Consider the following 57671-nt stretch of genomic DNA (forward strand, 5'->3'; position numbering starts at 1 on the left):
ACTTTCCTGCCAACCTTTCAATGAACTTCCCATGTTTTGCGGGGTGCAAATGTAACATCCGTTTTCAAATCTCACAAGCTTTTTCGAATCTTTTTTTGAAAATAAATTTTCAGTCCGATTCGTATGCCTGTCAGTATTTCCTAGAACGTTTGTCGCTGTTGCGGGTGCAAAAGTAGGTAGTTTATCTGCTTAAACAATACTTTTTCCCAACTTTTTTTAATCTTTTTTATAAGTCGCTGGTTTTGCGTTTTTTACAAACCAATCTTTTTTTTGGTTTTATCAGGATTCAATGGTTTGGGCTGGTTTTACCGCAAAGACGCTAAGGTTTTTTCCCTGCGGGTGGGTTTCGCAAAGAACGCAAGGCCGGATTTTATTACTTTTTTTTTGATTCACGCAAAGTTGCAAAGGCGCTAAGTTTAGTTTTTTGGTTTGGTTTTCTGGTGAATCGTATCGTGTTAGACCGAATTTATTTTCAAATCTGCTCTTCTGGCTCTGGGTGGAATTGGTTCACGCAAAGACGCAGAGGCGCTAAGTTTCTATTCTTACGGAATATCTCTTTTGAAAATCACTGCCTGGGCCTGATGGAAAATGGAAATCCTTTTTGGTTTAGGGTTTTCTCGCAGATTCGTTAGCTCACGCAAAGACGCAGAGGCGCTAAGTTTCTATTCTTACGGAATATCTCTTTTGAAAACTACTGCCTGGGCCTGATGGAAATGGAAATCCTTTTTGGTTTAGGGTTTTCTCGCAGATTCGTTAGCTCACGCAAAGACGCAGAGGCGCTAAGTTTACTTTTTTGAATTGGTTTTCTGGTGAATAGTATCTTGTTAGACGAAATTTCTTTTGAAACCTGCTCTTCTGGCCCCAGGGGATTGGTTCACGCAAAGACGCAGAGGCGCTAGGTTTCTCTTCTTACGGAATATCTCTTTTGAAAATTACTGCCTAGCCCCGATGGAAGTGGAAATCCTTTTGCTTTTTGCAGACAAAAACCAAAAGATTGGAGCGAACAGCGGGAAATAGCTCCTAATTAAATTCCAAATCTTTAAATACCAAATTCCAAAGGCTTCGGCTGAGCTTAGCTGGACAGGATAATTACTTTAAACTATAAATAATAAACCCGACAGGTTTTGGAAACCTGTCGGGTTGTAAAAGCGAAATAGCACCTTATATATAGGAGAGGAAAAAAGTATGCTTTATATTGTGTTTATACTGTCTATAACTTCTTTTGTAATACGAATGCTTTTTAGTTTTGCACGATGATCAAAAATTGGGCTGGTTGCCATTAGTTCGTCTACACGTGAGTAGTCGATGAATTTTTTAAGATCTGTTTCCAGCTGCTCTTTGTTTCCTGTAAACGTACAAGCGGTCATTTGATTGACATGAAAACGTTCTTCTTCGCCCATAATATCATCAAGAGAATCTACGGGTGGCTGCAAACCTTTACGGTCGTTTCTAATTAAGTTAAGAAACATTTGATACAGACTTGTCGATAGTCTCTCGGCTTCTTCATTTGTATCGGCTGCAATGATATTGACGCAGGCCATTGTTTTGGGTTTGTCTAAAACTGTTGAAGGCTGGAAGTTTTCGCGGTAAAACTCAAATGCCTGAATCATTTGGCGCGGTGCAAAATGTCCGGCGAATGCATAGGGCAATCCGTAAGCGGCGGCAAGTGCTGCACTTTCCATGCTTGAGCCTAGAATCCAGATGGGGATATTTGTGCCTTCGGCTGGAAATGCTCTTACTTTTGCTGTTGCATTTTCGGCTGAAAAATAATCCTGAAGTTTGCTTACATTTTGAGGAAAACGCTGTGCCTGTTCAAAAAAGTCTTTTCGAATGGCTTCGGCTGTTGGCTGATCTGTTCCCGGTGCTCTTCCTAATCCTAAATCGATTCGGTTTGGATAGAGTGTCTCCAGTGTTCCGAATTGCTCGGCTACTATTAAAGGAGAATGATTCGGCAACATGATTCCGCCGGAACCTACGCGGATATTTTGGGTCTGACTGGCGATGTAACCAATCAAAACTACCGTGGCAGAACTTGCAACGTGTGCCATATTGTGATGTTCGGCCAGCCAAAAGCGCTTGTAACCTAAGGCATCTGCCTCTTGTGCTATTTCTTTTGTTTTCTGAAATGTTTCAGTTGCGTTGCTATCTTGTGTAATGATAGCGAGTTCTAATATGGAGATTGAAATTGGGTTTTTCATATATAATGTAACTTTTATGCAAAATTAATTCATTTGATACAAAGCCCGGATTCTTTCGTGTTAATAGAATTATAATATTTGTAGCTACAAATGTGTTTACTTAAATTGAAGGTTAATCAATTTATGTTTGGTGTTTCCATCATCAGAAATCGTAACATCCGGTGATTTTGATTCTGTTTCAAATTTAGCACGGGTGTCGATTGCCAATGAAATAGCACGATATCTAAATGTTTGTGGAATTTCAGGAAGCTCAATTGTAACTTCTGCTTCTTTATCTTTTTGCTCATACCTGATTTTGATTCTGTCGCGAAGCCAGATATATTCATACACTTCCTGCCACGGTGCCATCCAGAGACTATCATCGCCTTTTGAACCGTATTTATTGGCAATAGTTGTCATAAAATATTTGAAATCAGGAAAACGCATACTCAGTGACCAGAGATTTCCGTTTCCCACTCCGTGTGTATAGGCATTATACCAGATTGGATCCGGCAATTTAGCTACTGAATCAAAAGTCGCCAAATACCGATCCATAGTTTTAAACCCGATTGTATCTTTTGAACTTTGAACAAAAACTCTGAAATAGACCATTTTGTCTAAATTTACTTTGTCTTTGACCTTAATTACCGGTCCCGCACCCACATAAGAGGCCACTGAAAAAGAACCGTTTGCAAGCGCGTCTTTTTCGTACTCCAAATGATAGCCCGGATCACTTTCGCCACCAGGCACTACAAATTGAGACATTGTAAAACCTAAATTTTGCTGTACTGAAGTCGTGTTCTCTGTCACTTCTGTCAAAAAGTTAGTTCCGTGTTTGGTCGCGTGATGGAAACCATGATTCAGAATATCCCAGCCGGCGTTGTACATTTCTTTTACTTCTGCCCAGGAAAGATGCCCGCGGTAAGCCGAAAAATCTCCAACTGCCCCACCATTAATTGCCAACCCTAACTTAAACGGAATCTTATTCCCTACTCCATCCGAGTAAAAAAGTCCTTTTGAATTTGTTCCGTCGCCTCCCTGGTCACTTTTCCATTCGTCGATCATAGGCCCGCTTATTTTTCCGCCATTCAATAATGGAAAGGAAGTTAAGTAAGCCGAACGATAGCCATCATCTAAAGTAAAACTATACGCCAAATGTTTGTTGAATTTTAAAGAAGCCGGCGTTATTCTAACTTTTTCGTTGGATTTTAATTTTATTCTGAACGAAATAATCGAAGTCTTTAAAGTGTCTTTTTGAGGTTTTGAATGATTTCCAAAACAGAAAACCGTAGTTAAAAGAAGTGCTGTGAATACTAATCGCTTTATTCGGTTTGGTAGTATTTTCATTTGAGGTGTAATTAATAGCTTCTAAAGATACATCTCTTTAAAAAAATTCGATTAGAAAAGAGGAAATTTCAATACTTCAAAATGCTTTTTTACGAAATTTATACAGAATGTTAAAGTCAAATGATTTAAAACCTAAATTTGTATTCCGAAATAACATCCGCTTTAGCAATATCCCAAATGACACATAAAATTTTAATTATAGACGACGAAGAAAAACTCAGAAGTCTGCTGGCCCGCATTGTAAAATCGGAAGGATTTGAAGTTGTGGAAGCCAAAGATCTGAAGTCCGGCTTTAAGAAACTGGAACAAACTGATATTGATGTCGTTTTGTGTGATGTGAAATTACCGGATGGAAACGGTGTCGATTTCCTGCAAAATATCAAAGGAAGTTTTCCGCTTACTGAAGTTATTTTGCTAACGGCTTTCGGGAATATCGCAGACGGCGTTCAGGCCATGAAAAATGGCGCTTTCGATTATATCGTAAAAGGAGATGACAATGACAAGATTATTCCGCTTCTTTATAAAGCTGTCGAAAAGGTACATTTGCAAAAAAAGGTACAGCAGCTCGAGAAACGTATTGGCGATAAATATTCTTTCGATACTATTATAGGAAAGTCAAAAGGAATTGAGCAGGTTATTGATCTTGCCAAAAAAGTAGCCAAAACAGATTCGACTGTTTTGCTTACTGGTGAAACCGGAACAGGGAAAGAAGTTTTTGCACAGGCCATTCATGAAAACAGTAACCGTGTCGGGAAATCTTTTGTAGCACTAAATTGCAGTACTTTTAGCAAGGAAATTTTAGAAAGCGAACTTTTCGGCCATAAACAAGGTGCTTTTACCGGGGCCTTAAAAGATAAAAAGGGTTTTATTGAAGAGGCTAATGGCGGCACTTTATTTCTGGATGAAATTGGGGAAATGCCCATTGAACTGCAGGCCAAATTATTACGTGTTTTAGAAACCAGCGAATACATTCCGGTTGGCGATACCACTCCAAAAAAATCCAATTTCAGGTTAATCGCTGCGACCAACAGGGATTTAAAAACAGAAAGTGATGAACACCGTTTTCGTTCTGATTTGTATTTTCGCCTCAATATATTTGAAATTAAACTCCCTCCATTGAGAGAAAGAGTAAAAGATATCATCACCCTGACCCATTCTTTTGTGAAGCAATTCTCCGAAAAGACAAACAAGAAAACGCTCCAAATTTCAGATGAATTCCTTCAGAAATTAGAAAATTATTCCTGGCCCGGAAATATTCGCGAACTCAAAAATATTATTGAACGCTCAGTTATTTTAAGCGATGCTGTTTTAACCGCCGATGTCCTGCCTTATGAGATGCAGCATCAGCCTGAAAAACCGACCAAATCGATGTCGGCTTTTTCTATGCAAAGTATCGAAAAACTGCATATCCAGAAGGTTTTAAATTACACCAAAGGCAATAAGGCCGAGACTGCACGTTTACTTGAAATCGGGATTGCGACATTGTATCGAAAGTTAGAGGAGTACGGGATTCAATAAAGTAAGGGGTAAATTCCAATTGCTGGTGAGATCTAAATTCCAATTCTTATCGTTGTGGATAAATTTTTAAATTCCAAATTCCAATTGCTGTGGGGAAATCTAAATTCCAATTCTTATGGTTGTGGGTAAATTTTTAAATTCCAAATTCCAATTGCTGGTGAGATCTAAATTCCAATTCTTATAGTTGTGGATAAATTTTTAAATTCCAAATTCCAATTGCTGGTGAAATCTAAATTCCAATTCTTATAGTTGTGGGTAAATTTTTAAATCCAAATTCCAATTGCTGTGGTGAATTCTAAATTCCAATTCTTATCGTTGTGGGTGAATTTTTAAATTCCAAATTCCAATTGCTGTGGTGAATTCTAAATTCCAATTCTTATAGTTGTGGGTGAATTTTTAAATTCCAAATTCCAATTGCTGTGGTGAATTCTAAATTCCAATTCTTATAGTTGTGGGTGAATTTAAATTCCAAATTCCAATTGCTGTGATGAGTTCCAGATTCGATTGGAATGGAATTAACCTATCATTTTAATAAAAGCTTATCATTTTGATAGGCTTTTTTTGTGCTTTATTTTCGGCACGAAACTACATTCCTTTTATTGACAGCACTTTAGCTGCAACCTGACTTTTTCGGAACATATTTTGGCATAAGGAGGAAGAACATAAAAATTCATTCTCATGAAAAATCAAGTCAACTCTATTTACAAACAAGCAGAGCGTTTTGCCGATATCACCAAAAAATCAATTATTTCAGGTAATATCGTTCGGGCAAAAAAATGCTTAGCACTTGCTGAACGTTTGTTTATTACCGGAAGTATTGAAACTAAAAATGCCATCTCCAATGTGTACATTTTCTCTGTTTCTTCTTTTATGGAAATGCGTCACTGCAACATTTCACATCTTTTCCCTCAAACGCTAAAAGCGGAATATATCAAACAAGTTAATACTTCAGGCGTATAAAATGTTTAATCGGTTAATTGGTTAATCGTAAAAGTCTTAAATCTAAAATCTGAACTCTAAAATCTAAAATTATCTAATATGTTAATCACTTTTCTTTTACTCGCACTGGCCGTTGTGTTGTTTGCGATCTGTTTTAAATCAGTTGAATTCTTTGAAAAAATCTAAATCATGACTGCACTATTTATTATTTCGATTGCCGTTTTCGGCTATTTGGTTTATGTATTAATCAAACCTGAAAAATTTTAATCTGGTGAAAAGTTATAAGTGAGAAGTTAGAGGTTAGGTGTTAACCTTCATTTACAAATCACATCTCACTTTTTAAAGTTCACATCTCACAAAATATAAAAATTATGAACACAGAATTACTAGGCGTCATCAGTATTTTTATCATTTCGATAGTTTTAGCCATTCCGATAGGAAAATATATTGCTAAAGTTTATTTGGGAGATAAAACATTGCTTGACCCGATTTTCAATCCAATTGAAAAATTTATTTTTAAAATCAGCGGTATCAATTCCACTGAAGAAATGAACTGGAAACAACACCTGAAAGCCCTTTTAAGCATCAACATGCTTTGGTTTTTTCTTTGCTTTTTTGTTTTGTTGTTTCAGGGATCGCTGTTTTTAAATCCCGATAACAACCCGTCCATGAGCCCGGATTTGGCATTTAATACTGCCATTTCGTTTGTCGTAAATTGTAATTTACAGCACTATTCAGGTGAAAGCGGCGTTTCTTACCTGTCACAAATGTTCTTAATGTTCCTGCAATTTGTTTCTGCCGGCGTCGGAATGGCCGCTGCAGCAATGATTTTTAATGCAATGAAAGACAGAACTACGGAAAAACTAGGTAATTTTTACGATTATTTCATCAAAAGCTGTACCCGTATTTTATTGCCTCTTTCTGTGATTGTCGCTACTATTTTAGCTTTTAGCGGTACGCCAATGGATTTTGACAGCAAAGATTCCATTACTACTTTACAAGGCGATCACGTAGATGTTTCCCGCGGGCCTGCTGCTGCCTTTGTTGCTATTAAACATATTGGTACAAATGGTGGTGGATTTTTTGGAGCCAACTCGGCACATCCATTAGAAAATCCTACTTATTTTACCAATGCGGTTGAATTATGGTCCCAATTGATTATTCCGTTTGCCATGATTTTTGCTTTAGGTTTTTATCTAAAGAAAAAGAAATTCGCTTATGTAATATTCGGAGTAATGACAGTTGGATTCTTATTACTTGTTGTTCCGACGGTGATGAGTGAAATGAACGGGAATCCTGCAATCGAAAAAATGGGAATCGCGCAAACCACCGGAGCTATGGAAGGAAAAGAGGTTCGGTTTGGGCCAGCCATTTCAGGATTCTGGAGTATTGCAACCACTGTAATTTCTACCGGTTCTGTAAATAGTATGCACGATAGTTCAATGCCGGTTTCCGGAGCTATGCAATTATTATCTATGATGGTCAATGCCTTTTACGGCGGCTGTGGTGTAGGTATTCTGAATTTCTATATTTTCATTATTCTGGCGGTATTTATTTCCGGGTTAATGGTGGGGCGGACCCCTGAATTTTTAGGGAAGAAAATTGAAGCACGGGAAGTTAAGATTGCTGCTTTTATTGCGATTCTTCATCCTTTATTAATATTATCCGGTACCGCTTTGGCTTCTTATTTTGCAGCACATGATACTGCAATGGGATACTGGTTTAACGGAAATGCAACAGGCTGGCTGAACAATCCCGGACATCACGGATTCTCTGAAATGTTATACGAATATACGTCGAGTGCGGCCAATAATGGTTCCGGTTTTGAAGGATTGGGAGATAACAATCCGTTCTGGAATATCACTACAGGAATTGTGTTATTGTTGAGCCGTTTCATTCCTATCGTTGGGCCATTGGCGATCGCAGGTTTGTTGGCGAATAAAAAATACATCCCGGAAAGTGCCGGAACTTTAAAAACGGACACGTCTATTTTTGGTGTAATGGTTTTTGCCGTAATCGCAATTATTGCTGCTTTATCATTCTTCCCGGCGTTGGCACTTGGACCTTTAGCGGAGTACTTTACACTAAAATGATGCTAAACATTTTAAATACATAAAAATAAACACAAAATATCTCAAACATAGCCAGTGGTTTTAACACGCGGACACAGATTGTGATATACGTTGCGTTCCAGTGGTTGAAACCACGGACTATGTTACAATTATGAATTTATTCCGCATAACATTTAACAAATAACATTTAACTTTTTACAAGAAAATGACAACTAATAAATCCACATCGTTATTTGAAAGCAAACAGGTAAAAGAAGCCTTCGTGCAGTCTTTTGTGAAGCTGAATCCAAAAATGATGATCAAAAATCCGGTAATGTTTACCGTAGAAATAGGAACTGCCATTATGTTTGCCGTTTGCATTTCCATTTTAATGGGAGCAACCGACCAGGGTAGTTTTGCTTATAATTTAATCGTGTTCTTAATTTTACTGGCAACGCTTTTGTTTGCCAATTTTGCCGAAGCCATTGCCGAAGCAAGAGGAAAAGCACAGGCGGACAGTTTAAGAAAAACAAGGGAAGAAACTCCGGCCAGACAAATCCTGCCAAACGGAGAAGTCAAAAATATCAGTTCTTCGGAATTGAAAAAAGGAGATATTTTCGTTTGTGAAGCCGGAGATTTAATTGCAACCGATGGTGAAATTATCGAAGGTTTAGCTACTATCGACGAAAGTGCGATTACCGGAGAAAGTGCGCCTGTAATTCGGGAAGCCGGTGGTGACAAATCATCGGTAACTGGAGGGACAAAAGTGTTATCTGATAAAATTAAAGTAATTGTAACTTCTGAACCGGGCGAAAGCTTTCTGGATAAAATGATTGCTTTGGTGGAAGGAGCAAGCCGTCAGAAAACACCAAACGAAATTGCTCTGACTATTTTGTTAGCGGCATTTACCTTAATCTTCGTAATTGTTTGTGTTACGCTAAAACCGTTTGCCGATTATGCGAATGCACCGATCACTATTGCAGCTTTCATCGCCTTGTTTGTTTGTTTGATTCCAACCACAATTGGTGGTTTATTATCTGCCATTGGAATTGCGGGAATGGACAGAGCTTTGCGTGCCAACGTGATTACAAAATCAGGAAAAGCAGTAGAAACTGCCGGAGATATTGATGTATTACTTTTGGATAAAACCGGAACCATCACGATAGGAAACCGAAAAGCAACGAATTTCTATCCTGCAAAAGGGGTTTCTGAAGAAGATTTTATTAAATCTGCTGTATTAAGTTCATTAGCAGATGACACTCCGGAAGGGAAAAGTATCGTAGAACTGGCAGGTGTAGAAACTGCCACTAAATTATCAATTGAAGGTGCTACTTTAATCAAATTTACCGCCGAAACCAGAACTTCCGGAGTTATTTTAAAAGACGGAACCAATATTAGAAAAGGCGCTCAGGATGCCGCAAAAAACATTGCTGCACAGGCAGGAAATAGCTTTCCTGAAGATACTGCGCAAAAAGTAATTGACATTTCTACAAACGGTGGAACTCCATTAGTGGTGATTAAAAACAATCAGGTTCAGGGTGTCATCGAATTGCAGGATATCATCAAAACCGGAATGAAAGAACGTTTTGACCGTTTGAGAAAAATGGGTGTCAAAACAGTGATGGTGACCGGAGATAATCCGCTTACGGCTAAATTTATCGCAGAAGCTGCCGGTGTAGATGATTTTATTGCCGAAGCGAAACCTGAGGATAAAATGAACTACATCAAAAACGAGCAAAACCTGGGTAAACTTGTTGCCATGATGGGTGACGGAACCAACGATGCTCCTGCCCTTGCGCAGGCCAATGTAGGTGTTGCGATGAACAGCGGAACCCAGGCTGCCAAAGAAGCCGGAAACATGGTCGATCTTGACAATGACCCAACCAAACTTATCGAGATTATCGAAATTGGAAAACAGCTTTTAATGACTCGCGGAACTTTAACTACTTTCTCTATTGCAAATGACGTTGCGAAATATTTTGCTATTGTTCCTGCTCTTTTTATTACTGCGATTCCTGCGCTCGAAGGATTGAATATCATGCGTCTGCACAGCCCTGAAAGTGCTATTTTATCAGCGGTAATTTTCAATGCTATTATCATTCCGATATTGATTCCATTAGCGTTGAGAGGTGTTGATTATAAACCCATCGGTGCAAGCGCCATCCTGAAAAGAAACCTTTTGATTTATGGTTTAGGCGGATTGATTGTGCCTTTTATCGGAATTAAATTAATTGATTTACTCGTAGCCCTGTTTATGTAAGCTGCTAAGGCTCTAAGTTTCTAAGGTCCTGAGATAAAAAAAACTTAGAAACTTAAAACCTCAACGTCTTCTAAAATTTTAAAAACAAGTTCTTAAGATACTAAGTACAAAAGAGAAGCTTAGAAACTTAGTGCCTTAGAAACTCTAAAAAATAAAAAAATGAAAAATATATTTTCACTATTAAAACTGACACTGCTTACTATCATTTTGTTTGCAGTTATTTATCCCCTTGCAATTTATGGAATTGCACAATTTGCTCCGAATCAGGGAAAAGGAGAAACGATTTCGGTTAACGGAAAAGTGGTTGGATACCAAAAAATCGGTCAGAAATTCGATAAGTCGAATTATTTCTGGGGAAGACCTTCGGCTGTGGATTATAATGCTGCCGGAAGTGCCGGAAGCAACAAAGGGCCAAGTAATGCCGAGTATCTGGCGTTGGTTCAAAAAAGAATCGATACGTTTTTAATCGTGCACCCTTATTTGAAGAAATCAGAGATTCCATCGGATATGGTGACGGCTTCCGGTAGTGGGTTGGATCCGAATATTTCACCGGAAGGTGCTTTGATTCAGGTGAAACGGGTTGCCAAAGAAAGAAAATTAGCTGAAGATAAAGTAAAAGCTTTGGTTGAATCTAAAATTAACACGACTGTTGTTGGACCTGAAACCGTTAATGTTTTGGAATTGAATGTGGCTTTGGATCAGCTTTCTAAAAAAGGTTCTGAGGTTCTGAGTCGCTAAGATTCTAAGTTTCAAAGAATATTAATCTGTGTCGATCTGGCAACGGAGATTTCTCCTTCGTCGAAATGACAAACCAGAAGGAAAATAAATTAAAGTAAGGCTTGAAAACCTTACAGGAAAACAAAAGCCTTTTTTATCCCAGAAGGCCTAGCCCTGATAGTAGTGGAAATCCTTTTGTGCCGGGGTTCGGCACAAAAGATTGAAACGGATAGCAGGAAATAGCTTCTGAAAATCTACTAAATAATTAATTTAATTAAGAGGACGATTGCTTTCGCCCCGGCGAACAGGTCGTTCCTCGCAATGACAAAATGAAAAAAATAATACTTACTGCTTTAATCGCTTTCGGTTTTAGCAATTTACAGGCACAAGAAGAAACAAAAAGTCCGTTTACATTTTCAGGATATGTGGACGTTTATTACAGTTATGATTTTGCAAAACCTGAAAATCATACACGTCCCGGATTTTTTTACAACTATAACAAAAGCAATGAAGTGAACCTGAATCTGGGTTTGGCAAAAGTAAATTATTCGAAAGATAATATTCGCGGGAATTTTGCCTTAATGGCCGGAACGTATGCCGAGTACAACATGACTGCCGAACAGGGTTTATTGAAAAATGTATACGAGGCCAATGTGGGCGTAAAGATTTCGCAAAACCATAATTTGTGGATTGATGCAGGGATTATGCCGGCGCACATCGGTTTTGAAAGTGCGATTGGAAAAGATTGCCAGACTTTAACGAGAAGTATTCTGGCGGAGAATTCTCCGTATTACGAAACGGGAGTTAAAATTGGTTACACCTCTGAATCCGGGAAATGGTATTTGGCCGGGATGTACCTCAATGGCTGGCAGCGTACCCAAAAAGCAGAAGGCAATCAAACGCCTGCTTTTGGAACGCAGGTCACGTACAAGCCATCTGATCGGGTTGTTTTGAACTGGAGTACGTATGTTGGAAACGAGCAGCCGGATATGGACAAAAAATGGCGTTATTTCAATAACTTTTACGGACAGTTTAAAGTTACGGATAAAACAAATATAACAGCCGGTTTTGATGTTGGTTCACAACAAGCGGCAAAAAACAGTACTAAATACGACACCTGGTTTTCGCCTGTTCTGATTGTGCAATACAAGCCAACAGATAAGATTCAGCTGGCTGCAAGAGGAGAATATTACAGTGATGAAAAAGGGGTGATTATCGCGACTGAGACACCAAATGGTTTTAAAACTTACGGATTTTCAGCTAACTTTGATTACTTAGTTACTGATACTGTAATGTTTAGAATAGAAGCCCGAAATCTTTCGGGTAAAGATGAAATATTTACAAAAGACAATCTTCCAACGGACACGAATACGTTTGTAACGACTTCGCTGGCAATTTCTTTCTAGCTTTAAGCTATAGGCTTTAGGCAGTAGGCTTTTGAAAGTTCTATTGCCTAAAGCTTACAGCTTATAGCTAAAAGCCTATTTTTATGGAACAGAAAAATAACGCACAGCACTTTCTTGATTTAATTCAGAAATCCAGAAAAGGAAAATTCAAGGTCTACATTGGGATGAGTGCCGGTGTAGGTAAAACGTATCGCATGCTTCAGGAAGCACATTCACTGTTGAAAAACGGAATTGATGTAAAAATTGGTTACATCGAAACGCATCTCCGAAAGGAAACGCATGAGTTATTGTTTGGTTTGCCGGTGATCCCGAGGCGGACTATTTTTTATAAAGGCAAAGAACTCGAAGAACTCGATGTTCAGGCGATTATCAATCTTAGGCCGGAAGTTGTCATTGTAGACGAATTGGCGCATACGAATGTAGAAGGAAGCAAAAATGAAAAACGCTGGCAGGATGTTTTAGAGATTCTGGAAGCGGGAATCAATGTGATTTCGGCAGTTAATATTCAGCATATTGAAAGTTTAAACGAAGACGTAAAACGCATCACAGGCATTGATGTTCAGGAACGAATTCCGGATAATGTTTTACGAATTGCTGATGAAGTCGTGAATATTGATTTGACTTCAGAGGATTTGATTGCCCGTTTGAAAGAAGGCAAAATTTATACGCCTGATAAAATTCAGACTGCCCTGACGAACTTTTTTAAATCGGAGCAGATTTTACAGCTGCGCGAACTGGCTTTAAAGGAAGTTGCGAGTCAGGTAGTCCGTAAAGTAGAAAGTGAAGTGCCGCAGCTACACGCTTTGAAACATGAAAAACTATTGGCCTGTATTAGCAGTAACGACAAAACGGCTAAAATTGTAATTCGGAAAGCAGCCCGGCTCGCGAGTTACTACAACGGAAGCTGGTATGTGATGTATGTGGAAACACCGAAAGAAAGCAGTATCAAAATTGCGTTGGACAAACAGCGTCATTTGATTAATAATTTTAAACTGGCCACCCAATTAGGTGCAGAAGTCATAAAAACAGAACATAAAAATATTGCTGATGCCATTCTGATGATGGTCGAAGAAAAACAGATTACAACTGTCTGCATTGGAAAACCACATTTGAATTTATTTAAAGTAATTTTGTCAACAACGATTTTCAGGCGTTTATTAAATCGGCTGTCGTTATCGAATGTTGATCTTGTTATTTTGTCCTGAGAAATTAAACCATATAAGTTATATAAGTTCATTTAACAGAGTGCGTGAATTGCTTTACCTTAACTATGTGCCACCAAACTTATATTTCCTTATATTACTTACATGGTTCAAAAAAATATTGTAATGAGAAATTAAACCATATAAGTTATGTAAGTTCATTTAACAGAGTGCATGAATTGCTTTATCTTAACTATGTGCTCACCAAACTTATATTTCCTTATATTACTTACGTGGTTCAAAAAAATATTGTAATGAGAAATTAAACCATATAAGTTATATAAGTTCATTTAACAGAGTGCGCAAAACCAGAAGACGCAAAGTTTTTTTCTTTACAACTTTGATGCTTTACCTTAACTATGCGCCACCAAACTTATATTTCTTTATATTACTTACATGGTTCAAAAAAATATTGTAATCAGAAATTAAACCATATAAGTTATATAAGTTCATTTAACAGAGTGCGTGAATTGCTTTATCTTAACTATGTGCCCACCAAACTTATATTTCCTTATATTACTTACATGGTTCAAAAAAAAAAAATAAATAATTAAATTTAGAGGATGAGATTGCTTCGTTCCTCGCAATGACATCATGAGAATTAAAACCAAATTAAATCTGGGCGTTGGATTGTTATTTTTAATGATCATCATACTCTCTTTAGTAAGTGCTTATTCTGTCTTTTTGATAAAAGCAGATACCGAGAATATTCTGAAAGCGAATTACAATACCCTGGAATATTCCAGAAATATGCTTTTATCGTTAGATGAAATTAGTACTGATGCTGATCATGCGATTATTACTTTTAAAGAAAATCTTCAAAAACAAACGCAGAATATCACGGAGAACGGGGAGAAAAAAGTAACGGATAACCTGAAGGGAAATTTTGCTTTTTTGGAAAAAAATAATATCGATGAAGCTGCCAAAACACAGATCAGGAAGGATATTTTTGAGATTATGAAACTCAACATGAATGCCATAAAACAAAAAAGCGATATTGCGAAACATACCGCTGAAAACGCTAATTTGCTGATTGCCGTTGTAGGTACCTTATGTTTTCTGATTGCTTTTAACTTACTGATTAACCTACCGAATAATATTGCGAACCCGATTAAGGAGCTCACCCTTAGTATTAAGGAAATTGCCAATAAGAATTATTCCGAGCGTGTACATTTCACCAATCATAACGAATATGGTGACCTGGCCAAATCGTTTAATACCATGGCGCAAAAACTTCAGGAATACAACAACAGCAATTTGTACAAGCTTTTCTTTGAGAAAAAACGACTGGAAACGCTTATCAATAATATGCACGACCCTATTATTGGTTTAGACAATGAAGGGCTGATTTTGTTTGCCAACGATGAAGCCCTGAAAATCATCGGACTGAAAGCTGAGGATGTGGTTTCAAAAGCTGCTTCTACCCTGGCCCTGTCGAATGATCTGGTACGTTCGTTACTTTTCAAAGAAGAAAATGACAATTCGAAAAAACAGCCTTTAAAGATTTTTGCCAACGGAAAAGAAAGTTATTTTGATAAAGAAAAAATCAATATTACCATAACGCCGACAGGTGAGGAAAAAGAAATCAATATTGGAGATGTGATTATTCTTCGAAACATTACGCTTTTTAAAGAGCTGGATTTTGCGAAAACCAATTTTATAGCGACAGTCTCCCATGAATTGAAAACCCCTATCGCTTCTATAAAACTAAGTTTGCAGTTACTTCAAAATTCCAGAACGGGTGCCATGAACGAGGAGCAGAACCAATTGGTGGAAAGTATTAAAGACGATAGTCAGCGCTTGTTGAAAATAACCGGCGAATTACTCAATTTATCACAATTGGAAACAGGGAATATCCAGCTGAATATCGAAAAAAGTAATCCGTATAACATTGTAAATTATGCAAAGGAAGCTGTAAAAGTACAGGCAGACCAAAAGCAAATAAAATTGGTCATTGATGCGAATGAAAATTTACCGGATGTAAAAGCGGACAGCGAAAAAACAGGCTGGGTTTTGATCAATTATTTATCAAATGCCATTACCTATTCTTCTGAAAAAAGTACTATTGTCATTAAACTGAAAGAGGAAAACAATCAAATCTTATTTCAGGTTATTGATACCGGAAAAGGAATTGATGCGCGGTACAAAAACAAAGTTTTCGATAAATATTTTCAGATTCCGGGCAGCCGGAAATCAGGCACGGGACTTGGGCTGGCGATCAGTAAGGAATTCATTGAAGCCCAAAACGGAACCATTGGCGTAGAAAGCAATTTAGGATTAGGAAGTACCTTTTGGTTTTCACTAAACGTTTGAAAATCAAGCAGGAGTTAATATTCGCTTAAGGTTGGATTAACCCGGAAATAGTTGATCAAATCCTTCGTTATTTTGCTATATCTAACGAGAATCAATCATGATTTACAAAACGATTTGCCTGGTATTTCTATTCAGCGTTTTTGCTGCAACAGCACAAAAGAACGATTCTATTGCTGCAATTGACAGCAGTGCGGCACACCATCTTAAATTCAGTTATAAGCAGCTGATTATTCCGGGTGCATTAATTGGCTATGGTGTAATTGGCCTTGAAAGTGATCAGCTTTTAAGCTTTAATTCGCAGATCAAAAAAGAAGTTACCGAAGATATTGACGAGAAAATCACCATTGATGATTTCTCCCAGTATGCACCCGCAGCCTCTGTTTTTGCTTTGAATGCTTTTGGTGTAAAAGGAAAAAATACAATGCGTGACCGGTCTGTAATTTTCGTGACTTCCTACGTTATTATGGCTTCTACTGTTTTGAGTTTAAAGTCAATCGTACATGAACAAAGACCTGACGGGAGTTCCAATAATTCTTTTCCGTCCGGACATACCGCCACTGCTTTTGCCGGAGCCGAATTTTTATGGCAGGAATACAAAGACAAATCGATTTGGTACGGAATTGCAGGGTATGCCGTGGCAACCGGAACGGGATTATTCCGGATTTACAACAACCGCCATTGGTTAACCGATGTCGCAGCCGGAGCCGGAATCGGGATTTTGAGTACTAAAATTGCGTATTGGATGAATCCGTACATTACCAAAAAACTATTTAAATCCTCCTCTGAAGGCAATTCGACTTCTATGATTGCTCCTTTCTACAATGGGCAGCAATATGGATTGAGCTTTGTGAAGGTTTTTTAGTTTTTTTACGATTGTCCGTCTGAGCGGAATCGAGGACCTTTTGCCTGATCCAGCCTTCGACTCCGCCCAGGGTGACACTCCGTTATAAAACCAAAGCTTAATTCTCAGAACCTAATTCGTACCCGAAGTATTATTCTTGATTTCCATAACTTCTCTCTTAACTTCTAAAAGCAGATCCTTCATACTCTGGGTTTCTGTTACTTCATGACGTTTATCGCTGCGGCCGATATTGCACTCGTATTCCCAAATCTCCAGAATATCCGAAGCTTTGACTTCATAATTCGGATAAAAACGATTGTCGGATTCCAGGACTAGTGCATTCTTTTTGTTTTTGTTCAGACGCTTGTAGACCATGCCTTCGTTTTTCGTAATCAGGATATACGTTTTTCCGTCGAGCACCTCTCCCAGCCTTTCCACGTAACGGCCAATGATGATACTTCCGTCTTCGTGTGGCGGCATCGAATCTCCTTCTACCGGAAAGCCACGGTGTTTTCCCGGTCCTAAAAACGGAAGGGAAACCTGCTGCAGACTCTCGATATATTCCGGATCAGCATATCCGTTCAGGTAACCCGCTTTTGCTTTTTGAGATACAATTTCGATATAATTCTCCCCAAAACTATCAACTTGTATGGGTAAAATAAGTCGGTTGCCTTCTAATTTTATAAGGTTTTCTATATTGATTTTACGGATGTCGACAGACAATAATAAATCAATACTCATATGAAAATATAAAGCAATCTGCTTTAAAATATCATACGGTGCTTCGGAGGTTCCATCTTCGTATTTAACGTATCTTCCTCTGGTAATTCTAAGGTTTTCAGCTAATTTCTCCTGAGATATTTTATGCTTAACCCTCAATGCTCTGATGTTATCTGAAAATAAGGACATAATTTAATTTGTTATAATTTGGAACAACAAATATAATCATTTTTGTTACAACCTGCGCTAATTTTGTCACTTACAAAAACAAAAAAATGGCACGGGCAATTGTACACATGGATTTGGATACCTTTTTCGTATCCTGTGAAAGGTTAACCAACTCACAATTAGAAGGAATTCCTCTGATAATTGGTGGTGGTGACCGTGGCGTTGTAGCCTCTTGTTCGTATGAAGCCCGTCGTTTTGGAGTCCGTTCTGCCATGCCTATTCAAATGGCCATGAAATTATGTCCTGATGCTAAAATCATCAAGGGCGATATGGAATTGTATTCGCAATTATCACATGATGTTACACAGGTCATTCAGGAAAAAGCACCGATACTGGAAAAAGCAAGTATCGACGAATTTTACCTGGATATTACCGGAATGGACAAATTTCACGGAAGTTATAAATGGACAAACGAACTCGCACAGTCGGTAATTAAAGAAACCGGGCTCCCTATTAGTTTTTCTTTGTCCGTCAATAAAACGGTTTCTAAAATTGCTACCGGAGAAGGCAAACCAAAAGGGAACCTGGAAATTCCGGAAGGAAATGTACAGGCCTTTTTAAATCCGCTGTCAATTCAGAAAATACCAATGGTCGGAGCTGTGACTTTTCAGCTTTTATCAAGAATTGGCGTCCGTAAAATTCAGACTTTATCTGAAATGCCTCCTGAAGTTTTGCAACAAATGATCGGTAAAAACGGGCTGGACATCTGGAAAAAGGCCAATGGAATTGATCACACACCTGTAGAACCCTATTCGGAAAGAAAATCTATTTCGACCGAACATACTTTTTCTCAGGATACTATCGATATTGTCATGCTAAAATCGATATTGGTCGGTATGGTCGAAAAACTGGCTTTTCAGCTTCGATCTGAGCAATGGCTAACCTCAACCGTTGTTGTTAAAATACGTTACGCCAATTTTGACACTGAAACCAAACAATGCAAAATTGCTTATACCTCAGCCGATCATATTTTAAACAAAAATGTAAACGATTTATTTGATAAAGTCTACCAACGCCGTATGCGCATCCGACTGATCGGTATTCGCTTCAGCGGACTGGTTCGCGGCACGTATCAAATTGACCTTTTCGAAGATACCCAGGAAATCCTATCCCTGTATGCTGCGATGGATAAAATGAAAAGCCGGTACGGTTTCGATGCCGTAATGCGTTGTGCCGGAGCCTCCTTTAAACCGAATAACAAAGACGAAATTTTAAAACGTATCAAATAAACCATGTACCTCAACTGCCACTCTTTTCATTCGCTTCGCTACGGCACGATTCCGCTTGATGATCTCATGAAGGAAGCGGTTTCCTGTGGTGTAAAAGCTATGGCACTGACCGATATCAATACCGTAACCGGAATTTATGATTTTATAAGAGCCTGCGATAAAGCCGCCATAAAACCATTGGTCGGAATCGAATTCCGCTCAGAGCATCAATTCCGCTATATCGGGCTGGCCAAAAATGGGGAAGGACTGGGCGAAATGAATCGGTTTTTAACCGAATATAATTTCAGCGGGGAATCCTTGCCTTTAATGGCTCCCGAATTCGAGTCGGTTTTTGTGATTTATACGCTGGAAAATACTCCTGAAGTACTACGTGAAAATGATTTTATCGGCATTCGTCCGGACGAAATTTCCAAGCTTTTTACTTCAGAATTGAAAAGTAAAATTTCCAAAATGGTAATTCTTCAATCGGTCACTTTTAGAAATAAAAGAGAATTTAACCTGCACAAAATTCTGCGTGCTATTGACACGAATATCATTTTATCGAAACTAACAGCCGCTGATTACTGTAAAACTTCTGAGAAAATGCTGCCTCTGGAAGCACTTTTGCCTTATTATGAAAATTATCCTGAAATTATAGCCAATACCCAATACATCATTGATTCCTGTAATTTTCAGTATGATTTTGAATCTAAAAAAAACAAGAAGTTTTTTACTGAAAATCGCGAAGGCGATATCGCAAGACTTACGGAACTGGCACATGAAGGTTTAATTTGGCGTTATGGCGAAAATCATGATCTGGCCAAAAAACGCATCGAAAAAGAACTGAAAGTAATTGACGAATTACAATTCAGCGGTTATTTTTTAATTACCTGGGATATTGTTCAGTATAGCAATAGTAAGGGATTTATGCACATTGGACGTGGCAGCGGCGCCAATAGTATTATCGCGTATTGTTTGGGAATTACGGATATCTGCCCTATAGAGCTTGATCTTTATTTTGAACGTTTTTTAAACCTCAACCGAAAAAGTCCGCCGGATTTTGATATCGACTGGAGCTGGAAAGAACGCAATACGATTTTAGAATATATCTTCGATAAATATGGCCGCGATCATGTGGCTTTCTGCGGAACGAATGTTGAATTTAAACACCGTTCTATTTTTAGGGAAGTCGGAAAAGTTTTTGGTCTTCCGAAAGAAGAACTGGATATGCTGGCCAAAAATCCGATGGCGTTACACGAAACCAATTCTATCGTAAAACTGGTTCAGGAATACAGTATGATGATGGGTAAATACCCTAACCAGCGCAGTATGCATGCCTGCGGAATCATTATTTCTGAAGAACCGATTACCAATTACACGCCATTGGAAATGCCTCCAAAAGGATTCCCTATTGTGCTTTTTGATATGCATATTGCTGAAGAAATTGGTTTTGATAAATTCGATATTTTAAGTCAGCGTGGTATTGGGCATATCGACGACAGTGTAAAATTGATTGAGAAAAACAGGGGGATTACACTTAATATTCGTGATACTTCGATTTCCAAAGATGAAGCGGTCTGCAATGTTCATTTGGCACAAGGCAGAACCATTGGCTGTTTTTATATCGAAAGTCCGGCCATGCGCGGATTGTTGCGCCGGCTTAATTGTGATAATTATAAAATTCTGGTGGCGGCTTCTTCTATTATTCGTCCCGGCGTGGCGCAATCGGGAATGATGAAAGAGTATATTTTTCGCCATAACAATCCGGATCAGTTTCAATATTTTCATGATGTCTTCAAAGAACATCTTGGCGAAACGTATGGCATTATGGTGTATCAGGAAGATGTAATTAAAATTGCCCAGCATTACGGAGGTCTTCCCGCTGCAGATGGTGATATTCTGCGTCGTGCCATGTCGGGAAAAGGACGATCGGCGGAAGCTTTGCAAAAAGTAAAAGATAATTTCTTTGCCTGCTGTGCCGCAAAAGGACATCCTGTAGGACTTAGTCAGGAAATTTACCGCCAGATTGAATCCTTTGCAGGGTTTTCGTTCTGTAAGGCACACTCGGCTTCGTATGCCGTAGAGAGTTATCAGAGTTTATATCTGAAGATAAATTATCCTGTGGAATTTATGACAGCGGTCATCAATAACCAGGGTGGATTTTACAGAACCGAAGTGTATGTGCACGAAGCGAGAATGTCCGGCGCTACCATTCTTAATCCGTGTGTAAACAAAAGCGAATATCAGACCACCGTATACGGCACTGCTATTTATCTCGGTTTTATGCACCTGCAGAGCTTAGACTCCAAAACCGCCCATCTGATCGAATCAGACCGCGATAAAAACGGTGATTTTCTTTCTTTGGAAGATTTCATCAACCGTATTCCGATTGGGATTGAAAGCATGAAAATTTTAATTTTTATAGATGCCTTTCGTTTTACGGGAAAAACCAAGAATCAGCTTTTAGTCATTGCGAGTTTGCTTTTAAATAATTTCAAACCCGAAAACAGAAGTCTGATGCTGCTACAGGAGCCTGTTAAAGAATATAAACTTCCTATTTTGGAACGTTCCCTGTTTGAAGATGCTTTTGATGAAATTGAACTTTTAAGTTTTCCGGTTTCCTGTACTGTTTTTGATCTTTTACAGACCAGACACCGTGGCGACGTTATGGCCAAAGATTTAGTTGCCCATCACAAAAAACAAGTTCGTATGCTGGCGTATCTGATTTCCAGAAAGCAGGTTCCAACCAAAAAAGGAAACATGTATTTCGGGACCTGGATCGATCATGAAGGGACTTATTTTGATACGGCTCATTTTCCGGATGGCCTGGCGCAGTATCCTTTTCAGGGCGGAGGCTGTTATTTACTGTTAGGAACCGTGGAAGTCGATTACCACTTTCCGACCATTACGATTACCAAAATGTCCAAAATGCCTTTTATTCCTGATCCGCGTTATATGGATGCTAAAGATCAGTATAAGACACAGCAGTTAATTAAGGAAGATGTTAGCCCTACGCATCGCGAACCCTATCCGCAGGGACACGAAATTAATCTGCCAAGACATCGAATGAAATTTTAAAACAGAGCTATATACTTAAAAAAATAAATTATGACACTCTTTAATGATACCGAATTATTTACTTCAGGTCGTAGCGGAAAAACCGTATTTGAACTGCCTGACACCGAACTGATCCTGATTGACAATTTCTTCACCAAAGAAGAATCTGATCATTACTATGAAAAACTGCTTCATCAAACCAAATGGAGAGGATATGAAATGGAAATTTTTGACAAAACTGTTACGGCTCCCAGAATGATTGCCTGGTACGAAGACAAAGATAATCCCGGAGCAGATCAAAATGGTCCTGACTGGACTTATGAGCTCCTGACCATCAGAAGCCGCGTAGAAAAAGAAACGCAGCTGGATTTTAACAGCCTGCTGCTTAATTTATACCGAAACGGAAGCGATAGCGTGGCCTGGCACAGCGATAAGGAGCACAATTCGGGTAAAAATCCCGTTATAGCATCTGTTACTTTTGGGGAAACCAGGATGTTCCGCCTGCGTCATAAGTTTCGAAAAGACATTGCCCAGGTTGAAATTCCGCTGCATCACGGTTCTTTTTTATTGATGTCCGGAACTACAAACAGTTTCTGGCAGCATCAGGTGCCTAAGACAGCCAAAAAAGTACTGCCGAGAATCAATCTGACCTTTAGAAGAACGAACAGGATAGCCCAGTAGTTAAAAAAAAGGCTTTTTAATTCCAATAATAAATGGCTTTTCCGTCAGAAAAGAATCTCAAAATCAGCTTTCTAAAACAAAATACAGCCTTCTTGCACATTTTATTAGGCAGCACTTATCTTTTTTAGTATTTTTCAAACTTTTTTCCAATAATATTCCACCCCAAATGGCAAAATTAAACAATGATTTAACACGTTTTTTAGAGGCACAAAACAAACTCTATCTTACCGCACTTACTGAACTTAAAAGAGGAAAAAAAGAAACCCACTGGATGTGGTTTATTTTTCCTCAGATAAAAGGATTAGGAAGAAGTGAAATGTCCAGATTATATTCGATCGATAATCTTCAGCAGAGCGAAGAATTTCTGGCACATCCGGTTCTTGGAAAACATCTTATTGAAGTTTCCAGGGTATTGCTGGACTTTAAAATGAAATCGGCTGAGGCTATACTTGGAGATTTGGATGCCAGGAAACTACAATCCTCTATGACTCTTTTTAGCCTGACAAACAATACCGACCCCGTATTTCAGGAAGTATTGGATGCGTTTTTTTCCGGTAAATTTGACCTGCTTACTTTGTCGATTATTAATGAGATGATACATCCGGCTTTGCAGCAGGAAGCTTAAAATAGCTAAAAACAATTTATAAAAAAAGGAAGTTACTTTATTAGTAACTTCCTTTTTTTTCTCCTGCAGATTTTGCAGATTGAGCAAATCTATTCTTTCTGAATCTTAAATATTTTACAGTACAAAAAACAAAAGACTTTGAACCTTTGCTTCTTTGTGCCTTTGCCCCTTATTCTTTAGGTTTCGTCAAATAATAAACCGGAATTCCGGCGAGCATAATCAGTACGCCCCAGCCACAAGTGGAGAATTTTGTGAATAATAACGAGATACAAATTGCACTGGCGATTATAATGTATAACAGGGGTAAAAACGGATAACCGAAAGCTCTGTAAGGTCTTTCTGCATCGGGCATTTTTTTACGCAAAATAAAGATTCCGTAGATCGTAAGGATGTAAAAAATCAAAACGATGATAATAACGAAGTCTAATAAATCACCGTATTTTCCTGTCAGGCATAAAGCCGAAGCCCATATACATTGTGCCCAAAGCGCCCATGCAGGAACACTGGATTCGTTTAAAACAGCTGCCTTTTTAAAGAACAAACCATCTTTTGCCATGGTATAATAAACCCTTGCACCAGCCATAATTAATCCGTTGTTGCAGGCAAAAGTCGAAATCATAATCATAATGGCGATAATCAGTGTTCCGATATCTCCAAAGATATAATCTGAAGCGACAACAGCTACACGATCCGATTTTGCAGTTGCAATTTCATTAAGCGGAATTACAGCCAGATACATCAAATTTGTCAGTACGTAAATAACGGTCACGATAAAAGTTCCAAGAAACAAACTGAAACCGACGTTACGCTTTGGATTTTTAATTTCCCCGGCAATAAAAGTAACCCCATTCCAGGCGTCACTGGAGAATAAAGAACCTACCATTGCAGCTGAAATTCCGGTAATCAAAGCCGTTCCGCTAATAGGAAGCCATGAACCGGTTTCTGTATTGTACGAACGTGTGGCCCAGGCATCTGTCCAGTTGGCATCCCAAACCGAAGCTTTTGCAGCAAGCGTTAATCCAAAAATGATTAAGCCCAGCAAGGATAAAATTTTGATAATGGTAAGAACGGTCTGTAAAATCTTTCCGTTTTTAACACCACGACTATTAATATACGTTAATAAGACAATCGTAAAAATCGAAACAATCTGAGCCGCATTAAGTTTAAAAGCACCTAATTCAAATAGTATATTTTCATCGCTCAAAGGCTCATACAGATAGGCTGCAAACTTCGAGAACGCCACCCCAACGGCAGCAATCGTTCCGGTCTGGATAACAGCAAAAAAACTCCATCCGTACAGGAAGGCTATTAATTTGTTGTAAGCTTCTTTCAGGTACACATATTGTCCGCCGGCTTTTGGAAACATGGCACTTAATTCACCGTAACTCACAGCAGCGATAATTGTAATTAAGCCCGAGAGAAGCCAGATTAATGTCAGCCATCCGGCAGAACCTACCTGTCTGGCAATATCAGCACTTACGATAAAAATTCCGGAACCGATCATCGATCCTACCACAAGCATGGTTCCGTCTAATAATCCGAGTTCTCTTTTAAAATGTTCCTGGTTGTCTTCCTGCATTATTTTGTTTTTTTTGGTTGGTTAAAGATATACTTTTTTTGGAAATTTTAAATCGTGAAATTTTAAATTCAAATCGCGATAGTGATATTGTGCTAAACACAAGCCCCAATAAAATTGCCATTTATGGTTTTCCGTAAAATCTAATTAATTCAGCTCTTTACATTTGAAAATGAAAACACGGATTTTAAACTAAGAAAATATGACAAGAATTATTTTAAACAATGAAAACATAAATCTTGACACTAATAGAAAGCAAGATTTAACTACCGGGTTTATTAGTGACAGGGATATTTTGAAAAAACGCTCAAAAAAATATCTTGATCTCATCGCCGGACTTGATTCAAAAACACTAACAGATACTAAAGGAATGGAAGAGCTTATGAAAGCCATTCAAGAAGAATTTGGTACAGCAGAACTTGCAAGTTTACCCTTAGGAATTGTTTCTAAGTGTTTTCTTGGACACCCTTACGAAGTACATACGCTTGATTTAAGTGGAAGTCAGATTATTAAACACTATAAAACGACGGAATCAATGGAAACAGAGTTTGAAAAAGCAAGAGGAGTTGCCAGGCACAACGCCTATGCAATGGTTGAGATCTACAAAGATAAAATCATTCTGATTCGCGAAGACGGAACCGCCACAAAATTATAAAACCAATAAATTAAAATAATTATGTCTCAACAAGTAATTTCTTATGCAGACCTTTCTATAATAAATAGTGCTTTAAGGTCAATAAAATCCGATATGTCAGGAGTATATTCTGAATTAGGAACATTAAACTTCAAACAGGATCACTTAGAAAGCGAACTCGTAAAACTTGCAGATTCTTTTTCAGATTTTGTTCAGGCAGATTTGAAACACAAGGCCCTACAGCTTGCCGAAACACGACAAGGAAATTTAAAACAGGACCTACAAATCAAATTTGGTTATTATGCTGAAGTCAGAAGAATGGCAACAGGTATTCTTCAAGGGGTAGACACAGGTGTCGTAAGTGACGATACTTTAAAATTTACTACCGAAGAAGTAATGATTAAAGCACCCGGATACTGGCTCGCTCCTGCTTTAGTATGCTTAGCAGCCTGGATTAGAAATGACAAACCGACATCCGAAAAAGCATTAAATGAGGCTTTAAAAAGAGATGATTACAAAGCAACTCTGTTCTTTATGCTGGTGATGCGCAGGCTGGCCAGAAATGATGCCAGTCTAAAGTGGCTGGAGCGCTATTTTATGCATCAAAATCCTCATAATCTTGACAGGGAATTTATAATTATACTTGAAGCTGTTACAAGTGGTATTTTTCCTCCGGCAGCCAGACAATTAATGATGGTGAATGTTAAAAACTGGTTGGACCAGCTTACACAGGGAGATACATTTATAAATGAACAAAAATCACAGTGGGTGAAATTCTTTGAAGCTTCAGGTCCTTTGCCTGAGCATAAATATCCTTTGCTTGAAAAATTTTCACCAAACTGGAGTGAACTGGAGAATTCACTAACAGAAGCCAAAACACATGCACTTTTAAACGCCCACTTTAAAAATATTATAACATCATCTACAGATTTTTCAAAAGGCATTAAAGTTCAATTAGATGAGATTTTATCCCTCTTAGTAACAAACTTTGATGATGAGGAATTGCCTTTGCAGGAGCAGGTAAGATTTAACCAGCTTATTATACAAATGGATGGTGACAAAGCCGCAGCGCAAGCCGTAATAGATGCGGAAAAACACATTTTTGACGAACAAGTTGATTTTTTACAACTACTTACCAATGCCTCCTTTAATCCTGAATTATCCGGAGCAACTAAAGTAACTCAGGCACTCGCTGTTTCAATAAGCCAACCCTGGATACTTGAAGCATACGATACATTTACAGCGCAAACCAGAAATAAAATCCCTCAGTATGCAGAACTTTCAATTGATGATTTTAAAGTCTCTACTAAAGATGGAAGTGAAGAAAAGGAACTCTTAAATCAACAGGAGATATTTTATAATACTCTTTTAGAAACTGAACTCAAAAAGCTTTCTTTTCCGTACGGTCTATTGATCATTGGCATACTAATTTGCTTACTTGGACTTTGGGCATTTACTATTCATTTCGTCGTTGGTCTTTTAGGATTTGGTATTGGCGGCGTTATTATCTGGAATTCAGTCAACAATCATAAAAAGGCTAAAACTGCAATCATCGAAAACGTGAAAGAGCGTAAAACAAAAGCAAGAGAAGTGCTTCGAGGCTGCCTGGCTGAAACTGTTGATTATAGAAAAGAGCATGGAATTGAAGATGCTAAAGCAGAAGATATGAGACAGTTATTATCTTCAATTACACCTGAAGATTTCTCTAGTGTATCAAAAGAAACAGCAAGAAACATTATCTAAATATTTAATTTTTACAGACATGAAAAAAATAATTTTAAGTGATCATTCAGAACAGCCTGAAAACACTAATCACGATATAAAAAAAGAAACGAACATAAAGCCTAATCTGTTTCAAGGCAGAACGGAAGCAGAATTAGGGAATTCAAAATTTCCTGAATGGGATATTATTCCGCCAACTCAATTTATAAATCCCCGGATTAAACCCCAATAATGAAAGTTCCGACAACTTATTCTGATTGGGCAATACTCCTTGATCGGTTCAGCGATGGTGATGATTCCGTTTTAGAGGAATTAAGCAATGGCAATTTTACTGTTGATGCCGGAACTGCTGCCCGATTCTACAAAAAAGTGGAAGAAGCATATAAGAAACGCAAACAAAACTGGTTGGAAAAATTCCAACGTTCTTTTGAATTACAAAACCTTAAGACAGAAGATGATTTTGAAATCGCCTTAAGAAATGGAAAACAAAATCTTTCTCCATTAAGCAGATTTGCAGTTTTAAAAAGTTTTCCGGATGATTTGAAAAAATTATTAAGGAAAGACCTGGAAGGTTTTGTCTCTGAAATCAAAACATCATTAAAGAGTAATGCTTCAAAATTAAGAGGAAGAGAAAAAATGATACTCTTATTAAACTCTTTTGAACTGAATCTTAATTCTGAAGAAATTAAAGGGGATTCAAAAAATAACAAACAAAGTACAAACGAAATAATTCCTCCAACAGGAAGAAAAATAATATTCTAAAAATGGCAAATAAAACAGAATTTAAGACGTCTCTTTTACGAATGTTCAGAGCAAGAATTCCTTTTATATCAATTCGAAGCATCGAACGAGCAAGAGTTTTAGAAGTTGTGCAGCAACTGGCAGAAGAAATAAACATTCCTATTTACTTTCATAGCTTATCACACGGAACAATTGACATTAAGTCTAAAAAAAGCATAAATGATGACCGCTCAGTTGCCGGCGGCTTAGATTATGCCGTTCAAAATATTTCACAACGACAAAACTTAACCTTTGTTTTTACAGAAGTAAGTGATATTGAAGATGATAATATCGTTTCGAGACATCTTTATGATTGTGTCGTTCAGGCTATTGAAAGAGGCGGAAGCATTTGTTTAATTACAACTAAAAGCATTTGGCCGCAATTACAGCGTTTGGGAATGACTATTACATTAGATGCTCCAAACGAAGAAGAAATGCTTGAGGTTGTCAAGGAATGCGTAACTCCTTATAAAGGTTCGATTCCTCTTGAATGGGAAGAATCAGATTACAAAATGGCAGCTACAATTTTAGCTAATATGACTAAAATAGAGGCCGAAAATGTTTTAGCAACACAAATGGCAAAAGGTTCTCTAACAAAGGAAGACATTAAAGAATTAAGTAACGCAAAGGATAAACTATTCAGTGACATATCTGGATTAGAAAAGGTAAAACTTGATCCCTCTTCTCTTTCAGTTGCCGGATTAAGCGGACTTCAGCATTGGCTTGATAATCAAAAGCAGCTTTTGACAGCGGATCTAAAAGCAAGGAAAATGAGACCTCCGAGGGGAGTTTTATTAGTTGGAGTTCCGGGATGCGGTAAATCTTTATCAGCAAAGTTCATTGCGGCAAATTGGAACCTGCCTTTGTATCGTCTTGACCTTGCTGCCATTCAGGGACAATATCTGGGACAATCCGAAAACAGATTAAAAGAAGCATTGGCATCCGCAGATAATGCCGCTCCCTGTATTTTATGGATTGATGAAATAGAAAAAGGTTTGTCAGGGGCATCCGGATCTAGCGATGGCGGTACTTCTACAAGAATGGTTGGGCAGTTTTTGTTTTGGCTACAAGAAAGCATGGCCAAAGTCTTTGTTGTTTCAACAGCAAATGATGTTAGTAAATTACCGCCTGAACTTTTGCGAAGAGGGCGTTTTGATGAATTATTTTTTGTTGATCTCCCAGGCGAAACAGAAAGAAAAGACATTATTAACTTGTATGTAAAGCGTAATTTATTATTTCAACCTTCAGCGCATACTTTAGATCAACTTGTTGAAATCTCGGAAGGTTTTGCAGGTTCTGATATAGAAGGCGCTGTCAGGGACGTAGCAATTCAGGCTGTCATACATGGAGATGATGTTGTAGATGATCTTCTTTTTGAAAAGTGTTTTAGAAACATAGTTCCTTTAAGTAAAACTGCTCCGGAAAAAATTGAAGCAATAAGGGTCTGGGGACGCGAAAGAGCAGTACCTGCTTCGGGAATTTCATGGGATGTTTCCTCTCATGATAAGGTTATTGGAAAACGTTCTATTATTATCTAATTAAAAGAACATTAATAGAAATTTATTTACTGAACTACGGAAATAAGATTGTACTTATTATGATCTTATCTCCGTAGTTTTCTTTAGTATAAATCTATCTTTAATTCGTATTTTCGTTTGGCAAATTCAAAGACAAAATATCATGACCTGGGATCCGAAAAAATATAACGAATTTAAAGAAGACCGATATAAACCGTTTGGAGATCTTACAAGTCATATCGTTGACAAACCAAATCTAAAAGTTATAGACTTAGGTTGCGGGACAGGGGAATTAACCCAAAAATTGTCTCATCAGCTTACAAACCCTTTTGTACTGGGAATTGATTCTTCTGCCGAAATGCTGGCAAAAACTCCACATCAGGATAATATCGAATTCAGGCAATTATCAATTACAGAACAATTAGAACAGGAAACCAAATGGGATTTGATATTTTCGAATGCAGCATTGCAATGGGTAGATAATCATAAAGAACTTTTCAGGACAATAATATCGCGTATTAATGCCAACGGTCAATTAGCAGTACAAATGCCGCAGCAAACTGAAAATGTTCTTAATCAAATACTAATTGATTTAGTACAAGAGGAGCCTTATGCTTCTTATTTGAATAATTGGATACGCCCTTCTCCGGTCCTGACTCTGGATGAATATGCCAAAATCCTTTTTGATTATGGAGGAAAAGATTTGGTTTTATATCAAAAGGTATATCCGTTGATCGCTACTCAAAAAGATTCTTTTTTTGATTTTATTTCCGGTTCTGCACTCACTGTATACCAGGAGCGTTTAAAAGAAAATGAATTTAAAGAGTTGTCAATTGAATTCAAAAAAAGAATTGACCATTGTTTTCCGTCAATCCCATCGATTTACGCTTTTAAAAGATTGGTTATGTATGCGAAATTTTAAGCGCATGATGCAATTAAATGTCCCGAATAAAATTTAAAAGTTAAATAATTCATAGTCTAAATGATAATAAGCCAACAAGAACAAATAATCAACAAAATTGCACAGGATAAAATAAATTTCAATCTTGGTGTACAAATGCTGTTAGAAGATCCCGATTACAATTTTAAAGCGCTTTTTTCTACGTTAAAAAATTATATTTTCAATTCTATTCCTGAAAAAGCAGATTATAACACCGAAACTTATCAAAAAGGTATCAATACAATTCCCTTAAAACCAACCTACACTCCAATTGTACTTCTAAAAACATTCCCCACATGAATCGCATTTAATAAGTTAGTTCAACTTCCCGAATACGAAAATAAAAAAACAATACTCTCATTACTTTGGATTTTTAAAATAACAGATACTGAAAGAAGGAATACAGAATGTAGAAATGGTTGTGGTCATTTTTGGCATGAACTGATATAGAGAAAGTGTGAAAAATAATCTCAAACCAACATCCCCTATTGATTAAACAAATAGGTAAAAATGATTTTTATTATTCTTCAAATTTATTTTTATTTGATCTTGTCTATCTTTTAAACCTTTTCAAATTTCACAACAAAAATCAATACAAAATATTCATTATCAATTGTTTAATACACAAAATAATTTAACAAGAAAAAATATACCATTTGTAAAAGCATATCTTTTTTTTATTAAATTTGATATAAGTGTTCACCAGTCTTATAAAAAAGAAACTTTTCATTAACAATTGTTGATTTTTTAGCTTGCAAAAACAGCATCCCCAAAAGCTAATTTTTACAGAAAAACACGTTCAAAGCAGACAGTCTTAACAGGTCGAGAAAACATTACTAACCTACAAATCTAAAATTATGTCGAGGAGTCCGTTTTTTAGGAACATACGCTCAAATGTTTTCATCCTTCTGCTAGTTGTATTTATTTCCTGCGCATTGCTAATTTGTATCAACTTTTTTACGATAAAAATATTATCTGCCAACCGAGCGTATGTAAATGGGGAATCGCATTATTCAAAAGGTCAAAAAGATGCGTCAAGACATCTCATTACCTATCTCTATACCCAGGAACCGGAACAATGGAAATTATATAATGAAGAATTAAAAGTTCCGCAGGGCGACGGCATAGCCCGGCAGACACTTCTCAAAGCAGGAGATAATGAGGTTGCCCGAAAGGGATTTTTAACAGGCCGGAACCATAAAGAAGACATTAACGATCTCGTCTGGTTATTTGTTAATTTTAAAGAGATTCCATTTTTAGCAAAAGCCATCCATGAATGGGAACAAGGCGACAAATTAATTAATGAATTATTCATAACAGGAGCACATATCAATGCAAAAATCAAACGTAATATTTTAACAACTTCTGATCAGCAAAATTATTTAAGAAAAATAAGCGATATAAGCGATAAACTCACCATAAACGAACGTAACTTCTCAAACACACTTGGAGAAGGAACAAGGAAAATAAAAACGCTCTTAACAATCACGAATATCTTTTTTATTCTCATCATCATCTGCAGTGTAAGCTGGTATTATTCGATCATGGTAAGAAGACTGCTTATCTCTAAGAAGGAAATCGAAATGAAAAATGAAAATCTGCTACTCGCAAATCATGAGCTGGATCGCTTTGTGTATAGTGCATCACATGATTTGAGATCTCCGATAACCTCTTTACAGGGACTTATTGAGATTACACAATTGGAAGACAATGTTGAGCAGATTAGAAATTATTTGACGCTAATGCACCAAAGCCTTGTCAGACAGGATCAGTTTATTAGCGATATTATTGATTATTCGAAAAATAAACGCAAAGAAATAATTATTGAACCGGTAAGTCTTCGGGAATTATTTGATGAGGCAATTTCCCAGTTAATACACATTGAAAATGCCAGTCGAATCGAAATTAAAAAAGAAATATTGATCGACTACATTCAAAGCGATAATTTAAGGTTAAAAATTATTATTTCAAATTTACTTTCAAACGCCATAAAATATGCCGACAGTAGTAAAAAGGTAATGTTTATCTCTATTAAAACCTATTTTTCAGATGGTTTTAATAAAATCGAAATAGCAGATAACGGAATCGGAATTAAAGAGGAATTCAAGGAACACATTTTTGAGATGTACTTTGGAACCAACAAAAATAAAGGATCGGGATTAGGTCTTTATATCGTAAAAGAAGCAGTAGAAAATATTAAGGGAAATATTTATGTTTCCTCCGAAAATAGTGTTGGAAGTAAATTTATTGTAACGATACCAAACTCAAATGCAACTTAAACCAGTATTTTTATTAGTCGAAGATAATCTGATAGATCAGCTTGTTATTACACAATTACTGAAAAAGGTTCTTGATGTGACAGAAACGGAAGTGACTATTACAAATAATGGCATGGAGGCCCTTCAGTGGCTTTCTTCTCATCAGGACCTGGATCAGCTGATTATTTTATTAGATATTCAGATGCCCGTAATGAATGGTTTTGAATTTTTGAATGCTTATGACAAATTGGGTGAAGAATTAAAAAAAGCAATTCGAATTTATGTACTTTCTTCCACTTTAGATCAGGAAGACATTAAAAAAATAAATGAAAATAATTATGTTACAGGATTTTTAAACAAACCACTGCCTATTGAAGAATTAAAAAAAACGATTCATTATCTAAACACGTGACTTATAAAATTATTGCAAAACACGATTTACCTGCGAAAAATTCCTTCCGTAATACGCTTCTTTAGTGGAAGAAATCATAACTCCGCCGTGAGTTGAAGAATGAACAAATTTAATTTCCCCATCAGCTACTTCCACCACCATACCAACATGATTAATGTGGCGTCTTCCATTCGTTTTAAAGAAAATAAGGTCTCCTTTTTGTGCTTCATTCGCACTAACTTTCATTCCAATTCGTGATTGTTCAATAGAACTTCTCGGCAGCCTGATATCAAAATTACTAAAGGTACAAATCATTAATCCGGAACAGTCAAAACCAGCTTTGGTAGTACCTCCTGACCTATATCTTGTTCCTATATTTCCTGTTGCGCTTTCAATCAGCCGATCAATTAAATCAGAACTGTTTTCTACCCTGATAACGGTTGAGGAATCTTTTACAACAATATTTTCAGCGGCTACCTCAGGGCTTGATACCGGATCTTTTATTTCAGAAGTCGGCTTTAAAGCCTGTATACTATCTGCTTTTTCTTTAGAAGTACGTATGGTCAAAACATAACCAACGTTTAATTTTTTCTTTATGGCAGGATTTTGTTTTTCTAATTCTGCCACAGATATCCCGAATTCCTTCGCAATGGCATATTTAGTTTCTTTAGGCTGTACTTCCCTTGATACTTCAACATCCTCAGGTGCACTGTTCGTTTCAGCTGGTTTTTCTGTCTCTGCCATTGTATTTGATGGAATAGCAATCTGCTGCCCTATTTTCAAACCCTCGGTTTCCAAAAGCGGATTTGCCTTTTTTAAGTCCTCTACCGAAACATTATACTTTTTTGAAATTCCCCAAAGTGTTTCTTTGGCTAAAACTTCATGCGATCCCGGAGTTGCAGGCGGAGCCGAATTCGAAACAACAGCTGCAGTTTTTGCAGTAACCGCTTTATTCTTATTCGGGATCAGTAAAACCGAATTTAGTTTTAGAATTTTCGGAGCATCCGGATTTGCTTCTGCAATATCTTTTGTTTTTACACCGTATTTTTTAGCAAGCACACTTAAGTTATCTCCTTTTGAGATCTTATGCCTGATGTATTTATCCTGGGAAAAAACAGTCAAACTAAAAAATAGGAATAGTACAGTAAATCTAAAAATCATTATTGGGGCTTTTTTTATTCTAAGTTTTGTGTTTCAGTTAGGTTAAAACACAACTCTCTTTACTCATAAGGCGAATTTAACTTTTTTAAGTAAAAGACACACGTTTTTTAACAACTAATTTATTTCAAATTAATAAGCGCGGCATAGAAATTGCGCCAGGACTTTGAAAATATCTGTTTTATACCAGAGGAATTTACCAGATCAAAACCAACCTAAATTTAAAACCAGCGTGAAAAAACTACTCCTGATTTTAGTCCTCAGTCCTTTAGTATCAATTGCGCAGCATATAAAAGGTATCGTAGTTGCTAAGAAAAATAATCTTCCTGTCGAAAACACAAATGTATTATCACTTTCTGGCAAAATTGGAACTGTAACCGATAAAAATGGTACATTCTCTTTAGAACTTCTCCCACAATTTAAAGAGAATGAAATATTAGAATTCTCTCATATTGGATTTACCACCCTGAAAATAAGCATAGAAGATTTGAAAAAAACAAACTTCAAAGTTTTACTTTCGGAAGAAACGGAGAACTTATCCGGGCTAACGATTAAAGCGAATCATGATTTAAAACTAAAATCAAAATTGAGTTTTACTACATTAGCTCCTTTAAAATATCCTCTTTTCTCCTTTGGATCATTTTTAAAGGATGGCAAAATTTATGTTATCGGAGGAGATGGGTCCCGCGAATCGGATGCATGGAAAAAAGTTACCAGAGAAAAAGCTGATCCTACCTTAAAAGATCTTCAGGATGAACTTCGACAAAATTCTACGTTTTTATTTTATAAGGGTGATTTTTCTACTTACGATATAAAGTCGGACAGCTGGGAAACTTTACCAATAAAATTCACAAAAAGAGCCTGTCATAATATCCATTTATACGATAATTCGATTTATGTATTGGGTGGAAAAAGAATATCTGTAAATGGAAAATTTGAGTATTTACAAGATCAAATTGAAGTTTTAGACTTAAATAACCAAACCATTAAGATTGATAATACAAATCCGCATCAGGCTGTTAATTTTGGTTCTTTTACTTACAAGGACAATATTATCGTTATGGGAGGTTCCGTAAAAACAACCGAAAGCGGCAAAAAGGATTTTACGAATAAGGTTCATTTGTACAACATTACTTCAGGATATTGGTATGAACTCGATACTATGCCAACAGCAAAAGAAACTACAGGAATTCTGGTAAATGATAAAATCTATCTCATTGGAGGAGATGACGGAAAACCTGTATCTAAAATCGAAACTTATAATTTAATCACACAAAAATGGGAAATCGAAGGCGAACTGCTTTCAGGAGTAGAAAGGCCGGCCATTACGTATCACGACAATATCATTTACTTTTTCGAGGATCTGAAGATGTGTGTTTATGATTTGAAAACAAAACAACTAAAAGAATATGAAATTGAATTGCCAATGAAATATTCAGCGATGTATTATTACAATACTAAATTGTATATTTTAGGAGGCCGTGCTGACAAAAACTATTCTAAAATCCCTTCCTCAAAAGTAGTTAGCATTGATATAAATGAATTTGAACTTACAAAACCTGTAAAATCCAAAATTTTATCTCCTGAAGTAAATCAGGCTAATTGAATCATTTTTAGTACACAAAATGGGGACTTAGATTCCAATATTTTAAAATTCCAAATTCCAACACTGAATGACAGATGTTGAGATTTAAAATAAAAAAAACGCTCTGCAGAAACAGAGCGTTTTTTGATATATTGAACTTAGAGATTAAGCTCCGGCAGCAGCAATTAAATTTAATGCTGAACCTGCAACGAACCAGCCAATCTGACCTGCATTGTATGTATGGTTGGCCAGAATGATATCTTTAGTACCATCTGCATGAACAAATTCTAACGACAATGGTTTTCCGGGAGCGAACTCGGTTAAATCAGTAAAATTGATTGTATCGTTTTCCTGAATTTTATCATAATCTGCCTCGTTAGCAAATGTCAATCCTAAGAGACCTTGTTTTTTAAGGTTTGTTTCGTGAATACGGGCAAATGATTTTACCAATACCGCTTTAACACCTAAGAAACGTGGCTCCATTGCAGCATGCTCACGAGATGAACCTTCACCATAGTTATGATCTCCCACAACAATTGATGGAACTCCGGCTGCTTTGTATGCACGGGCTACAGCAGGAACTGCGTCGTACTCTCCGGTTAATTGATTTTTAACTGAATTTGTTTTTTGATTGAATGCATTTACGGCACCAATCAGCATATTATTGGAGATATTATCTAAATGTCCACGGAAACGCAACCAGGGCCCGGCCATAGAAATATGATCCGTAGTACATTTTCCAAATGCTTTGATTAATAATTTAGCACCTGTAATATTTTTACCATCCCAGGCATCAAACGGAGCTAATAATTGCAAACGTTCAGAGGTTGGACTTACAACAACCTGAACTCCGGAACCGTCTTCAGCCGGAATCTGGAAGCCCGGATCTTTAACATCAAATCCTCTTGGAGGCAATTCGTCTCCTGTTGGCGCTTCAAGTCTTACTTCTTCTCCATCTTCGTTGATTAAGGTATCTGTTAACGGATTGAAACCTAAATCTCCTGCAATCGCCATTGCGGTCACCAATTCCGGAGAACCTACAAAAGCTAAAGTATTTGGATTACCATCTGCACGTTTTGAGAAGTTACGGTTAAAAGAGTGAACGATAGTATTTCTTTCTTCTTTCTCTGCTCCTTCCCTGTCCCACATACCAATACATGGTCCGCAGGCATTCGCAAAAACGGTAGCACCAATTTTTTCGAAAGTATCAATAAAACCATCTCTTTCAATGGTATAACGAACAACTTCAGATCCCGGAGTAATAGTAAACTGAGATTTGGTTTTTAAATTTTTAGCACTTACCTGTCTCGCCAAAGAAGCTGCGCGGGAGATATCTTCGTAAGAAGAGTTGGTACAAGAACCAATTAAACCCACCTGAATTTGCAATGGCCAGTTATTTTTAATCGCTTCTTCTTTCATTTTAGAAATTGGAGTCGCTAAATCCGGCGTAAAAGGTCCGTTTAAATGCGGCTCTAATTCTGTTAAGTTGATTTCGATAACCTGGTCAAAATATTGTTCCGGGTTAGCATATACTTCCGGATCTCCGGTTAAGTAAGAAGCCACTTTGTCTGCAGCATCGGCAACATCAGCTCTGTTTGTAGAACGCAGGTAGCGACTCATAGAATCATCGTAACCGAAAGTCGAAGTTGTAGCTCCAATCTCAGCCCCCATATTACAAATAGTACCTTTTCCTGTACAGGACATAGAAGTTGCGCCTTCACCAAAATATTCAACGATCGCTCCGGTACCACCTTTTACAGTAAGAATACCGGCCACCTTAAGGATAACATCTTTAGGAGCCGTCCATCCTGATAATTTACCAGTTAGTTTTACTCCAATTAATTTAGGGAATTTAAGTTCCCAGGCCATACCGGACATAACATCCACAGCATCAGCCCCACCAACACCAATAGCTACCATTCCTAAACCACCTGCATTTACAGTGTGGGAATCGGTACCAATCATCATTCCACCCGGAAAAGCATAATTTTCAAGTACTACCTGGTGAATAATTCCGGCTCCCGGCTTCCAGAAACCAATTCCGTATTTATTAGAAACTGACGATAAGAAATCGAAAACTTCGTTACTTTGTGTTTTTGCTCTGGCCAAATCGGTTGCGGCATCTACTTTTGCCTGAATAAGGTGATCGCAATGAACCGTTGTAGGAACTGCCACCTTCACTTTTCCGGCGTGCATAAATTGTAATAATGCCATTTGAGCAGTTGCATCCTGACAGGCTACACGATCCGGTGCAAAGTCAACATAATCTACTCCTCTTCCAAACGCCTGAGTTGGATTTCCATCCCAAAGGTGATTGTATAAAATTTTCTCCGTTAAAGTAAGTGGACGACCAACGATCTCGCGCGCTTTATCAACACGAGCTGGCATGTTCTCATACACTTTTTTAATCATTTCAATATCAAAAGCCATAAGTATAATTGTTTTTGTTTTTTTTATTTTGAACATGACAAGTTACAAATAATTGAGGAGCTATAAAAGAAAAAGCCCGAGTTTATCACCCGGGCTTTATATATATAGTGATTATCACTAATCGTATGTATTACATCACTAATTGTTTGCTGGAAGGCGCAAATTTAGTCAGACTAATACCTTCTACTGCAGCGACATACTCATCCATCGTAGGAGTTCTTCCTAAAATTGTAGACAGTACTACTACCGGCGTAGAAGAAAGTAATGACTCTCCTTTTTTACCTTCAGTATCCTCTACAACTCTTCCCTGAAAAAGACGTGTAGAAGTTGCCATTACAGTATCTCCTTTTGCTGCTTTTTCCTGATTCCCCATACATAAGTTACATCCCGGACGCTCTAAATACAACATGTTTTCGTATGCTGTACGTGCTGCACCTTTAGGAGCATTGTCGTCGAATTCGAAACCTGAGTATCGCTGTAAAACTTCCCAGTCTCCTTCAGCTTTAAGTTCATCTACGATGTTATAAGTTGGAGGTGCTACTACAAGAGGTGCTTTAAACTCCACTTTACCATGTAAATCTTCTATATTTTTAAGCATTTGAGCCAGGATTTTCATATCTCCTTTGTGAACCATGCAAGAACCTATAAATCCAAGATCTACTTTTTTCTCTCCTCCATAAAAAGATAAAGGTCTGATGGTATCGTGTGTATATCTTTTAGAAACATCTACATTATTAACGTCCGGATCAGCAATCATTGGTTCTACAATCTGATCAAGGTCAACCACAACTTCAGCATAATATTTCGCATTTGCATCTGGTGTAAGTGCCGGTTTCTCAGCTGATTTAATCTCGGCAATTCTCTTATCTGCTTTGTTAATCAGTCCCTGAAGAACTTGTTTATGATTATCCATTCCTTTGTCGATCATGATCTGGATTCTGCCTTTTGCAATCTCTAATGATTCGATCAGAGTATCATCCTCAGAAATACAGATAGAAGCTTTTGCTTTCATTTCTGCAGTCCAGTCTGTAAATGTAAAGGCCTGGTCAGCAGTAAGAGTTCCAAGATGAACTTCAATAATCCTTCCCTGGAATACATTTTCCCCGCCAAACTTCTTAAGCATCTGGGATTGCGTGGCATGAACGATATCACGGAAATCCATGTACCCTTTCATCTCTCCAACAAATGTCACTTTCACTGATTCCGGAATTGGCATCGAAGCCTCTCCCGTAGCAAGTGCAAGCGCGACTGTACCTGAGTCAGCACCAAAAGCAACACCTTTTGACATTCTTGTATGAGAGTCACCACCAATAATGATGGCCCATTCGTCTATTGTAATATCATTTAGAACTTTGTGAATTACATCGGTCATTGAATGATAAATAGCTTTCGGGTCACGAGCCGTGATTAAACCGAAATCATTCATAAATTTCATCAGTTTTGGAATATTTGCCTGCGCTTTTTTATCCCATACAGAAGCGGTGTGACAACCAGACTGGTAAGCACCATCAACAATCGGCGAAATTACCGTAGCAGCCATAGATTCCAATTCCTGAGCCGTCATAAGACCAGTCGTATCTTGCGATCCGACAATATTAACTTCTACACGCACATCTGAACCCGCGTGTAATACTTTACCCGGAGTTATACCTACAGCGTTTCTGTTGAAGATTTTTTCTACTGCTGTTAAACCTTGTCCTTCAATAGTAATTTCTTTTGACGGAGCAAATACAAGAGGAGCTTCAATATCTAAAATTTTCGCTGCTAATGTCTGAAGTTTTTTACCAAATACAATTGCATAAGACCCTCCGGCTTTTATAAATTCCATTTTCTGAGGCGTGAATGCCTTAGAAATATCAATTAATTCTTTGTCTCCGTTATAAAGCTTTTTCGTTTTGGTGTTTATTGTAAGTACCGTACCTGTAGCAACAGAATAAGCTTCTTCTAAAATAGGCTCATTATTCTCATTACGAAGAATATCACCATTTGCATCCAGCTTTTTAACCCAGTTTTTAAGATCTAAACCAATACCTCCCGTAACGTCAACAGTGGTCAGGAAAATTGGTGAAATACCGTTTGTTCCCGCAACGATTGGAGCAATATTAATAAATGGAACATATGGACTTGCTTGTTTACCTGTCCAAAGCGCCACATTGTTTACACCTGACATTCTGGATGAACCAACGCCCATAGTACCTTTCTCAGCAATTAACATCACACTTGCATCAGGATATTGTGCCTGAAGCATTTTGATTTCGTCTTGTGCCTGAGGAGTAATCATACATTTACCATGAAGCTCACGGTCAGATCTTGAGTGAGCCTGATTCCCCGGAGATAACAAGTCAGTCGAGATATCTCCCTCACCAGCGATATAGGTAACTACTTTAATTTCTTCAACTACTTCCGGCAATGAAGTAAAAAATTCCGCCTTAGCATAACTTTCAAGAATCTCTCTGGCGATTACATTATCATTTTTAAAAGCTTCTTTTAAACGGTCTGTATCTGCCTCATAAAGATAAACCTGCGTTTTAAGAACATTTGCAGCTTCTTTAGCAATAGCAGTATCATCACCCAGTGCTAAATCTAACAGCACTTCAATTGAAGGCCCGCCTTTCATGTGTGATAACAATTCAAAGGCAAAAGCAGGAGTGATTTCTTTTACGGCAAATTCACCAAGAATAATTTCTTTTAAAAATTTAGCTTTAAGACCTGCAGCGCTAGTTGTCCCCGGTACAACATTATAAATAAAGAATTTCAGAGAATCCTCTCTGTACTCATTATTTACATCTTTAATTTGTTCAATGATGTCGCTTAATAATTCAGCTCCATCAATTGGTTTAGGGTGAAGTCCCTGGTCTTTACGATCTGCAATCTCTTGAATGTAATCCTGATAAATATTCATATTAAAAGTCTTTTGTAGGTATTTTTATTTTTTGTTCGCAAATTTAGTTATTAAAGGCGAGAATTAAAAAAAATATAATGGAAGTAGGCTTTTCAAAAATTATTATTGTTAAAAAACGATTTTCACTGCTTGTTTTTGCCGAAATATCAATTTTATATTAAAATAATAAATTTTTAACATTTTAAAATCTTTTCTTTAACAAAGTCGGAATTTGATGTTATAAAACAAGTCTGATTTTAACTGCTTTTTCGCTAAGAATCTTTCTAAATTAGAATTTACATCGTTATAGTTGACGTTGAAAACCGCTTTTTTGATACTCTTTGAAATAGAATTATGAAGCTTTTATTAAAGATAATTTTACAACATCGATATCGAATAAAACAAGAAAGCCTGACATTAAATTGTCAGGCTTTCTTTAAAATTTTACTTACTTTTTTATAATAATTTCTGAATAATAATCTCTTCCGTTATTCCCTCAGCATCTGCTTTATAATTTTTAATAATTCTGTGACGCAGAATTCCGGTTGCAACTGCTTTTACATCTTCAATATCCGGAGAAAACTTACCATTAAAAGCCGCATGTGCTTTTGCAGCCAAAATCAGGTTTTGAGAAGCTCTTGGGCCGGCTCCCCAATCCAGATAATTTTTGACAAAATCAGTAGTCAAAGCATTATCCGGCCTTGTTTTGCTAACTAAGGTTACCGCATACTCAATAACATTATCTGCTACAGGAATTCTGCGGATCAAATGTTGGAAATCTATAATTTCCTGTCCGGAGAACAACGGATTAATATTCGTTTTAACATCAGATGTCGTACGTTTTACAACCTGTACTTCTTCTTCAAAACTCGGATATTCTAATTTTATGGCGAACATAAAACGATCCAGCTGCGCTTCAGGTAACGGGTATGTTCCTTCCTGCTCAATCGGGTTTTGAGTTGCCAGTACAAAATAAGGCAAATCTAATTTATGATTTTCACCAGCAATGGTTACTGAACGTTCCTGCATAGCTTCCAGTAAAGCAGCCTGCGTTTTAGGAGGTGTTCTGTTGATCTCATCAGCCAGAATGATATTAGAGAAAATCGGTCCTTTTATAAATTTAAATTTTCTGTTTTCATCGAGAATTTCACTTCCCAAAATATCGGAAGGCATTAAATCCGGCGTAAACTGAATTCTTTTAAAATCTAACCCTAAAGCCTGTGACAAGGTATTAATTAATAATGTTTTTGCTAGTCCCGGCACACCAATTAAAAGTGCATGTCCACCGGAAAAAATACAAATCAGAATCTGATCAATAACTTCATCCTGGCCTACAATAATTTTCGCTATTTCTGTTTTTAATTCATTTCTTTTCTGAACTAAATTGTGAATTGCTGTTACATCAGACATTTAAGTATGTTTTAAAATTAAAAAGAGTTAGTTCTATGAATCCATAAAACTAACTCTTTTCTTTATTTAATAAAAATTATTTTTTTAACCAGTTATTAGCAAAAGTACAATCTCTGTATTCACCAATAATTTTGATATAAGTATCTTTTATTTTTGTATCAAACCACTTTGCAATGGCATTGATTTGTTTTTCTTTTAATGCTAATTCTTTAATTTTCGTATAATCTTTAGCATAGTCGGCTACGTGCTCATCAATTCTGTTTGTAACCGTAATCAATTTGTATGTTTTTTTGCCTTTATCATCTGTATTTAAAAGAGGCTGAGACACTTCGTCATCTTTCAGGTTAGAAACCTGGCTGTATAAGGTAGGATCCATTTTAGTCAATTCGAAACGAGTGTCCTGTGTATTAGGATTCACTAAAGTTCCTCCGTTTGCTCTGGTCTCTTTTTCATCTGATTCAGTTCTGGCAGCATCAGCAAAGGAAATTTCTTTGCTTACAATTTTATTTCTGATATTGATAATTCTCTCTTTTGCTTCTTTCAAAGCGTCTTCTGAAACTGTTGGTGAAATTAAAATATGTCTCAATTCTACTTCCTGCCCTTTAATTTTATCTACCATAATAATATGATATCCAAAAGTAGTTTCAAACGGCTCAGAGATTTCTCCCTCCTGCAAACTGAAAGCCACATCTTTAAATTCCTTTACAAAAGGAGTTTTTCTGGTCATTTTATAAAATCCCCCGTTTGGTGCAGATCCCGGATCCAGTGAATACAAAACGGCTTTAGTAGCAAAACTTGAACCTTCTAAAACGTCTTTTCTTATCGCATTCAGGCGGTCAATTACTTTCTGTTTGTCTTCTTTTGAAACTTTAGGCTCAATAACAATTTGCGCTACTTCCATCTCAGCTCCAAAAGTCGGCAATTCATCCTTTGGTATTTTCTTGAAAAAATTACGAACTTCTTCCGGCGTAATCTCAACATCTTTTACAATTTTATCTCTCATTTCTGAGGCTAATTTTTGTTCTTTTAAGATATCTGAAAAATAAGTTTTGAATTCTTCAACGGAATTTTTCTTGTAATAAGCCACTACTTTATTAATATCACCTACTTGCTGAAGCATATAATTCAGACGATCTTCCATCATTGTTCTTACTTCGGCATCACTCACGATAATACTATCCTGAATAGCCTGATGTGCATATAGTTTGTCTTCCAGAAGTTTACCAAGCATCTGACATCTTGTAATATCTTTTACAGAACCACCCTGAGCCGTAATTTCCAAAAAACCTTTATCAATATCTGAATCCAAAACAATATAGTCTCCAACAGTAGCAATAATTCCATCCACTTTTTGTCTTTGTCCCGGATGTACTGCTTCAGCTGGTTTTTCAGCCACAACATCTTTAATTATTTCCTGTGCAGAAATGACAGAGTTGAAAAAAAGTAAAAAACACATTGTTAGCCCAAATCTGTAATCAATTGTTTTTAGCTGTAATTTTTTTAATAACATTATTTTAATTTTAATTTTAATGTAAAGGTCTTGCTTAAAATTTTATTTTTTTTTCAACCAAATAGTAATTCAGCAATCACCCGAATTTTCAGGAAATATTAAATAATTAAGACCTGACTTCTTTTGACTTATAACGAACAAAAATAACAATTCAATTACATAATACAACTATCAGCTATACTATTAACAAAAAATTATATGATAGTTCTTAAATCCGACAAATAAAGCACTGTTTTTGAACATTAAAACCTTCTAAAGAGACACTAAAAAGTGCAAAAATTTAAACGTTGATTCTATTTTATTTCATTATCCTCTAATAAAAGGCAAAGTGCTTCTTTTACAGCCCAATAAAAAAAAGTTTTCAACACTACAACGTTTTCGTGATATAAATATTTTCTTATAAATAAGATCTAAGCAAAAAACTTATACTTTAGATGCGTAATCAATAATTTATTGGCTTTAAAATTACGAATTTTTCTATTTTACCGGCAATAAACGATAATTACAACTTTATTAACCTTAACCAAATCTCATTATGAAAAAATCAACCAGGATTTATTCCATGTTGGCAGTGACAGCTCTTTTGTGCTCTTGTTCCCAAAATGAAATAAACGAAACAGACGCAAAAGCTGAAAGTCAGCAATTTAAAATCATCAATGTCACTCACGACGGAAAGCCTTTTAGTACGGGAGATTCGAAATCATCACTGACCGGAAAATACGTTGATAATCCCGGAGGCGGCGTAATGATGCAGGCCTTTTACTGGGATGTTCCTGCCGGTGGTACGTGGTGGAATACTGTAAGCAGTAAAGTAACGGCCTGGGGAAATGCGGGAATTGGGTCTATTTGGCTGCCTCCGGCTTCTAAAGCTCAAAACGGGGCTTTCTCTATGGGATATGATCCAACAGATTATTTCGATTTTGGAGATTATAATCAAAATGGTTCTACAGAAACCCGATTTGGATCAAAAACTGAATTAGTGAGTTTAATTACAAATGCGCATGCCCAAAATCTGAAAGTATATGCAGATATTGTAATTAATCACAATAGCGGAGGTCAGTCTGAAGCTAATCCTTTTACCGGAACAAATACATGGACTAATTTTACAGGAATTGCATCAGGAAAATTCCCCCGCAATTATAATGACTTTTACAAAAACAGTTATGGTAATAATGATGAAGGTGCTTTTGGAGGCTTTCCTGATTTATGCCACGCCGCCCCAAATGTTCAAAACTGGTTGTGGCTTAGAACCGACGGAGTGGGTAAATACTACAAAAACACCATGAAATTTGATGGCTGGAGATTTGACTATGTGAAAGGATTTGCTCCGTGGGTTGTTAATTCATGGAATGCCAATGTAGGCGGATTTTCTGTTGGAGAATATTGGGATGCAAACGTAAATACACTTGAATGGTGGGCAAACAACGCTAACAGTTCTGTATTTGATTTTGCGTGCTATTATAAAATGAATGACGCTTTTGACGGAAATAATCTTGCGCTGCTAAACGACGACATGATGTGGAAAAGAAATCCATACAAAGCGGTGACTTTTGTCAGCAATCATGATACAGATGAGATTTCAAACAAATTACTGGCCTATTCCTATATATTAACGCATGAAGGATATCCCACAATATTCTACAGGGATTACGAGGAATGGCTGGATAAAAACAAATTAAATAACCTGATCTGGATCCACAATAACAAAGCTACCGGAACAACTTCGATTTTGTACTACGATAATGATGAGTATGTGGCCCGAAGAAATGGATATAACGGAAATCCCGGATTGGTAGTGTACATCAACAACTCTACTACATGGCAGGAAAGATGGGTTGAAACCAATTGGGCAAATACCCAGATTAAAGATTTTACCGGAAATTCGACCTGGTATCCGACTACACAAGCCGATAAATGGGTTAAAATACAATGTCCTCCAAAAGGATATTCAGTTTGGTCAATTAATCAGTAATTTAAAAATGACTATTCTAAAGGCTGTTCCAAAAAAACAGCCTTTTTTTTGTGGTGCGAATTTTCTTTTTCTAATAGAAAGACTTCCAAATTAAGAAGTGAATATTTTTATTACCACTTAATTAATAGTACTTTTGCATCCTATTTATACGAAAATATGAGTTTTTTAAAAGAAATACAACGCAGAAGAACATTTGGAATTATATCGCATCCTGATGCGGGTAAAACAACATTAACCGAAAAATTATTGTTGTTTGGAGGCGCTATTCAGGAAGCCGGTGCTGTAAAAAATAACAAAATAAAAAAGGGAGCAACGAGTGATTTTATGGAAATCGAACGCCAGAGAGGTATCTCGGTTTCAACCTCTGTTCTTGCTTTTAATTATAAAGACAAAAAAATCAATATTCTTGATACTCCGGGACACAAGGATTTTGCTGAAGATACTTTTAGGACTTTAACTGCTGTTGACAGTGTAATCGTTGTGATTGACGTGGCAAAAGGGGTTGAGGAACAAACTGAAAAACTGGTTGCCGTTTGTAGAATGAGAAACATTCCCATGATTGTTTTCATCAATAAATTAGACCGTGAAGGTAAAGACGCTTTTGACTTAATGGATGAAGTGGAACAAAAACTGGGACTGACGGTTACTCCTTTGAGTTTTCCGATCGGAATGGGGTATGATTTTCAGGGAATTTACAATTTATGGGAGCAAAACATTAATCTTTTTAGTGGAGACAGCCGTAAAAACATCGAGGAAACTATTGCTTTTTCAGATGTTCAAAGTCCGGAATTAGAAAAAATAATCGGTCAGAAACCTGCTGACAGGCTTCGCGAAGAATTAGAATTAATTGATGAAGTGTATCCAAAATTTGAACGTCAGGATTATTTAGACGGAAAAATTCAGCCTGTGTTTTTTGGTTCTGCTTTGAATAATTTTGGAGTCCGTGAGCTTTTAGATTGTTTCGTTGCCATTGCACCGTCACCAAGACCTAAAGATTCCGAAACACGATTAGTGGATCCTAAAGAAGAAAAAATGACTGGTTTTGTGTTTAAAATCCATGCGAATATGGACCCAAAACACAGAGACCGTTTAGCTTTTATAAAAATTGTTTCCGGAACTTTCGAAAGAAACAAACCTTATTACCACGTTCGCCAGAAGAAAAATTTAAAATTCTCAAGTCCCAATGCTTTCTTCGCAGAGAAAAAAGAAATCGTAGACATTTCCTACCCCGGTGATATTGTAGGTTTACACGATACCGGAAATTTCAAAATCGGAGATACTTTAACGGAAGGGGAAATCATGAGTTTCAAAGGAATTCCAAGTTTCTCTCCAGAACACTTCAGATACATCAACAATGCAGATCCAATGAAAGCCAAGCAATTGGACAAAGGAGTCGATCAGTTAATGGATGAAGGAGTTGCACAGTTATTTACACTGGAAATGAACAATCGTAAAGTAATCGGAACTGTTGGAGCGCTTCAGTATGAGGTAATTCAATATCGTTTAGAGCACGAATATGGTGCAAAATGTACCTATGAAAACTTTCCGGTTCACAAAGCATGCTGGGTAAAACCAGATGATGCAAAGAATGACGAATTCAAAGAATTCAAACGTATCAAACAAAAATTCTTAGCGCATGATAAATATAATCAGCTGGTATTTTTAGCTGATTCTGATTTTACCATTCAAATGACGCAAAATAAATATCCGAGCGTAAAATTATTTTTTACCTCTGAATTTGATTAATCCCTTCTTTAGAAGAAAAAAGATAAAAAGGCTGTTTAAAAAATTTAAACAGCCTTTTTTCTTTATAAAAGTAGCTCCTTCATTATTTACTTCCCTGTATAATTAATTCCTAATCCGCCGGCAATATAAATTTTAGTAAGTTCTTCTGCTGCAATAACTATATTTTGCTGCAGTATAGCTCCTTTAACTGCTCTTTTAGTGAAAGGAATTTCCTTTGAAAGATAATAATCGTTTCCTGTAATAGTAACGATAAATGATTTGCTGCTTTCCAAAACCGAAGCCACTATAGAAAACTCGCCCGTTTGCGGATTTATTTTTACTGTCTTTTCTGCACCATTTATAGTAAGTTCCAAATTCGGATAGACTTCCTTATTGAATGGTTTACTCGTTTTGGCTTCCAATAATTTGCCTTTTATGTTAATTAACATCTCTTTTGGAGTAACCTGGCTGTGAACTACTTTTCCAAGCTTATAGGTATTAAGTTTCGTACAGACTGTCTCCGTTTTAACCGGCGTTTTTTCTTGTGCTGCCATATTTGAAGTTATCAGAACAGATGCTGCCACGGCTGCGTATTTAAAATTATTGATTCTGGAAGTTTCAGTATACTGAAACTCTTCCTGTAATTGCGTTACTTTTAGTCGGGCGCAAATATTTTGATCTTTAGTTTCTGCAATGAATTTAGCGACTTCTGAATTGGTTTTTCGACTCAGATCGATTACATTTTTCGCACAGGAACTACAAAATGAACCGCCTGAATTAGGAATCATTGCATCAAAATTTTCGGAACAAGGGCTTGCTATTTCTAAGGTGAATTTCTTTTTCATAGTATACTTTATTTAAGTTAAAATCCTTCAGAAAGGTTCTTACTTATATAGAGTACATTTTTTTCAAAAAGGTTGGGAAGAAAATAAAAATATTTCAGATTCAATTTAATTACCTCATTTTTAAGCATAAAAAAAGCGCTAATATCAATAATTAGCGCTTTTTTTTAATGTGAATTAATCAACCTTTACTAAGTCATTATATTCTAAAACTAAATCTTTCGATTAGGAAATGCAAAAGTAGAACAATACAACCGACGAAAGAAATTTAGTCGACGAAAGTAAATAAAATCAGGCAAACTGCACTTTAATCGACATTTCAGTTTTTTACATAAAAAAGCCCCGTCTCCGGGGCTTTTAAAATTTATGCTTGTCCTGTCGGACCAAAATTAAGTGGTATCGGTGCTTGTTCAGTGTCTTTGATCTCGCCGTGGGCTACTTCAAAACGATGAATGTTTTCACCTATTGCCTTAAATAATCTTTTAGCATGTTGTGGTGTCAGGACAATTCTTGACTTTACCTTGGCTTTAGGAATACCCGGCATAATGCTCACAAAATCTAAAACAAACTCTGATGAGGAGTGATTGATAATTGCAAGATTAGAATAAATTCCTTCTGCAATAGTTTCATCTAACTCAATATTAATCTGCTCTTGTTGTTGTTTCGGATTACTCATAGTTTCCTAATTAATAAATGTATTCTTCTTTATTAGCCATCATTTCATTGTAGTCGTCTTTAGATCCTACGATAGTATTATCGTATTCTCTCATACCAGTTCCCGCAGGAATTCTGTGTCCAACAATTACATTTTCCTTTAATCCTTCTAAATCATCTACTTTACCAGCTACAGCAGCCTCGTTAAGTACTTTTGTTGTTTCCTGGAAGGAAGCAGCAGAGATGAATGATTTAGTTTGTAGCGAAGCTCTTGTAATACCTTGCAGAACTGGTGTTGCTGTTGCAGTAATTACGTCTCTGGCTACAACCAGATTTTTATCATTTCGTTTCAGCAATGAGTTTTCATCACGTAAATCACGAGGTGTAATAATCTGACCTGGTTTAAGTACAGCAGAATCTCCAGCGTCTTCAACTACTTTCATACCATATAATTTATCGTTTTGAACGATAAAATCTTTAGTGTGAATTAATTGATCTTCTAAGAATAATGTATCTCCCGGATCCTGAACTCTTACTTTACGCATCATTTGACGAATAACTACCTCAAAGTGCTTGTCATTAATTTTTACCCCTTGTAAACGGTATACCTCCTGAATTTCATTTACCAAATACTGTTGAACAGCAGCTGGTCCCTGAATTCTTAAGATGTCGTCTGGTGTAATTGCACCGTCAGACAATGGTACTCCTGCTCTTACGAAGTCATTTTCCTGTACTAAGATCTGGCTTGAAAGTTTAACTAAATACTTTTTAATCTCACCAAATTTAGATTCGATAACAATTTCACGGTTACCTCTTTTGATTTTTCCAAAAGAAACAACACCGTCAATTTCAGAAACAACCGCCGGGTTTGAAGGGTTACGAGCCTCAAGCAACTCAGTAATTCTTGGTAAACCTCCTGTAATATCCCCTGCTTTAGAAGAACGACGTGGAATTTTCACCAATACTTTACCTGCTTTAATTTTCTCACCGTTCTCAACCATAAGGTGGGCTCCTACTGGTAAGTTATACGAACGAATCAATTCACCTTCTTTACCATAAACCAATAAAGTTGGAATTAATTTTTTATTTCTGGCCTCAGAAATTACTTTTTCCTGGAATCCTGTCTGCTCATCGATCTCCACCATGAACGATTGTCCCTGCTCTAAATCCTCGTAAGCAATCTTACCAGTAAATTCAGAAACAATTACACCATTATATGGATCCCATTTACAGATCACAGTTCCTTTAGTAACTACTTCACCGTCCTTAACGAAAATACTGGATCCGTAAGGAATATTATGTGTATTTAAAACGATTCCGGTTTTCTCATCAACTAATTTTAATTCAGTTGAACGTGATACTACGATATCAGTCGCATTACCTTCGCTGTCTTCACCTTTAACGGTTTTTAAATCTTCAATTTCAAGTCTACCGTTGAATCTTGTAACAATACTGGACTCTTCAGAAATACCTCCTGCAACCCCTCCAACGTGGAACGTACGAAGTGTTAACTGTGTACCAGGCTCTCCAATAGACTGAGCTGCAATAACTCCTACCGCTTCACCTCTTTGTGTCATTTTTCCGGTAGCTAAGTTTCTACCGTAACATTTAGCACAAATACCTTTTAAAGCTTCACAAGTTAATGGAGATCTAACTTCTACTCTTTCAATCGGAGAAGCTTCAATAGCTCTCATAATTGCTTCCGTAATTTGTTGACCTGACTGCGCCATTACTTCATTCGTAAGAGGATTTATAACATCCTGCAATGCAACACGTCCTAAAATTCTTTCTCCTAAAGATTCAACAATTTCCTCATTTTTCTTCAAAGCAGATACTTCAACACCTCTTAAAGTTCCACAATCTTCGATGTTTACAATAACATCTTGTGAAACGTCATGAAGCCTTCTTGTCAAGTATCCGGCATCGGCAGTTTTAAGGGCCGTATCCGCAAGTCCTTTACGAGCACCGTGAGTAGAAATGAAGTACTCAAGGATCGAAAGTCCTTCCTTAAAGTTAGAAAGAATCGGGTTTTCAATAATCTCACCACCACCAGCAGTAGATTTTTTAGGCTTAGCCATCAAACCACGCATACCGGTTAACTGACGAATCTGTTCTTTAGAACCCCTCGCCCCAGAGTCAAGCATCATATATACAGAGTTGAAACCTTGCTGGTCTTCTCTAATATTTTTCATTGCTAACTCTGTCAATTGAGCATTTGCTGAAGTCCATACGTCAATAACCTGGTTGTAACGCTCGTTATTGGTAATAAGACCCATGTTATAATTTACAGAAATACCTTCAACTTGCTCTCTGGCATCTGCAATTAATTTAGTTTTTTGTTCCGGAATTCTAATATCACCAAGAGAGAATGATAAACCTCCTCTAAAGGCAAATTTATACCCCATATCTTTCATGTTGTCCAAGAAAGCTGCCGTTGTAGGTACATCAGTCACACTTAAAATATGTCCGATAATATCTCTAAGGTTTTTCTTAGTCAATACATCATTGATATATCCGGCTGCTTCAGGTACTACTTCGTTAAATAATACACGTCCTGCAGTTGTCTGGATAATTTTGTACACCAATTCTCCAGCTTCATTAAAATCTTTTGCTCTAATTTTCACACGGGCATTCAATTCTAATCTTCCTTCGTTTAATGCAATGTTTACCTCTTCAGCAGAGTAGAAAATTAAGTCCTGACCTAATATTACATGCTCTGGTGTAGAAATACGTTCTTTGGTCATGTAATACAGACCCAAGACCATATCCTGAGATGGTACAGTAATTGGCGCTCCATTTGCAGGGTTAAGAATATTGTGAGAAGCCAACATTAATAATTGTGCTTCCAAAATAGCCTCTGGTCCTAATGGCAAGTGAACTGCCATCTGATCCCCATCAAAATCGGCGTTGAAAGCCGTACATACTAACGGGTGTAACTGGATTGCTTTTCCTTCAATTAATTTTGGCTGGAAAGCCTGAATACCAAGTCTGTGTAACGTAGGAGCACGGTTAAGTAATACCGGGTGTCCTTTAATTACATTTTCAAGGATATCCCAAACTACAGGCTCTTTTTTGTCTATGATTTTCTTAGCAGATTTTACTGTCTTAACAATACCTCTTTCAATCAATTTACGGATTACGAAAGGTTTGTATAATTCAGATGCCATATCTTTTGGCAAACCGCATTCGAATAATTTTAATTCAGGACCCACAACAATTACCGAACGGGCAGAATAATCCACACGTTTTCCAAGTAAGTTTTGACGGAAACGTCCTTGCTTACCTTTTAGGGAATCAGATAATGATTTTAATGGTCTGTTAGATTCTGTTTTAACAGCAGAAGCTTTACGAGTGTTATCAAATAATGAATCTACAGATTCCTGTAACATACGTTTTTCGTTTCTCAAGATAACTTCAGGAGCTTTAATCTCCATTAATCTTTTCAAACGGTTGTTACGGATGATTACACGACGGTATAAGTCATTCAAATCTGAAGTTGCAAAACGACCTCCATCAAGTGGCACAAGCGGACGTAATTCCGGTGGAATAACAGGAACCACTTTCATAATCATCCATTCCGGACGATTTTCGCGGTTTAAGTTAGACTCACGGAAAGACTCAACAACCTGTAATCTTTTTAAAGCTTCAGTTTTACGTTGTTTAGAAGTTTCGTTATTAGCACTGTGTCTCAATTGGTAAGACAACTCATCTAAATCGATACGTGCCAATAAATCCATAATACATTCTGCTCCCATTTTGGCAACAAATTTATTTGGATCAAAATCATCTAAATATTGATTTTCCTGCGGAAGAGTATCTAAAATATTCAAATATTCTTCTTCAGTTAAGAAATCTAATCTTTGTAATGATTCTCCATCTGCATTTTTAGCAATACCAGCCTGAATTACTACATATCTTTCGTAGTAAATGATCATATCTAATTTCTTAGACGGAAGACCTAGGATATAACCAATTTTGTTTGGAAGAGAACGGAAATACCAAATGTGAGCAATTGGCACAACAAGATTGATGTGTCCTACTCTGTCACGACGTACTTTTTTCTCTGTAACTTCAACACCACAACGGTCACAGATGATTCCTTTGTAACGAATTCTTTTATATTTACCACAAGCACATTCAAAATCCTTAACAGGTCCGAAGATTCTTTCGCAGAAAAGTCCGTCTCTTTCAGGTTTGTGAGTTCTGTAGTTGATAGTTTCCGGTTTCAAAACCTCTCCTCTTGATTCTTTCAAGATAGATTCAGGTGAAGCCAATCCAATAGAGATTTTGTTAAATCTTTTTACAGGATTCTTATCTTTATTATTATTTCTATTATTCATCATAGTTTTTACTATTGATTTATTTGCAATTAAAAATTGATTTTTTTTGAAGCTATATGCATTAGGCTTACGGCATTCAAAATACTACCTCGGATTACTTCTCTAAACTTCAGACTAAATTCTGAAGTGCTAATTATAAAACTTTCGTTTACATAAAAAATCGGAACGGGTGACGGGTATAAATCCTAAAAACTTTAATTCTGGTAAACAGCTTTAGTCTCAGCTTTCAGAATGAACTGAATACTGAGACTGTAGCTGAAAACTTTTTTTATTCTTCTAAACGAATGTCTAGTCCAAGACCTTTCAATTCGTGCATCAATACATTGAATGATTCAGGTAAACCTGGTTCCGGCATTGACTCTCCCTTAACGATAGCTTCGTAAGTTTTAGCTCTACCAATAACGTCATCCGATTTAACAGTCAGGATTTCTCTAAGAGTACTTGATGCCCCATAAGCCTCAAGTGCCCAAACCTCCATCTCTCCAAAACGCTGACCTCCAAATTGCGCTTTACCTCCAAGAGGCTGTTGCGTAATTAATGAGTATGGTCCGATAGAACGTGCGTGCATCTTATCATCAACCATGTGTCCTAATTTAAGCATGTAAATTACACCCACAGTTGCTGCCTGATGGAAACGCTCTCCGGTACCACCATCGTAAAGGTATGTATGTCCAAAACGTGGTACTCCGGCTTCATCAGTCAAAGCATTAATTTGGTCTAAAGAAGCACCGTCAAAAATTGGAGTAGCAAATTTTCTACCTAAGTTTTGTCCGGCCCATCCAAGAACAGTTTCATAAATCTGACCAATGTTCATACGTGAAGGTACCCCAAGTGGATTCAATACGATATCTACCGGTGTTCCGTCTTCAAGGAAAGGCATATCTTCATGACGAACGATTCTTGCAACAATACCTTTGTTACCGTGACGTCCTGCCATTTTATCCCCTACTTTCAGTTTACGTTTTTTAGCGATATAAATTTTCGCTAATTTCAGGATTCCTGATGGTAATTCATCACCAACTGTAATCGTGAATTTCTCTCTTCTTAAAGATCCCTGTAAGTCATTCAGCTTAATTTTATAGTTATGAATTAAATCATTAACCATTTTATTTGTAGCGTCATCAGCAACCCATTGACCTTTGCTTAAGTGAGCAAAATCCTCAACTGCGTAAAGCATTTTCTGAGTATATTTTTTACCTTTTGGTAAAACTTCTTCACCCAAATCATTCATTACACCCTGAGATGTTTTTCCGTTTACGATCAGGAATAATTTCTCCACCAATCTGTCTTTCAATTCAACAAATTTAGTTTCGAATTCCATTTCTAAAGCGCCTAAAGCATCTTTATCCTGAGTACGTTTACGTTTATCTTTTACGGCTCTTGCAAATAATTTTTTGTCAAGAACTACACCGTGTAAAGAAGGAGACGCTTTTAATGAAGCATCTTTTACATCTCCGGCTTTATCCCCGAAGATTGCACGAAGCAATTTCTCTTCCGGAGTTGGATCTGATTCCCCTTTTGGTGTAATTTTTCCGATAAGAATGTCGCCAGGTTTAACCTCTGCTCCAATTCTGATCATACCGTTTTCATCTAAATCTTTAGTAGCTTCTTCAGAAACGTTAGGAATATCGTTTGTTAACTCTTCATTTCCTAACTTCGTATCTCTAACCTCTAATGAATAATCATCAACGTGGATAGAAGTAAAAATATCATCACGAACTACTTTTTCAGAAATTACAATCGCATCCTCAAAGTTATACCCTTTCCATGGCATGAACGCAACTTTTAGGTTTCTACCTAAAGCTAATTCACCATTTTGAGTAGCATATCCTTCTGATAATACCTGACCAAGACTAACTCTGTCCCCTTTTCTTACGATTGGTTTCAGGTTGATACTTGTTCCCTGATTGGTTTTTCTAAATTTAATTAAGTTGTATGTTTTCTCATCAGCATCAAAACTAACCATTCTTTCATCTTCAGTACGGTCGTATTTAATGGTAATAATATTAGCATCTACATATTCTACAGTTCCATCTCCCTCAGCATTAATCAATACTCTTGAATCTGAAGCTACCTGACGCTCTAAACCTGTACCAACGATTGGTGCTTCCGGACGGATCAAAGGAACCGCCTGACGCATCATGTTAGATCCCATCAAGGCTCTATTCGCATCATCATGCTCCAGGAAAGGAATCAATGAAGCCGAAATCGAAGCAATCTGGTTAGGAGCAACGTCTGTATAATGTACTGCTGATGGCTCAACAACCGGGAAGTCACCTTCCTCACGGGCAATAACATTGCTAGCTGTAATTTTACCTGAAGCATCCATTTCAATGTTCGCCTGAGCAATCATTTTTCCTTCTTCTTCTTCAGCACTTAAATATATAGGAGTACTTTCTAAATCAACTACACCATTTGTAACTTTACGGTAAGGAGTTTCGATGAAACCCATTCCGTTAACTTTTGCATAAACACCAAGAGATGAAATCAAACCAATGTTTGGTCCCTCAGGAGTTTCAATCGGACATAAACGACCATAGTGTGTATAGTGAACGTCACGAACCTCGAAACCAGCTCTCTCTCTCGAAAGTCCACCAGGTCCAAGTGCAGATAATCTTCTCTTGTGTGTAATCTCAGCTAATGGATTCGTTTGATCCATAAATTGAGACAACTGGTTCGTACCAAAGAAAGAGTTGATAACCGATGATAATGTTTTAGCATTAATCAAATCGATTGGTGTAAACACCTCGTTATCTCTAACGTTCATTCTCTCACGAATAGTTCTTGCCATACGTGCCAAACCAACACCGAATTGTTGAGACAATTGTTCTCCAACTGTTCTAACACGACGGTTAGATAAGTGATCAATATCATCAATCTCTGCTTTAGAGTTGATCAATTCGATCAAATATTTTACAATGGTGATGATATCTTCCTTGGTAAGCACTTGCTTTTCCATTGGGATATCTAAACCAAGTTTTTTGTTCATTCTGTAACGACCAACTTCACCTAAGTTATAACGTTGATCAGAGAAGAACAATTTATCTATAATACCACGAGCAGTTTCCTCATCAGGCGGTTCAGCGTTACGCAACTGACGGTAAATGTGCTCTACAGCTTCTTTTTCAGAGTTTGTTGGATCTTTTTGTAATGTATTGTGGATAATAGCATAATCTGCCTGATTGTTATCCTCTTTATGTAACAAAATAGATTTAACGTTAGAATCGATGATTTCTTCAACATTATCTTTGTCGATAATAGTATCACGATCAAGGATGATTTCGTTACGTTCGATAGAAACTACCTCACCGGTATCTTCATCCACGAAATCCTCGTGCCAGGTGTTCAATACACGTGCAGCAAGTCTTCTTCCAATATATTTTTTAATACCTGTTTTAGAAACTTTAATTTCTTCAGCAAGGTCGAAAATTTCAAGGATATCCTTATCTCTTTCGAATCCGATTGCACGGAATAAAGTTGTTACCGGTAATTTTTTCTTTCTGTCGATATAAGCGTACATTACGCTGTTGATATCGGTAGAAAATTCTATCCAGGATCCTTTAAAAGGAATTACTCTGGCAGAATAAAGTTTTGTTCCATTTGCATGGAATGACTGACCAAAGAAAACCCCAGGAGAACGGTGTAGCTGAGATACTACTACACGCTCAGCACCATTGATTACAAAGGTACCGCTTGGAGTCATATAAGGTATTGTTCCAAGGTAAACATCTTGTACAATAGTTTCAAAATCTTCGTGTTCTGGATCAGTACAATATAGTTTTAACCTGGCTTTTAAAGGCACACTATACGTAAGACCTCTCTCTATACATTCTTGAATTGTATAACGTGGTGGATCAACAAAATAATCTAGGAATTCCAATACAAAGTTATTTCTTGTATCTGTGATTGGAAAGTTTTCCATGAAGGTGTTGTACAACCCTTCGTTGCCTCTTTCGTCAGATTTAGTTTCTAATTGAAAAAAATCTTTAAAAGATTTAACCTGAACATCTAAGAAATCCGGATAGTCAGGAATATTTTTTGTAGAGGCAAAATTCA

General features: G+C 37.0%; 38 protein-coding genes and 1 pseudogene (1 of these 39 running past the window's edge). 26 read left to right on the forward strand and 13 right to left on the reverse strand.

Features of this window, described 5'->3' with window-relative positions; translation table 11 throughout:
- Nucleotides 1-1190: 1190 nt before the first annotated feature.
- A complete protein-coding gene (locus LPB89_RS20255) occupies nucleotides 1191-2198 on the reverse strand; it encodes an LLM class flavin-dependent oxidoreductase (RefSeq protein ID WP_230703460.1) in 1008 nt (335 codons plus the stop codon).
- Nucleotides 2199-2294: 96 nt separating this feature from the next.
- Nucleotides 2295-3524, reverse strand: coding sequence for a polysaccharide deacetylase family protein (locus tag LPB89_RS20260; RefSeq protein WP_230703461.1), 1230 nt, complete (start codon nucleotides 3522-3524; stop codon nucleotides 2295-2297).
- A 177-nt stretch (nucleotides 3525-3701) separates the two neighbouring features.
- On the opposite strand from LPB89_RS20260, the gene LPB89_RS20265 reads away from it, so the two are divergent.
- The 10 genes from LPB89_RS20265 to LPB89_RS20310 all read left to right on the forward strand — a co-directional run bounded on the left by LPB89_RS20265 (nucleotide 3702) and on the right by LPB89_RS20310 (nucleotide 16792).
- The gene (locus LPB89_RS20265) at nucleotides 3702-5042 is read left to right on the forward strand and encodes a sigma-54 dependent transcriptional regulator (protein WP_230703462.1); all 1341 of its coding nucleotides are present in this window, start codon (nucleotides 3702-3704) and stop codon (nucleotides 5040-5042) included.
- Between the two features lie 678 nt (nucleotides 5043-5720).
- Nucleotides 5721-6002: a hypothetical protein gene (locus tag LPB89_RS20270; RefSeq protein ID WP_127340261.1), complete on the forward strand. Its 282-nt coding sequence runs from the start codon at nucleotides 5721-5723 to the stop codon at nucleotides 6000-6002.
- Between the two features lie 168 nt (nucleotides 6003-6170).
- The gene (gene kdpF / locus LPB89_RS20275; RefSeq protein ID WP_072975519.1) at nucleotides 6171-6248 is read left to right on the forward strand and encodes a K(+)-transporting ATPase subunit F; all 78 of its coding nucleotides are present in this window, start codon (nucleotides 6171-6173) and stop codon (nucleotides 6246-6248) included.
- Nucleotides 6249-6352: 104 nt separating this feature from the next.
- On the forward strand, nucleotides 6353-8074 hold the full coding sequence (gene kdpA, locus LPB89_RS20280; protein ID WP_230703463.1) for a potassium-transporting ATPase subunit KdpA: 1722 nt from the start codon (nucleotides 6353-6355) through the stop codon (nucleotides 8072-8074).
- Nucleotides 8075-8258: 184 nt separating this feature from the next.
- Nucleotides 8259-10292, forward strand: a complete 2034-nt coding sequence (gene kdpB / locus LPB89_RS20285; protein WP_230703464.1) for a potassium-transporting ATPase subunit KdpB — start codon at nucleotides 8259-8261, stop codon at nucleotides 10290-10292.
- Nucleotides 10293-10451: 159 nt separating this feature from the next.
- Nucleotides 10452-11030 carry a K(+)-transporting ATPase subunit C gene (locus LPB89_RS20290; RefSeq protein WP_230703465.1) on the forward strand — a complete coding sequence of 193 codons (579 nt, stop codon included), beginning with the start codon at nucleotides 10452-10454 and terminating at the stop codon, nucleotides 11028-11030.
- A 308-nt stretch (nucleotides 11031-11338) separates the two neighbouring features.
- A complete protein-coding gene (locus LPB89_RS20295; RefSeq protein WP_230703466.1) occupies nucleotides 11339-12415 on the forward strand; it encodes a porin in 1077 nt (358 codons plus the stop codon).
- An 83-nt stretch (nucleotides 12416-12498) separates the two neighbouring features.
- Nucleotides 12499-13620, forward strand: a complete 1122-nt coding sequence (locus LPB89_RS20300; protein ID WP_230703467.1) for a sensor protein KdpD — start codon at nucleotides 12499-12501, stop codon at nucleotides 13618-13620.
- Between the two features lie 591 nt (nucleotides 13621-14211).
- Nucleotides 14212-15930, forward strand: a complete 1719-nt coding sequence (locus LPB89_RS20305) for an ATP-binding protein (RefSeq protein WP_230703468.1) — start codon at nucleotides 14212-14214, stop codon at nucleotides 15928-15930.
- Nucleotides 15931-16027: 97 nt separating this feature from the next.
- A complete protein-coding gene (locus tag LPB89_RS20310) occupies nucleotides 16028-16792 on the forward strand; it encodes a phosphatase PAP2 family protein (RefSeq protein ID WP_230703469.1) in 765 nt (254 codons plus the stop codon).
- A gap of 111 nt (nucleotides 16793-16903) precedes the next feature.
- Here LPB89_RS20310 and LPB89_RS20315 read toward each other — a convergent pair whose 3' ends face one another.
- Nucleotides 16904-17680, reverse strand: coding sequence for a LexA family transcriptional regulator (locus LPB89_RS20315; protein ID WP_230703470.1), 777 nt, complete (start codon nucleotides 17678-17680; stop codon nucleotides 16904-16906).
- A gap of 86 nt (nucleotides 17681-17766) precedes the next feature.
- On the opposite strand from LPB89_RS20315, the gene dinB reads away from it, so the two are divergent.
- From dinB to LPB89_RS20335, 4 genes are all read left to right on the forward strand, one after another.
- A complete protein-coding gene (gene dinB / locus LPB89_RS20320; protein ID WP_230703471.1) occupies nucleotides 17767-18948 on the forward strand; it encodes a DNA polymerase IV in 1182 nt (393 codons plus the stop codon).
- Between the two features lie 3 nt (nucleotides 18949-18951).
- Entirely contained in the window at nucleotides 18952-22005 is a 3054-nt protein-coding gene (locus LPB89_RS20325; RefSeq protein ID WP_230703472.1) for a DNA polymerase III subunit alpha, read from the forward strand.
- Nucleotides 22006-22035: 30 nt separating this feature from the next.
- Nucleotides 22036-22665, forward strand: coding sequence for an alpha-ketoglutarate-dependent dioxygenase AlkB (locus tag LPB89_RS20330; protein ID WP_230703473.1), 630 nt, complete (start codon nucleotides 22036-22038; stop codon nucleotides 22663-22665).
- Between the two features lie 166 nt (nucleotides 22666-22831).
- On the forward strand, nucleotides 22832-23290 hold the full coding sequence (locus LPB89_RS20335; RefSeq protein WP_127340272.1) for a DUF1810 domain-containing protein: 459 nt from the start codon (nucleotides 22832-22834) through the stop codon (nucleotides 23288-23290).
- A 169-nt stretch (nucleotides 23291-23459) separates the two neighbouring features.
- Here LPB89_RS20335 and LPB89_RS20340 read toward each other — a convergent pair whose 3' ends face one another.
- Entirely contained in the window at nucleotides 23460-24869 is a 1410-nt protein-coding gene (locus LPB89_RS20340) for an APC family permease (protein ID WP_230703474.1), read from the reverse strand.
- A 199-nt stretch (nucleotides 24870-25068) separates the two neighbouring features.
- Here LPB89_RS20340 and LPB89_RS20345 point away from each other — a divergent pair, with 199 nt between their 5' ends.
- The 9 genes and pseudogenes from LPB89_RS20345 (at nucleotide 25069) to LPB89_RS20385 (ending at nucleotide 33129) form a co-directional block, all read left to right on the forward strand.
- Complete coding sequence (locus LPB89_RS20345; protein ID WP_230703475.1) at nucleotides 25069-25521, forward strand: hypothetical protein; 453 nt, start codon at nucleotides 25069-25071, stop codon at nucleotides 25519-25521.
- A gap of 21 nt (nucleotides 25522-25542) precedes the next feature.
- Complete coding sequence (locus LPB89_RS20350) at nucleotides 25543-27243, forward strand: hypothetical protein (protein WP_230703476.1); 1701 nt, start codon at nucleotides 25543-25545, stop codon at nucleotides 27241-27243.
- Between the two features lie 19 nt (nucleotides 27244-27262).
- On the forward strand, nucleotides 27263-27454 hold the full coding sequence (locus LPB89_RS20355) for a hypothetical protein (RefSeq protein WP_230703477.1): 192 nt from the start codon (nucleotides 27263-27265) through the stop codon (nucleotides 27452-27454).
- Complete coding sequence (locus LPB89_RS20360; protein WP_230703478.1) at nucleotides 27454-27984, forward strand: hypothetical protein; 531 nt, start codon at nucleotides 27454-27456, stop codon at nucleotides 27982-27984. The genes LPB89_RS20355 and LPB89_RS20360 overlap by 1 nt, the downstream gene beginning before the upstream one ends.
- 2 nt (nucleotides 27985-27986) lie before the next feature.
- Nucleotides 27987-29540 (forward strand): ATP-binding protein, encoded by a 1554-nt coding sequence (locus tag LPB89_RS20365; protein WP_230703479.1) that lies wholly within the window; start codon nucleotides 27987-27989, stop codon nucleotides 29538-29540.
- Between the two features lie 142 nt (nucleotides 29541-29682).
- Nucleotides 29683-30441: a methyltransferase domain-containing protein gene (locus tag LPB89_RS20370; protein WP_230703480.1), complete on the forward strand. Its 759-nt coding sequence runs from the start codon at nucleotides 29683-29685 to the stop codon at nucleotides 30439-30441.
- Between the two features lie 60 nt (nucleotides 30442-30501).
- A pseudogene (locus tag LPB89_RS20375) lies at nucleotides 30502-30909 on the forward strand (DUF5958 family protein).
- A gap of 485 nt (nucleotides 30910-31394) precedes the next feature.
- Nucleotides 31395-32738: a HAMP domain-containing sensor histidine kinase gene (locus tag LPB89_RS20380; protein ID WP_230703481.1), complete on the forward strand. Its 1344-nt coding sequence runs from the start codon at nucleotides 31395-31397 to the stop codon at nucleotides 32736-32738.
- Nucleotides 32728-33129 carry a response regulator gene (locus LPB89_RS20385; RefSeq protein WP_230703482.1) on the forward strand — a complete coding sequence of 134 codons (402 nt, stop codon included), beginning with the start codon at nucleotides 32728-32730 and terminating at the stop codon, nucleotides 33127-33129. Before LPB89_RS20380 ends, LPB89_RS20385 begins: the two co-directional genes overlap by 11 nt.
- A gap of 9 nt (nucleotides 33130-33138) precedes the next feature.
- On the opposite strand, the gene LPB89_RS20390 is transcribed toward LPB89_RS20385, so the two are convergent.
- Nucleotides 33139-34269 (reverse strand): peptidoglycan endopeptidase, encoded by a 1131-nt coding sequence (locus LPB89_RS20390; protein WP_230703483.1) that lies wholly within the window; start codon nucleotides 34267-34269, stop codon nucleotides 33139-33141.
- A gap of 229 nt (nucleotides 34270-34498) precedes the next feature.
- On the opposite strand from LPB89_RS20390, the gene LPB89_RS20395 reads away from it, so the two are divergent.
- Entirely contained in the window at nucleotides 34499-35872 is a 1374-nt protein-coding gene (locus tag LPB89_RS20395; RefSeq protein WP_230703484.1) for a carboxypeptidase-like regulatory domain-containing protein, read from the forward strand.
- Nucleotides 35873-36016: 144 nt separating this feature from the next.
- Here LPB89_RS20395 and LPB89_RS20400 read toward each other — a convergent pair whose 3' ends face one another.
- From LPB89_RS20400 to LPB89_RS20415, 4 genes are all read right to left on the reverse strand, one after another.
- Nucleotides 36017-38281: an aconitate hydratase gene (locus LPB89_RS20400; protein ID WP_230703485.1), complete on the reverse strand. Its 2265-nt coding sequence runs from the start codon at nucleotides 38279-38281 to the stop codon at nucleotides 36017-36019.
- 130 nt (nucleotides 38282-38411) lie between these two features.
- On the reverse strand, nucleotides 38412-41183 hold the full coding sequence (locus tag LPB89_RS20405) for a bifunctional aconitate hydratase 2/2-methylisocitrate dehydratase (RefSeq protein ID WP_230703486.1): 2772 nt from the start codon (nucleotides 41181-41183) through the stop codon (nucleotides 38412-38414).
- 435 nt (nucleotides 41184-41618) lie between these two features.
- Entirely contained in the window at nucleotides 41619-42572 is a 954-nt protein-coding gene (locus LPB89_RS20410) for a MoxR family ATPase (protein ID WP_230703487.1), read from the reverse strand.
- Nucleotides 42573-42648: 76 nt separating this feature from the next.
- Entirely contained in the window at nucleotides 42649-44082 is a 1434-nt protein-coding gene (locus LPB89_RS20415) for a peptidylprolyl isomerase (RefSeq protein ID WP_230703488.1), read from the reverse strand.
- Nucleotides 44083-44617: 535 nt separating this feature from the next.
- Here LPB89_RS20415 and LPB89_RS20420 point away from each other — a divergent pair.
- Entirely contained in the window at nucleotides 44618-46054 is a 1437-nt protein-coding gene (locus tag LPB89_RS20420; protein WP_230703489.1) for an alpha-amylase, read from the forward strand.
- Between the two features lie 156 nt (nucleotides 46055-46210).
- Nucleotides 46211-47800 carry a peptide chain release factor 3 gene (locus LPB89_RS20425; RefSeq protein WP_230703490.1) on the forward strand — a complete coding sequence of 530 codons (1590 nt, stop codon included), beginning with the start codon at nucleotides 46211-46213 and terminating at the stop codon, nucleotides 47798-47800.
- An 86-nt stretch (nucleotides 47801-47886) separates the two neighbouring features.
- Here the strand turns inward: LPB89_RS20425 and LPB89_RS20430 are convergent, their stop codons facing one another.
- The 4 genes from LPB89_RS20430 to rpoB all read right to left on the reverse strand — a co-directional run.
- Nucleotides 47887-48624, reverse strand: a complete 738-nt coding sequence (locus LPB89_RS20430; protein ID WP_230703491.1) for a hypothetical protein — start codon at nucleotides 48622-48624, stop codon at nucleotides 47887-47889.
- A gap of 361 nt (nucleotides 48625-48985) precedes the next feature.
- Nucleotides 48986-49297, reverse strand: coding sequence for a DUF3467 domain-containing protein (locus LPB89_RS20435; RefSeq protein WP_127340286.1), 312 nt, complete (start codon nucleotides 49295-49297; stop codon nucleotides 48986-48988).
- A gap of 10 nt (nucleotides 49298-49307) precedes the next feature.
- Nucleotides 49308-53618: a DNA-directed RNA polymerase subunit beta' gene (rpoC, locus tag LPB89_RS20440; protein WP_230703492.1), complete on the reverse strand. Its 4311-nt coding sequence runs from the start codon at nucleotides 53616-53618 to the stop codon at nucleotides 49308-49310.
- Nucleotides 53619-53883: 265 nt separating this feature from the next.
- A protein-coding gene (rpoB, locus tag LPB89_RS20445) for a DNA-directed RNA polymerase subunit beta (protein WP_230703493.1) crosses the window boundary here: on the reverse strand, nucleotides 53884-57671 show its 3' portion. The gene runs 25 nt beyond the window's last position; 3788 of the gene's 3813 nt are visible here — the last part of the coding sequence; the start codon falls outside the window, past its right edge; the stop codon is at nucleotides 53884-53886.

Origin of the sequence: Flavobacterium sp. ENC (assembly GCF_020991415.1) — a bacterium.
Taxonomy (GTDB): domain Bacteria; phylum Bacteroidota; class Bacteroidia; order Flavobacteriales; family Flavobacteriaceae; genus Flavobacterium.

What these genes read in the sequence shown, in the direction of transcription:
- LPB89_RS20255 (WP_230703460.1), bottom strand. Translation starts at nt 2,198, where the DNA reads ATGAAAAACCCAATTTCAATCTCCATATTAGAACTCGCTATCATTACA.
- LPB89_RS20260 (WP_230703461.1), bottom strand. Translation starts at nt 3,524, where the DNA reads ATGAAAATACTACCAAACCGAATAAAGCGATTAGTATTCACAGCACTT.
- LPB89_RS20265 (WP_230703462.1), top strand. Translation starts at nt 3,702, where the DNA reads ATGACACATAAAATTTTAATTATAGACGACGAAGAAAAACTCAGAAGT.
- LPB89_RS20270 (WP_127340261.1), top strand. Translation starts at nt 5,721, where the DNA reads ATGAAAAATCAAGTCAACTCTATTTACAAACAAGCAGAGCGTTTTGCC.
- kdpF (WP_072975519.1), top strand. Translation starts at nt 6,171, where the DNA reads ATGACTGCACTATTTATTATTTCGATTGCCGTTTTCGGCTATTTGGTT.
- kdpA (WP_230703463.1), top strand. Translation starts at nt 6,353, where the DNA reads ATGAACACAGAATTACTAGGCGTCATCAGTATTTTTATCATTTCGATA.
- kdpB (WP_230703464.1), top strand. Translation starts at nt 8,259, where the DNA reads ATGACAACTAATAAATCCACATCGTTATTTGAAAGCAAACAGGTAAAA.
- LPB89_RS20290 (WP_230703465.1), top strand. Translation starts at nt 10,452, where the DNA reads ATGAAAAATATATTTTCACTATTAAAACTGACACTGCTTACTATCATT.
- LPB89_RS20295 (WP_230703466.1), top strand. Translation starts at nt 11,339, where the DNA reads ATGAAAAAAATAATACTTACTGCTTTAATCGCTTTCGGTTTTAGCAAT.
- LPB89_RS20300 (WP_230703467.1), top strand. Translation starts at nt 12,499, where the DNA reads ATGGAACAGAAAAATAACGCACAGCACTTTCTTGATTTAATTCAGAAA.
- LPB89_RS20305 (WP_230703468.1), top strand. Translation starts at nt 14,212, where the DNA reads ATGAGAATTAAAACCAAATTAAATCTGGGCGTTGGATTGTTATTTTTA.
- LPB89_RS20310 (WP_230703469.1), top strand. Translation starts at nt 16,028, where the DNA reads ATGATTTACAAAACGATTTGCCTGGTATTTCTATTCAGCGTTTTTGCT.
- LPB89_RS20315 (WP_230703470.1), bottom strand. Translation starts at nt 17,680, where the DNA reads ATGTCCTTATTTTCAGATAACATCAGAGCATTGAGGGTTAAGCATAAA.
- dinB (WP_230703471.1), top strand. Translation starts at nt 17,767, where the DNA reads ATGGCACGGGCAATTGTACACATGGATTTGGATACCTTTTTCGTATCC.
- LPB89_RS20325 (WP_230703472.1), top strand. Translation starts at nt 18,952, where the DNA reads ATGTACCTCAACTGCCACTCTTTTCATTCGCTTCGCTACGGCACGATT.
- LPB89_RS20330 (WP_230703473.1), top strand. Translation starts at nt 22,036, where the DNA reads ATGACACTCTTTAATGATACCGAATTATTTACTTCAGGTCGTAGCGGA.
- LPB89_RS20335 (WP_127340272.1), top strand. Translation starts at nt 22,832, where the DNA reads ATGGCAAAATTAAACAATGATTTAACACGTTTTTTAGAGGCACAAAAC.
- LPB89_RS20340 (WP_230703474.1), bottom strand. Translation starts at nt 24,869, where the DNA reads ATGCAGGAAGACAACCAGGAACATTTTAAAAGAGAACTCGGATTATTA.
- LPB89_RS20345 (WP_230703475.1), top strand. Translation starts at nt 25,069, where the DNA reads ATGACAAGAATTATTTTAAACAATGAAAACATAAATCTTGACACTAAT.
- LPB89_RS20350 (WP_230703476.1), top strand. Translation starts at nt 25,543, where the DNA reads ATGTCTCAACAAGTAATTTCTTATGCAGACCTTTCTATAATAAATAGT.
- LPB89_RS20355 (WP_230703477.1), top strand. Translation starts at nt 27,263, where the DNA reads ATGAAAAAAATAATTTTAAGTGATCATTCAGAACAGCCTGAAAACACT.
- LPB89_RS20360 (WP_230703478.1), top strand. Translation starts at nt 27,454, where the DNA reads ATGAAAGTTCCGACAACTTATTCTGATTGGGCAATACTCCTTGATCGG.
- LPB89_RS20365 (WP_230703479.1), top strand. Translation starts at nt 27,987, where the DNA reads ATGGCAAATAAAACAGAATTTAAGACGTCTCTTTTACGAATGTTCAGA.
- LPB89_RS20370 (WP_230703480.1), top strand. Translation starts at nt 29,683, where the DNA reads ATGACCTGGGATCCGAAAAAATATAACGAATTTAAAGAAGACCGATAT.
- LPB89_RS20385 (WP_230703482.1), top strand. Translation starts at nt 32,728, where the DNA reads ATGCAACTTAAACCAGTATTTTTATTAGTCGAAGATAATCTGATAGAT.
- LPB89_RS20390 (WP_230703483.1), bottom strand. Translation starts at nt 34,269, where the DNA reads ATGATTTTTAGATTTACTGTACTATTCCTATTTTTTAGTTTGACTGTT.
- LPB89_RS20400 (WP_230703485.1), bottom strand. Translation starts at nt 38,281, where the DNA reads ATGGCTTTTGATATTGAAATGATTAAAAAAGTGTATGAGAACATGCCA.
- LPB89_RS20405 (WP_230703486.1), bottom strand. Translation starts at nt 41,183, where the DNA reads ATGAATATTTATCAGGATTACATTCAAGAGATTGCAGATCGTAAAGAC.
- LPB89_RS20410 (WP_230703487.1), bottom strand. Translation starts at nt 42,572, where the DNA reads ATGTCTGATGTAACAGCAATTCACAATTTAGTTCAGAAAAGAAATGAA.
- LPB89_RS20415 (WP_230703488.1), bottom strand. Translation starts at nt 44,082, where the DNA reads ATGTTATTAAAAAAATTACAGCTAAAAACAATTGATTACAGATTTGGG.
- LPB89_RS20420 (WP_230703489.1), top strand. Translation starts at nt 44,618, where the DNA reads ATGAAAAAATCAACCAGGATTTATTCCATGTTGGCAGTGACAGCTCTT.
- LPB89_RS20425 (WP_230703490.1), top strand. Translation starts at nt 46,211, where the DNA reads ATGAGTTTTTTAAAAGAAATACAACGCAGAAGAACATTTGGAATTATA.
- LPB89_RS20430 (WP_230703491.1), bottom strand. Translation starts at nt 48,624, where the DNA reads ATGAAAAAGAAATTCACCTTAGAAATAGCAAGCCCTTGTTCCGAAAAT.
- LPB89_RS20435 (WP_127340286.1), bottom strand. Translation starts at nt 49,297, where the DNA reads ATGAGTAATCCGAAACAACAACAAGAGCAGATTAATATTGAGTTAGAT.
- rpoC (WP_230703492.1), bottom strand. Translation starts at nt 53,618, where the DNA reads ATGATGAATAATAGAAATAATAATAAAGATAAGAATCCTGTAAAAAGA.